The sequence below is a fragment of the Ruegeria sp. L12 genome (assembly GCF_056531745.1).
The window spans coordinates 167,543-220,613 of the sequence record NZ_JBQFMH010000008.1 but is presented as its reverse complement, the minus strand read 5'-3'; the positions used below and the strand labels follow the sequence as shown (position 1 = coordinate 220,613).

At 57.3% G+C, this 53,071-nt stretch carries 52 protein-coding genes and 2 tRNA genes (1 of these 54 only partly in view); 10 read left to right on the top strand and 44 right to left on the bottom strand.

The features are described 5' to 3' along the window. Nucleotides 1-244 precede the first annotated feature (244 nt). The 6 genes from ACR0K9_RS14505 to ACR0K9_RS14480 form a co-directional block, all read right to left on the bottom strand. On the bottom strand, nt 245-5,602 hold the full coding sequence (locus tag ACR0K9_RS14505; protein ID WP_480824190.1) for an FtsK/SpoIIIE domain-containing protein: 5,358 nt from the start codon (nt 5,600-5,602) through the stop codon (nt 245-247). After that, nucleotides 5,599-7,128 (bottom strand): hypothetical protein, encoded by a 1,530-nt coding sequence (locus ACR0K9_RS14500; RefSeq protein WP_480824188.1) that lies wholly within the window; start codon nt 7,126-7,128, stop codon nt 5,599-5,601. Before ACR0K9_RS14500 ends, ACR0K9_RS14505 begins: the two co-directional genes overlap by 4 nt. Continuing rightward, a complete protein-coding gene (locus ACR0K9_RS14495; RefSeq protein WP_480824186.1) occupies nt 7,125-8,960 on the bottom strand; it encodes a hypothetical protein in 1,836 nt (611 codons plus the stop codon). The genes ACR0K9_RS14500 and ACR0K9_RS14495 overlap by 4 nt, the downstream gene beginning before the upstream one ends. Before the next feature lie 71 nt (nt 8,961-9,031). Further along, a complete protein-coding gene (locus ACR0K9_RS14490; protein ID WP_480824184.1) occupies nt 9,032-9,871 on the bottom strand; it encodes a phosphoadenosine phosphosulfate reductase domain-containing protein in 840 nt (279 codons plus the stop codon). Beyond that, nucleotides 9,868-13,263 (bottom strand): hypothetical protein, encoded by a 3,396-nt coding sequence (locus ACR0K9_RS14485; protein WP_480824182.1) that lies wholly within the window; start codon nt 13,261-13,263, stop codon nt 9,868-9,870. The genes ACR0K9_RS14490 and ACR0K9_RS14485 overlap by 4 nt, the downstream gene beginning before the upstream one ends. Continuing rightward, complete coding sequence (locus tag ACR0K9_RS14480; RefSeq protein ID WP_480824180.1) at nt 13,263-14,222, bottom strand: DUF4007 family protein; 960 nt, start codon at nt 14,220-14,222, stop codon at nt 13,263-13,265. The genes ACR0K9_RS14485 and ACR0K9_RS14480 overlap by 1 nt, the downstream gene beginning before the upstream one ends. Nucleotides 14,223-14,378: 156 nt before the next feature. On the opposite strand from ACR0K9_RS14480, the gene ACR0K9_RS14475 reads away from it, so the two are divergent. Next, a complete protein-coding gene (locus ACR0K9_RS14475; RefSeq protein ID WP_480824178.1) occupies nt 14,379-15,569 on the top strand; it encodes a cysteine desulfurase family protein in 1,191 nt (396 codons plus the stop codon). A gap of 39 nt (nt 15,570-15,608) precedes the next feature. Here ACR0K9_RS14475 and ACR0K9_RS14470 read toward each other — a convergent pair whose 3' ends face one another. From ACR0K9_RS14470 to ACR0K9_RS14455, 4 genes are all read right to left on the bottom strand, one after another. Next, nucleotides 15,609-16,316, bottom strand: a complete 708-nt coding sequence (locus tag ACR0K9_RS14470; protein ID WP_480824176.1) for a ParB/RepB/Spo0J family partition protein — start codon at nt 16,314-16,316, stop codon at nt 15,609-15,611. Nucleotides 16,317-16,383: 67 nt separating this feature from the next. Further along, a complete protein-coding gene (locus tag ACR0K9_RS14465) occupies nt 16,384-16,668 on the bottom strand; it encodes a hypothetical protein (protein WP_480824174.1) in 285 nt (94 codons plus the stop codon). A 3-nt stretch (nt 16,669-16,671) separates the two neighbouring features. Next, a complete protein-coding gene (locus tag ACR0K9_RS14460; RefSeq protein ID WP_480824172.1) occupies nt 16,672-16,854 on the bottom strand; it encodes a hypothetical protein in 183 nt (60 codons plus the stop codon). A gap of 25 nt (nt 16,855-16,879) precedes the next feature. Beyond that, complete coding sequence (locus ACR0K9_RS14455; protein ID WP_480824170.1) at nt 16,880-17,395, bottom strand: antirestriction protein ArdA; 516 nt, start codon at nt 17,393-17,395, stop codon at nt 16,880-16,882. Between the two features lie 345 nt (nt 17,396-17,740). Between ACR0K9_RS14455 and ACR0K9_RS14450 the strand changes: the two genes are divergently transcribed. Beyond that, nucleotides 17,741-18,259, top strand: coding sequence for a hypothetical protein (locus ACR0K9_RS14450; RefSeq protein WP_480824168.1), 519 nt, complete (start codon nt 17,741-17,743; stop codon nt 18,257-18,259). Between the two features lie 15 nt (nt 18,260-18,274). On the opposite strand, the gene ACR0K9_RS14445 is transcribed toward ACR0K9_RS14450, so the two are convergent. From ACR0K9_RS14445 to ACR0K9_RS14430, 4 genes are all read right to left on the bottom strand, one after another. Next, the gene (locus ACR0K9_RS14445) at nt 18,275-18,931 is read right to left on the bottom strand and encodes a hypothetical protein (RefSeq protein ID WP_480824166.1); all 657 of its coding nucleotides are present in this window, start codon (nt 18,929-18,931) and stop codon (nt 18,275-18,277) included. A gap of 218 nt (nt 18,932-19,149) precedes the next feature. After that, complete coding sequence (locus tag ACR0K9_RS14440) at nt 19,150-19,521, bottom strand: helix-turn-helix domain-containing protein (protein ID WP_480824164.1); 372 nt, start codon at nt 19,519-19,521, stop codon at nt 19,150-19,152. 132 nt (nt 19,522-19,653) lie between these two features. Further along, a complete protein-coding gene (locus tag ACR0K9_RS14435; RefSeq protein ID WP_480824162.1) occupies nt 19,654-21,078 on the bottom strand; it encodes a DUF2779 domain-containing protein in 1,425 nt (474 codons plus the stop codon). 283 nt (nt 21,079-21,361) lie between these two features. Next, a complete protein-coding gene (locus ACR0K9_RS14430) occupies nt 21,362-21,991 on the bottom strand; it encodes a hypothetical protein (protein WP_480824160.1) in 630 nt (209 codons plus the stop codon). A gap of 1,205 nt (nt 21,992-23,196) precedes the next feature. Between ACR0K9_RS14430 and ACR0K9_RS14425 the strand changes: the two genes are divergently transcribed. The 4 genes from ACR0K9_RS14425 to ACR0K9_RS14410 all read left to right on the top strand — a co-directional run bounded on the left by ACR0K9_RS14425 (nt 23,197) and on the right by ACR0K9_RS14410 (nt 26,932). After that, nucleotides 23,197-23,763: a hypothetical protein gene (locus ACR0K9_RS14425; RefSeq protein WP_480824158.1), complete on the top strand. Its 567-nt coding sequence runs from the start codon at nt 23,197-23,199 to the stop codon at nt 23,761-23,763. A gap of 112 nt (nt 23,764-23,875) precedes the next feature. Beyond that, a complete protein-coding gene (locus tag ACR0K9_RS14420) occupies nt 23,876-25,423 on the top strand; it encodes a Fic family protein (RefSeq protein ID WP_480824156.1) in 1,548 nt (515 codons plus the stop codon). A gap of 97 nt (nt 25,424-25,520) precedes the next feature. Next, the gene (locus ACR0K9_RS14415; protein WP_480824154.1) at nt 25,521-25,781 is read left to right on the top strand and encodes a helix-turn-helix transcriptional regulator; all 261 of its coding nucleotides are present in this window, start codon (nt 25,521-25,523) and stop codon (nt 25,779-25,781) included. A gap of 11 nt (nt 25,782-25,792) precedes the next feature. After that, nucleotides 25,793-26,932 (top strand): tyrosine-type recombinase/integrase, encoded by a 1,140-nt coding sequence (locus ACR0K9_RS14410; RefSeq protein WP_480824152.1) that lies wholly within the window; start codon nt 25,793-25,795, stop codon nt 26,930-26,932. A 63-nt stretch (nt 26,933-26,995) separates the two neighbouring features. Here the strand turns inward: ACR0K9_RS14410 and ACR0K9_RS14405 are convergent, their stop codons facing one another. From ACR0K9_RS14405 to ACR0K9_RS14320, 18 genes are all read right to left on the bottom strand, one after another. Continuing rightward, nucleotides 26,996-27,913, bottom strand: a complete 918-nt coding sequence (locus ACR0K9_RS14405) for a hypothetical protein (protein WP_480824150.1) — start codon at nt 27,911-27,913, stop codon at nt 26,996-26,998. Nucleotides 27,914-27,999: 86 nt separating this feature from the next. Next, a tRNA-Phe gene (locus ACR0K9_RS14400) sits at nt 28,000-28,074 on the bottom strand. Nucleotides 28,075-28,153: 79 nt separating this feature from the next. After that, nucleotides 28,154-28,336, bottom strand: coding sequence for a DNA gyrase inhibitor YacG (locus tag ACR0K9_RS14395; protein ID WP_480534059.1), 183 nt, complete (start codon nt 28,334-28,336; stop codon nt 28,154-28,156). Further along, nucleotides 28,333-29,355, bottom strand: a complete 1,023-nt coding sequence (locus tag ACR0K9_RS14390) for a ribonuclease E/G (protein ID WP_480824148.1) — start codon at nt 29,353-29,355, stop codon at nt 28,333-28,335. The genes ACR0K9_RS14395 and ACR0K9_RS14390 overlap by 4 nt, the downstream gene beginning before the upstream one ends. Continuing rightward, nucleotides 29,352-29,930, bottom strand: a complete 579-nt coding sequence (locus tag ACR0K9_RS14385) for a Maf family protein (RefSeq protein WP_480824146.1) — start codon at nt 29,928-29,930, stop codon at nt 29,352-29,354. Before ACR0K9_RS14385 ends, ACR0K9_RS14390 begins: the two co-directional genes overlap by 4 nt. Before the next feature lie 11 nt (nt 29,931-29,941). Beyond that, nucleotides 29,942-30,160 (bottom strand): translation initiation factor IF-1, encoded by a 219-nt coding sequence (gene infA / locus ACR0K9_RS14380; RefSeq protein WP_005978431.1) that lies wholly within the window; start codon nt 30,158-30,160, stop codon nt 29,942-29,944. A 91-nt stretch (nt 30,161-30,251) separates the two neighbouring features. After that, nucleotides 30,252-31,127 (bottom strand): carbon-nitrogen hydrolase family protein, encoded by an 876-nt coding sequence (locus ACR0K9_RS14375; protein WP_480824201.1) that lies wholly within the window; start codon nt 31,125-31,127, stop codon nt 30,252-30,254. Nucleotides 31,128-31,239: 112 nt separating this feature from the next. After that, entirely contained in the window at nt 31,240-31,920 is a 681-nt protein-coding gene (locus ACR0K9_RS14370) for a hypothetical protein (RefSeq protein ID WP_480824144.1), read from the bottom strand. A 218-nt stretch (nt 31,921-32,138) separates the two neighbouring features. After that, nucleotides 32,139-32,816 carry an SOS response-associated peptidase gene (locus ACR0K9_RS14365; protein WP_480824142.1) on the bottom strand — a complete coding sequence of 226 codons (678 nt, stop codon included), beginning with the start codon at nt 32,814-32,816 and terminating at the stop codon, nt 32,139-32,141. A gap of 60 nt (nt 32,817-32,876) precedes the next feature. Further along, nucleotides 32,877-33,470, bottom strand: coding sequence for a GNAT family N-acetyltransferase (locus tag ACR0K9_RS14360; RefSeq protein WP_480824140.1), 594 nt, complete (start codon nt 33,468-33,470; stop codon nt 32,877-32,879). Beyond that, nucleotides 33,463-33,861: a ketosteroid isomerase-related protein gene (locus ACR0K9_RS14355; protein ID WP_480824138.1), complete on the bottom strand. Its 399-nt coding sequence runs from the start codon at nt 33,859-33,861 to the stop codon at nt 33,463-33,465. Before ACR0K9_RS14355 ends, ACR0K9_RS14360 begins: the two co-directional genes overlap by 8 nt. A 2-nt stretch (nt 33,862-33,863) precedes the next feature. Beyond that, on the bottom strand, nt 33,864-34,316 hold the full coding sequence (locus tag ACR0K9_RS14350) for an arsenate-mycothiol transferase ArsC (protein ID WP_480534073.1): 453 nt from the start codon (nt 34,314-34,316) through the stop codon (nt 33,864-33,866). A 3-nt stretch (nt 34,317-34,319) separates the two neighbouring features. Further along, a complete protein-coding gene (locus tag ACR0K9_RS14345; RefSeq protein WP_480534075.1) occupies nt 34,320-34,799 on the bottom strand; it encodes a UPF0262 family protein in 480 nt (159 codons plus the stop codon). Between the two features lie 98 nt (nt 34,800-34,897). Then, complete coding sequence (gene hisD, locus ACR0K9_RS14340; RefSeq protein WP_480824137.1) at nt 34,898-36,199, bottom strand: histidinol dehydrogenase; 1,302 nt, start codon at nt 36,197-36,199, stop codon at nt 34,898-34,900. 21 nt (nt 36,200-36,220) lie between these two features. Continuing rightward, the gene (locus tag ACR0K9_RS14335) at nt 36,221-36,706 is read right to left on the bottom strand and encodes a GNAT family N-acetyltransferase (protein WP_480824136.1); all 486 of its coding nucleotides are present in this window, start codon (nt 36,704-36,706) and stop codon (nt 36,221-36,223) included. A gap of 68 nt (nt 36,707-36,774) precedes the next feature. Then, complete coding sequence (locus ACR0K9_RS14330) at nt 36,775-37,251, bottom strand: DUF2948 family protein (RefSeq protein WP_480534081.1); 477 nt, start codon at nt 37,249-37,251, stop codon at nt 36,775-36,777. Beyond that, the gene (gene murA, locus ACR0K9_RS14325; RefSeq protein ID WP_480534083.1) at nt 37,248-38,516 is read right to left on the bottom strand and encodes a UDP-N-acetylglucosamine 1-carboxyvinyltransferase; all 1,269 of its coding nucleotides are present in this window, start codon (nt 38,514-38,516) and stop codon (nt 37,248-37,250) included. Before murA ends, ACR0K9_RS14330 begins: the two co-directional genes overlap by 4 nt. Nucleotides 38,517-38,522: 6 nt before the next feature. Continuing rightward, entirely contained in the window at nt 38,523-38,678 is a 156-nt protein-coding gene (locus ACR0K9_RS14320) for a hypothetical protein (protein WP_480534085.1), read from the bottom strand. 82 nt (nt 38,679-38,760) lie between these two features. Here ACR0K9_RS14320 and ACR0K9_RS14315 point away from each other — a divergent pair. Further along, nucleotides 38,761-38,835 (top strand) — tRNA-Thr (locus ACR0K9_RS14315). A 129-nt stretch (nt 38,836-38,964) separates the two neighbouring features. On the opposite strand, the gene ACR0K9_RS14310 is transcribed toward ACR0K9_RS14315, so the two are convergent. The 3 genes from ACR0K9_RS14310 to ACR0K9_RS14300 are packed head-to-tail and all read right to left on the bottom strand — an operon-like array spanning nt 38,965 to nt 41,608. Beyond that, entirely contained in the window at nt 38,965-40,293 is a 1,329-nt protein-coding gene (locus tag ACR0K9_RS14310; protein WP_480824134.1) for a sensor histidine kinase, read from the bottom strand. Then, a complete protein-coding gene (locus ACR0K9_RS14305; protein ID WP_480824132.1) occupies nt 40,293-40,952 on the bottom strand; it encodes a response regulator transcription factor in 660 nt (219 codons plus the stop codon). The genes ACR0K9_RS14310 and ACR0K9_RS14305 overlap by 1 nt, the downstream gene beginning before the upstream one ends. 38 nt (nt 40,953-40,990) lie before the next feature. Then, complete coding sequence (locus tag ACR0K9_RS14300; protein ID WP_480824130.1) at nt 40,991-41,608, bottom strand: PepSY domain-containing protein; 618 nt, start codon at nt 41,606-41,608, stop codon at nt 40,991-40,993. 199 nt (nt 41,609-41,807) lie between these two features. On the opposite strand from ACR0K9_RS14300, the gene ACR0K9_RS14295 reads away from it, so the two are divergent. Beyond that, nucleotides 41,808-42,911 (top strand): hypothetical protein, encoded by a 1,104-nt coding sequence (locus ACR0K9_RS14295; RefSeq protein WP_480824128.1) that lies wholly within the window; start codon nt 41,808-41,810, stop codon nt 42,909-42,911. A 239-nt stretch (nt 42,912-43,150) separates the two neighbouring features. Here the strand turns inward: ACR0K9_RS14295 and ACR0K9_RS14290 are convergent, their stop codons facing one another. Both ACR0K9_RS14290 and ACR0K9_RS14285 read right to left on the bottom strand, forming a co-directional pair. Further along, nucleotides 43,151-43,375, bottom strand: coding sequence for a hypothetical protein (locus ACR0K9_RS14290; protein WP_480824126.1), 225 nt, complete (start codon nt 43,373-43,375; stop codon nt 43,151-43,153). A gap of 495 nt (nt 43,376-43,870) precedes the next feature. Next, nucleotides 43,871-46,153, bottom strand: a complete 2,283-nt coding sequence (locus ACR0K9_RS14285; protein WP_480824124.1) for an adenosylcobalamin-dependent ribonucleoside-diphosphate reductase — start codon at nt 46,151-46,153, stop codon at nt 43,871-43,873. Nucleotides 46,154-46,281: 128 nt separating this feature from the next. Here ACR0K9_RS14285 and ACR0K9_RS14280 point away from each other — a divergent pair, with 128 nt between their 5' ends. Continuing rightward, the gene (locus tag ACR0K9_RS14280; protein WP_480824122.1) at nt 46,282-46,713 is read left to right on the top strand and encodes a DUF1489 family protein; all 432 of its coding nucleotides are present in this window, start codon (nt 46,282-46,284) and stop codon (nt 46,711-46,713) included. On the opposite strand, the gene hisG is transcribed toward ACR0K9_RS14280, so the two are convergent. The 3 genes from hisG to hisS are packed head-to-tail and all read right to left on the bottom strand — an operon-like array spanning nt 46,714 to nt 49,979. Next, complete coding sequence (gene hisG, locus ACR0K9_RS14275) at nt 46,714-47,403, bottom strand: ATP phosphoribosyltransferase (RefSeq protein WP_480824120.1); 690 nt, start codon at nt 47,401-47,403, stop codon at nt 46,714-46,716. Next, the gene (locus ACR0K9_RS14270; RefSeq protein ID WP_480824118.1) at nt 47,400-48,488 is read right to left on the bottom strand and encodes an ATP phosphoribosyltransferase regulatory subunit; all 1,089 of its coding nucleotides are present in this window, start codon (nt 48,486-48,488) and stop codon (nt 47,400-47,402) included. The genes hisG and ACR0K9_RS14270 overlap by 4 nt, the downstream gene beginning before the upstream one ends. 3 nt (nt 48,489-48,491) lie before the next feature. Further along, entirely contained in the window at nt 48,492-49,979 is a 1,488-nt protein-coding gene (gene hisS / locus ACR0K9_RS14265) for a histidine--tRNA ligase (RefSeq protein ID WP_480824116.1), read from the bottom strand. Nucleotides 49,980-50,107: 128 nt separating this feature from the next. Between hisS and ACR0K9_RS14260 the strand changes: the two genes are divergently transcribed. Further along, nucleotides 50,108-50,302 carry a SlyX family protein gene (locus ACR0K9_RS14260; RefSeq protein WP_480535647.1) on the top strand — a complete coding sequence of 65 codons (195 nt, stop codon included), beginning with the start codon at nt 50,108-50,110 and terminating at the stop codon, nt 50,300-50,302. 10 nt (nt 50,303-50,312) lie between these two features. Here the strand turns inward: ACR0K9_RS14260 and ACR0K9_RS14255 are convergent, their stop codons facing one another. The 4 genes from ACR0K9_RS14255 to dnaE all read right to left on the bottom strand — a co-directional run. Then, entirely contained in the window at nt 50,313-51,218 is a 906-nt protein-coding gene (locus tag ACR0K9_RS14255; protein ID WP_480824114.1) for a hypothetical protein, read from the bottom strand. Nucleotides 51,219-51,343: 125 nt separating this feature from the next. Next, a complete protein-coding gene (locus ACR0K9_RS14250; RefSeq protein WP_480824112.1) occupies nt 51,344-51,712 on the bottom strand; it encodes a hypothetical protein in 369 nt (122 codons plus the stop codon). A gap of 5 nt (nt 51,713-51,717) precedes the next feature. Next, complete coding sequence (locus tag ACR0K9_RS14245; RefSeq protein WP_480824110.1) at nt 51,718-51,927, bottom strand: YMGG-like glycine zipper-containing protein; 210 nt, start codon at nt 51,925-51,927, stop codon at nt 51,718-51,720. 85 nt (nt 51,928-52,012) lie between these two features. Next, nucleotides 52,013-53,071, bottom strand: the 3' end of a protein-coding gene (gene dnaE / locus ACR0K9_RS14240) for a DNA polymerase III subunit alpha (RefSeq protein WP_480824109.1). Its footprint extends 2,442 nt past the window's final position; only the last 1,059 of its 3,501 coding nucleotides appear in the window; its start codon lies beyond the right edge, outside the window; the stop codon is at nt 52,013-52,015.

Below are 53,071 nucleotides of genomic sequence, written 5' to 3'. Positions count from 1 at the left end.
ATCAAAACGCGGCGTAAATTGAAACTACAGCGAGCCTGAGCCTCCAAAGCCAATCAACCGCTCGTGTTCCAAATCATTTGATGACAGACAATGATCTGGTTGAGCGAACGAAATTGTTGGTAATTTTGTTCGTAGGCGGACTGTTCAATACTCATTGAAGGCGTTCTTTGGTGGAATTTCATCTACGACTTGACGAAATAAGGAAGTGGTTCCCAGCCGGGATGCGGCGTAGCACCCAAGCTGGCTACAAAGTTCCTCCATCACGCCAAGCCGCGGTGATCAGTGCCGCGAGTTCAGCCATTTCATCCTCATCAGCAAATGGAACCTGAGCGAGCATGATATCGGCTTCACCTGAGAGCTTGGCAGCGAGATGCCCGCGTCCAAGCAAGCGTTCGGCTCCCGGCTCATCGAGAACCAAGTTGGAATTGCGCTTGTCGGCAACTTTGAGAACGAGCCGGTTGGTCAGGTTCGCCCTGAGTTGCATCGGCAGAGCGTCTTTGTCAGGGCGCTGTGTGATGAGAACCAGATTGATCCCTGCTGCGCGTGCTTTCACGCCGAGACGACTGGCATTCAGTTCAACCGCATCGCGGTAATCGTCAATCAACATCCAATCGGCAAGCTCATCATGGAACACCCATATGCGTGGCAAGCGCTCGGACGGTGCTACCTTCTTGTTGTAGTTCGCGAGTTTGGTTACGCCCGCATCAGCAAGAAGGCGATTGCGCCGCTCCATTTCTTCAACAAGCTCTTGGAGCGTTTCGACGGCCTCTTCCCGAGTAGTGATAAGATCACCATCAAGATGCGGCATTCGGCGCAGCCAAGGGAAGTCGATTCCCGCTTTCGGATCGATCATTCGGATGCGTGCGCTGTTAGGCGAGTTCGTAGCACAGATGTCCAGAAGCAAACATTGGACGAGAACACCTTTCCCGCTGCCCGTTTCGCCCGCGATCAGAGTATGGGGGCCATGTGGATGAAGGCCTGCAAATCCATCTCCAACATTCAGATAGAGTAATTCGCCATCTGACTCACGCGCCCCGAGAAGAAGGCTTGTGTTAGTTTCGGGCGCGCTATCCGGAAGCTCGCGCTGACGCCAGAGGTCTCTGAGATGAAGGACGGCTCGCTTCGGACGCCCGACCATGATGATGACTTCCATGGGCGCGGCGAGTACATTGATCACATTGATTGCGTGTGAAGTTAAGAGCTCTTGGCGTCGCCGTTCGACCTTAGGAAGTGTCAGATCATCAGAGCCCCTGAAGCGCACGAGTGCTGCATTGGGTGTCAGCCGTGAACCTATGAGCTCGGCGGTCATGTCGTAGCCCCGGAGCGCGCGCTGGAGCGCCGAGACTGTATTTTTCAGCCACTGCTCGGCTTCGTCATCACTTTCAGCGGACTCCTCGCCAATCCACTGCAAGAGCTGCGCGGAAGGCAGCTTTGAATCCGGTGGCAATGCAACTGATGTTGACGGCGGCGGCGTGTCAGGTTGCTCGTCCGTGGCGGGTGGCGGCGCGGGCTGAACCGGCTCAGTTTGCGCGTCCGCAGGTTCAACAATTGCCTCGTCCGGTTTGACTTCGGGGGCTACGGTTGCAGTCTCCTTCGCTGCTGTCTTTTCTGGAGCGGGCTTTTTCTCGGCGGCGGTTTCGTCTGTAGTCGTGTCAACATCAACAGAAATAAGAGCTGCTGCCCAAACATCGTCCGTGTCTTTGGCCCCTCCCACCTTTTCCTCAGTTCCGGCAGCAAACGACCTTAGCGCCGCCGCGACGCGAGGCTTGTCAAAAACCTGCTGATGACAATGGGGCATGCCACTGAGCGGCACGGGCTCGCCTGCATCGACATATTCGTCATCGTCGTGGACAAATACATGGGAAAATCCAGCAAGAATAATTCTCACATTGTCTTGCCTGACTTCATCAGACCATCGGTGCAAGTCCCAGCCATCAAACAGGGCAGGATCAAATGGCTCCATACCTTCGATGATGAAATCCCCGAGGCGATGCAGCCACGATTCCCGGTCGATCCGTTTGTGGTTAGGATCAAGCGCGCGTCCGAGACGCGAAATGGTTTCTTCGAGCTGTTTCGCGGATTTCTTGGCCTGTCCTTTGTAACCGTTGGAACCCACAAATTTCGCTTCAGCGATTGCGATACGCAAAACATGCTCGCCGTCTTCAATACGAGGGGCAATCGCCATGATATCGGCGATTTGCTCTTCGCGCTGGCCAAACCAGGACGCATAATCGTCAAGGAAATACCACCCGATTGGAAGGGCACGGTCGCCCAGACTAGATTTTAACATTTCCATCGACAGGACAATGCCGAGAAGCTCGTTCGCATAGTGACCATAGCGGGCGGCCCGCATCACAACATGCCCGGACAACGTAGTAGCTTCGTCAATCAGCTTCGTGATGGGCGTATCGCCATGAGCGTTAACGATGCCAGGATCGATACGATTAAGGCGTTCCCTAAGCAGGGTTTGAAGCAAACGCGGCTTGGAAGTCGTAGAAACGGTGATGTTTCGATCTACGCTGCGATCATGGATGTGGCGAATGACCTGGATGCCATTGTTTGCAAGTAGTCGCCGGTCAACAAGCTCATCGAAGTTTACAACCCACTCACCGATCCGATGTGCATCGTTAAATACATCTCCGACCTCGGCATCCGAGAAGTTGACTTCGCGCGCCGGAATGACATCACCGCTCTGAGCATTTTCGCCGTGAAGAAATGTTTGGACCGCGTTCAGATAGACTTGACCGATCCAAGGCTGGACGGGTGCCGTCAGATAGACTGACGTGGAATTGTCAACCGCACTTACCGGCCTTCGGCGCGACCACGTGTGAGGGATGTGTTCGAGCAGCTCCGGGCGCCGCTCTACGGGTGCCTTTTTCCAGACGACCTTAGCATTGCGTGCAATGACATCTTGAAGGGCAACGAGGTCGGACGCGCGCGTATTGTCGCCCTCGGGAAGATCATTCGAGTCCAGAAAGCCTACCCGTAGGCGCGAAAGGAAGTTCCTCGCAGCTTCGCTGGCCATGACTGACCCGGAGTCGTCCCCGACGGCAACGTTCTGTTGCTCGTAAATCTTCCGCATCCGCATCGGATGTGAGTGCGTGAGCAAGAGGTCGCACTGGAGATCGTTTTCTTGCTGGACCTTGTTCGAAAGCTCACTTGCCAAAGCGCCCGGCAAAGCCTTCGATTCCGCGTTGTAGAGAACAACTGAGAAGTTATTCTGCTCGTGAGGCAAGAGTTTCAAAAACTGTTCGCCGACGGCGCTGAACGCACGGGCTGCAATACCGGGTTCGATATCAAGGGCGTCGTCGCCGTCTGCGCTTGCTCTGCGCTGCGGAGGCTCGGCGAGCGAGTAATCAAACTTGCTTTCGGTGAGGGAAAGCAAGGTGGGCTTGCCGTCGTCAAACCCGATGCAAACTTCGGGATAGTAATCCGCAAGCAATTCCGCCTGTTTTTGCTGGAATAACAAATCAGCGCGGAAGATGTCTTCCTCGCCCGCATGAAGAACCGCATTTACTGTCTTCGCCACCTGAGCGGCTTTAATGTGAAGCTCTGCCATCCGCAGAGGATGCCAGGGCAAAACGATAGCAGCCGGTGCCCCGCTGCCGACGTTCGCGGTACCGATGCGCATGCACTCTTTCCAGAGACTCTCGCGCGCACGGTCGTTGTTGGCATTTTCATGCAAGGCATGAAGAAGCTCCCCGAAGGCCTGTGCTTGGATCAGCAATGCTTCTGATGAAATCCCCTTGCCGTCGGTTCCGGCCCAATCGCGAATGGCCAGCTCATAACCTTCTGTGAATTGCAGGAAAGCCGTGCGGATCGCATCGATGCGCGGCGCGGCAAGGACGCTCGATAAATCGTCCAAGGCATCTAGAAAAGCTGCCGCACGGTCGCCGCTTTCGCTATTCGGCGCGACCATGACGCCGTCGTTCCCATTGCAAACATCGCGAATGGTGTTCACATCGGTTAGATCAATACGCTGGATTTGCCCCTTGGCGCTTATCGACTGTCTGGTGATGTCCGCTGTTGGAAGAAGGGCGTGATCGCCGGTCTCATTGGCGATGCGGACAAGATCATCGGCCATACTTGTTGCAAGAGCACCGACCGGCATCTCCCAAACGAACAACAGCTTGGCCTTCACACCGGCCGGATCAAGTTCCACCTCAAATTTCAGACTGCGGGCCTCTCGGGCGCCCGAGGTGTTTTTCTCAAGATCGCTATCGAGATGCGGAAAGTAGAACTCATTCAACTTGCCGAAGTCGAATGTAACATCCGCCCCAAATAGCTCCTGAATGCCGCGATAACGCACCGCGAAATAGCGCGCGATCTTCGCGTTCTTTGAGCGCCAAAAACTCTTCTCGCGACTGCGCGGAATTCGTACAACGACTTTGTTCTCGGTAATCTCGTCATCGCTCGTTCGCTCACGCAAGCGGTGCAGCGTGGCGATAAAGCCGACAAAGAAGTCGTCAAATTGCTGCGGGTTACTGTAAATATACTTTTCCCAAGTGCTGTAGAGCTTTTTATCGCGCGCAATATGCTCTTGGTGCTCTTCAAAAAAATCCTTGAGATCACTTGTCGGATCTTTGGGAAAGGCTGAACCTAAAAGGTTGCGTTGATCTTCATTGAGCGGATCATCGAATTCGTCTTCAAAGAACTCTATCGTACGTTCACCCAATGGAAGGCTATCGACCTTTTTCAGCCCCTCAAAAACCTCATAGATTGAGCGCCAATCCAGATTGACAAGGTCAGTTTGGCTGCTCGTCCAGCCGTCTGCGGATATGTCACTGTCCAAAAAAGCTGAAATGACAGCTTTTTCCGAATCCGTTAACCGCTCGCTTACAGCATCGAAATTTTTTGCCAGAGTTTCGTCAAGCGGATCGCCACGCTCGCTCTCACGAGAGAGAAGTGGCCGGGTTTTTTGATGCAAACGCCTGAATATCTTTGCCCATTCGGAAGGGTTGTCGCGTTTGTTCTCTGCAATGCGATCAAATTGACCTGCATAGCTCGGCAGGCGCAACGCGGGGAGCGCGCTGTCTACGGCCTTCTGTAGCGGCAGCCCCTTTGAAAGGGTGGCATTGGCGATTTGCAGCACGAAGTCGGCAAAATGCTCTATCGTACGTGCAGCATAGGTTTCATTCGCCGCTTTTAGGGCGGCGCGAAGGTGGGCGCGCTTTAGCTTGTCTAGATGCGCTTGTGTTAAGCCCGCTTGTTCGATCCAGGTTTCATAGAGCGTACGCAGCGCATCCGTTTCAATTTTCGTTATCTTTTCAACGCTCTTATCGTTGCGTTGCAGTTCTTCTTGGGAGGCAACGAATAGAACGGCACGTTTACCTTCCGGGAGGCGGCAATGACGCCAGTGCGTGATGGATTCATCGCTACGTAGGTCTGCGGGAAGCTCGTTATCGGGATCAAATGCCGTCGCGATTTTGCTCAGCATCACGGCACGTATGTCGGCATCGCTGTCAGCGGCGCACGCTATCGCGCGAACGATAGTCGGCTCTAGCCCTAGCATGCAGATACGCAGCGTACCTTCCGGCTCATTGTCAAGCTGTGTCTTAATGTGTTTCAGCGCAACTGCGGCGATGAGCTCATTCCGTGTCATGCGCGCCTCCGAAATGGGTTTTCTACATATGCGCAATCGTCCGACAGGCGGCGCAACAGGCCGAGAGTGCGAAGGCGCTGTTCGAGACGTTGAGCGTTTTGGGTAAATGCGTGTTGGTCTGTCGGCAGACTGCCGAAAGCCTTTTCCGCCTCCGGCGCCGCAATAACAAGGCGGAAGCGCTCATAGAGCTTGGCGAGAAAACGGTGATACTCTTCGCGGCCATCTTCGACGGTACACATGACCAATGCTTTGAGAAGAGAATCGCTTGGCGCGTACCATGTCCCAACCCCGCGCCGCGAAACGGTCAAGCCGATCTGGCGTGTCCACTCGTTGTGAACCTTCGCAACGTGTTGCTGGTGTCGCTTTTCAGCATAAGAACGAAGTACAGAAAAAATTGCATTTGGATCGCCACCCACAGGGGCATCTTCGGGTTTCCAGGCAAAGCGGTCTGCAAGATAGGTGCGCACGGCATCCGCGGGAACACGTGCAGCGAGGGCGTCGTGCCAGCCTTGATCATTCTTGGCATTTTCGACATGTGCACGCACCGCGCGTAGCGTTCCCATGCGGTTCGCGCGAAGGCTCTCGGAGGAAAGTTCAAACAGCGTCGTTTTGCTTGGAGCCGCAATTTCGAGCACAAATTTCGGCTCAGCATTGTCACCGATTTCTTCGCCTGCACGGCGCAGCATATAAAGCAGCATATGCAGCGAAGAAAGTCTGACGAGCGGATCAAATAGCGCGGCGCCGGGAAGATCGAGCTGCAAGAGTTGTTGCCAGGTTTGTGCAAGCTCTTTGTATTCGTCCCTGTCCGCGTACGGCAGATAGCCAATTGCACTCGATATTGCCCCAGAATCGCTGCGATAATCTTCGGGCAAAAGGGCCTTTGCAACGCGGTTCCAAGGGTCGGTTTCTACAAGCAAACGCTTGTTAATCAGTTCAGCGATTTCTGGTCCGTGACCGCTGCGGCAGAGCATCAGATAAAGCAATTCACCGCCGCGGGCGAAGAAGCGGCGATCCGGGCTACCTTGAGGATTTCCCGGTAAGTCGGCGTAAAGACAATTCGGTCCGTAGGGAAAGATGAAGCGCGATGTCCATCGCCTTTGCCTGTGGGGCTCTACGGCTGTGTTCTGGAAGTACTCGACAACATGAGTAAGCCTTGAGAACTCCCCGAAGCGGTCCCGCAGAAACGAGAAATCGTAATCCCCATTGACCTGTTTCAGCCAGGCTGACCATTTCTCGCTGTCGTTGCGCTTGGTCGCGTCAATATGCTGGATGTGGGGGTTGTTAAAAACAAGATCGCGGAGCGGGATAAGGCGCGGCACATGGTAGGTTATGACTTCATGGGCGCCGTCCGCGCGCGGTTCGTCGAGTGCACGCCCATCAAGATGCCGTCCCCGAAATACGGATAGGAATTCAAGGAAGACCAACCAAGGCGTTTGATCGTTGTAAAACCGATGCCCCCAGATGGCCTCATCGACCCAGACATTGACATCTTTTTTGAATTTTTCAGGTGCAGGGATCATGCTCATTTTTCCCCCACTCTGATGCGAATATTGTCGGGCTGGGGTCTTCCGTGCTCATCGACTTTGACTGCTTGAACCCTAATTTCGTTGGGCCTTGGTTCATCACCGATAATCGGCATGAGGTGCTTGATGACACGCAGTTTGAAATCAAGAAGATCTTCATAGCATTGCCGGGAGAAACTCGCGGGCAAGCTGCCTTTAGCCACGCGCATGAGGTACTCGAAGTGCGTAATTTGAAGCTCTAGCTCATCGATCACGCTATCCCCGTCGGCTGCTGGATCGACAATCATCATACGCGGGGTAAGGCCGTCCTGCGCGAGCCCGAAATCGAGATAAGGATCGCGTCTGTGGCGGGAGACGCCGATGTCGAAGTTCAAAATCGAGGCAATGCGGCCTCTGCCGTCACCACCTGATGAGGCGAGGTAGAGCCTATCACCTTCGTCGATCATCATGCCGCAGAACGTTCGATTCAGGCCCCGGACAAGGATTTCAGCGATGCGTGAGGCGTCATCACCGGCAGCAAGCCTTTTGCCAAATTCGAGAAACGTTCCAGAGGATTGATAGACGCTTAGCGACCAAGGCGAAAGATCGCTATCGAGCGGCAAAGAAAAGAAAAGCCGCTGCCGTTGCAGCGCGAGGGCGCGCATGAATTCTCCCAAGTTCTCACGCTCCCCTTCGAGGTAGTCGCGGAGATAATTCCTGTAAGCGCTACCGCCATAGTAGGGGTCATTTGCAATCAGGGCTTGGTAGTTCTGCTCATCGTCATAGGGGCCGTAGATCAGAAGGTTGTCGATCTTGTTGTCGGTCTCCCGGCCGATACCAAAGGCTTCCAGTGTGGAAAATGCCTGATACTGTTGGCGCTGGCGCGGCCGCAGATTGGCTCCGAACGCGTTGGCGTAAGGATTTGTCTCGCGATAGGCCTCGCTTTCGGCTCGGTTCATTGCCTTCCGGCATGTGAGGAGGCTTCGCGATTCATGATCCCCCAGGATGATGTTTACGCACAGCAGCAACAAATCGCGGATAGGCAGATGCATGCGATTAGCACGCGCGAGTTTGAGAAGCTCGGACAAACGGTGGCGAAAGGGCGAGACACCTTCATCCGTACCACGCAACCTGTCGCGGTTAATTCTGATTGGGCATTTCGTCGATCCGTCCTCGGAGAGCAGCGTACACCCCTCGCACTGCCGCCACTGCGGGTGTTCAGTTACTTCCGTTAGGATTTCCTCAAAGTGCTCTGAGCCGTCAAGATGGCTCAGGTTATAGAGAAGGAGAGACAGGTCCTTGCTTGTGGTCTTTTCGTCGACAAGCATTTCTTCGATGGACTTAAAGTCCTGGTAGTATTCACCGCCACGGGATTCTGCGAAATCGCGCCAGCTTGCGAGCAATTGCCCGTCATTGGCGGCTACAAGATAGATGTTACGCGTGTCTTTATCGCGGACAGCATCTGCCAATTCGGGCAGAATGCGCTCCTTTTCCGCGACCGTGAGTTCGCTTAGGTCCTTTACAATTTGCAGGTGTTTCCCTGAAGACGGAAGCTGTAACTCAGCGGCTTTGGTTCCGTCTCGCCACTTATCAGGATCACCGCCAAAATGTTCCCAAACCCGGCGACAGTGGTAGGTTTTTCCGTCCCCGGCCGTGCCGGTCAGGATGACGTTTTTAGGCTCTTCGGCTTCAAAGTTCTCAATGACTTCACGCAACCGCGCGGGCGGTATATTGATAGGTCTTTCTATGCCGTAGTGCTCAATTTCAGTCTGTATGAGCTCGTCATACATGTTGTCGCTTGCCGGTATCGGACCGTAATGTCTTAAAAAGGCGACAAGGCTGTTCGAATGGGACATATACTTCTCCGCTAGCCCTTTTCTTGCTGTATTATAAGCTCCTAAAAATCATACACTATTTCTTAGCGCCTTCACTTGTGACAGGCCAGGCACATTTTTGATGAACCGTACAATTCGTCCAAGTCCAACTCCTCACCGTTTTGGCGCAGAGGATTGAGTTGTCGCCTCTCCCTGAGGCGCTCCAGTCTCTTCTCATAGTCTTGCTTAATCTGGGCCACGCGATCCGGCGCCGTCAGCTCATCCAAAGACTCTCCTTGGGACCAGGTGAAGGGCGAGCCGTGCGCGACAGCGTCCTTTTCGTAGGACTTCGCTTCCTCGAAAGCCTCGGGGTGATGCTCCTTGAGCCGGACCCACTCAATCTTCTGCTGATAAAAACAGAACGTACAACCGCTGCGGGAGCGCCAGTCATAGTAGCGCGGCAAGCCCAGCCCGGAATCTTCGAGAATGTCAGTGACACCGGCCTTGTCGACCCCGTCGTCCTTAAACGGAAGCTTGATGACCAAATTGTCATTCTTGGAGCTGTAGCCTTCGCGGTATTCTTCATCGGCGCGGATGGCCACATAGCTGTAAACCCGCATACCCTCATCAAGTAGCGGCCTAATCCAATGCTCGAACGGGCGCAGTTTGAGTTGGCGGGTGCACCACCGAGTCTGTGGCGAAGGTAAAAAGTTCTTGTACCGCTTGAGCCAGAAATCAAAATCCCTGTCCGGATTGAGCCTTAGAATAGGCTTGCCGAGGAACCCCTCCAATCGACCCAGGAATTCATAAACCTCAGGCAGCTCTTTTCCGGTATCCGTGAAAAAATACTCGATATCCAATTCCGGGTGGTGCTGGCGCATATAGACCGCAAGGGCGGCGCTGTCCTTGCCGCCCGAAAGCCCCAGGACGTGCTTCTCGAAAGGTGCGGTCATGAAGCAGCCCTTTCATCGGCCTTGGTCTCCGCTTCCGCATTCGTGGCGGGTAGCATGTACCGTGCACTGAGTTCGGCGAGGGCCGCGAGAATGACATTGCGCCTGTCGGGTCCGGCACCTGAAAGGGCGGCCTCAACGCGCTCGATAAGCGCATCGACATCCTGACGGTCGGCATCGGTGATCGAGAATTCCTCATGCACTGGCGCCGGGCGGCCATCAACACCCACGACCACAGCCATCGCTTGTCGTTTGTCGCGGCGGCCCTTCACGCGCGCGAAGGACTCATTGCGAATGAATTGCTGCGCCAGGGCGGTCACTTCAATGGCCGCCTTGTCCAGATCGGGATCAGTCCAGGAGCGCGGCGGCTTATCGGCCGCAAAGCTGGCGATACCTTCAATATCGGCCACGCTTCCCTCGAATTGAGAGAGGCGGGCAATAAAGGCCTCAAGGCGGAAATCCCCGCCAAGCGCTCTTATGTTTTCAGCCCTTGCGCGCAATTCTGATAGGGCTTGCGGCGAACCGTTAGGCACCTGCAATTCTTCCAGCATCAAGTCAGTAAGCCTGCGCAGCATTGAAGGATAGGCGTTGGTAAGTTCTTCAAGGCCCTCGCGCACATCCTTTACGATTGCTGTGAGGACTGCTTCATCACCGAGTCCTGCATCTGCCCCAAACGTGGCGGGAATATCGTCAAACAAGAACTTGTTTGGATCGCTCGCATGCTTGAACAGGTTGCGCACATGGACCGCGTTGGCCGAGAGCCGCGTCGTGCGTTTGGTCCATGCATGGAGACGCTCATAAATGGCGATAAGCCCCCGTGCGACGTCGATGGGCGTAAGGTGCGACAGGCTGTTTCTTTCATCAAGCGTACGGACGACATCGGCCATGCCGGACAGAAGCCGCCGCGCCACGGCGGACAGGTCCATCCAACGAAGCTGAACTTCGGACGGGTCCGTGGCCAGCATTTCGACATCGACGTCTTTGAAGCGGGGCTGGAATACGCCTTGGCGGTAGATAGCAACTTTGTCGCGCCGCGACATTATGAAGGCGACAGCAAGGACAGGCATAAGGCCGTCTTTTACGCCAAATGGCGGTGCAGCCCAAAGTTTGTAGAGTTCGGCCACATCGACCGTTCTGTCCTCCGAAGCCGCAAGATGATCGGCGGCCGCCTCCCACAAAGGCATCAACCCGCATGGGTCACTGCCCTTTTCTGGTGGGGCGAAACGCCAGCCTGTTCTATCTTTGATGTAAAGCCCTGTCGCTTCGAGAAGCGAAGCGTAGAGTCCGCCCTCAGCGGGAAAACCCTCTATACCCAGGCGTTCTTCACCTTCATTTACGACTATGTGGCGCAAGAGTGCATTTTGCGCCGCAACCGCATTGCTTGACGGCTTAATCCTATTGAGCAGCTCATTGTGGATGCGCGGTGTTTTCGGATAGCGAGCGTCTGCTAGCTCGGAGGCCATGCTGTTGAGTTCAGCGTGCAACCAATGCCGTTCTTTTCGGCCTTTTCGATGCCAGGTGGCATGATCGAAGGCACGGCGCAACTCCTCTTCGAGTTGCCCTTGCAGTACCGCATGCCGCGCCTGAACTTCGCGCTGCGCAACGGGGTCGCCCGCAAGGTCCGGATGTTCTTCCCTCACGGTTTCAAGGGCTATGAGCTCGCGCGCGAGATCGGTGATCGCCCAGGCACGCTGCGATAACCCGGCGACGATGTCCCAGTCCTGCGATTGGCGCGCCGCTTCACGGCAGGTCTTTTGCGCACGTTCTTCGCTTTCACCGTCTGTCGGTATGGCGAGCAGGAACTGGCCTATCGTCCCTTTTCGCGGCTTGAATGCGGTGGCCTTGTCGATGAGTCCGTTCAGCGGTGCCACATGAACGTCGAACCAACGCAAGGCGCCCGTCTCGTGATAATGCCGTTTGGCAAGGATAGGTTGCAGGCCAGCGAGCCTTTGAAGCACGCCGAAATCGACTTCCCGAACATGCTCAAGGGCGTTACCCAAAGCGCGGTCGATGTCAAAGTCGCTACCGGCATATACCGCGTAGGCATCTGTGAACTTGCGGTAAATGATCAACGACCACTTTCGTAGCTGTTCCAGGGCCTTTTTTGTGTCCGCTTCGGAGAGCCCTCCTACACAGCAACGCAACAAAGCGATGTTAGGAACAAGCCCTGATCGTTCTTTGAACAGGTCGATAAGCGCGACGGCCTTGAGCAGCCGCACGTGGCTTTCATCACCGCCAAGGGCTTCGCAGCGTTCAACGGCTTCGGCGGCCATCGCCCATCTGTGCCCGTCAGGTGATGCCAGGATCGAAGGTTCCAGATTGACACGCAAATAATCCCAAAGCCGATCCGGCTCGAAAATATCTTCATCAGCCGCGTGGCGAATGAAGTCCTGGAATCCGAATGGTTCGGCTGAGTTCAGAAACCCGAAAATGCTGCGTTGGTTTTGGCCGAAACGCCTGCGAGAAATCGGCCCAAGCAGACACGCCACAACGGGATGCAGAGGCCAGCACCCTTCAAGGATTGTCGGCAGATAGGCCGATGATGCCGGTCTTTGCCGCTTTATTTCATCGGCGACAAGGCTTGCCCGCGCGCCCGGCTTGGCGGGGCCGCGGCCGTTTTCGATGGCGCGGGAAACGAGCTCGATCTGCTCTTCGCCCGCTACGTTGACGGCGAGGTCGACAAATCGCCCTTGGATCTTCGACCATTCATCGCGCATTTCCCGGGACAGGCGCCCGGCATAGTCCTCGAAGGACTGGTGCAATATGCCGATCAGGACAAGGCGCCCTCCGCTTCGTGAAGCGGCTTCGGCAAGAAGCTGAAAGAGGTAAACATCAGAGCCGTCCTGCGCGGCGGCCTCCAGGAATTTCCCCATCTCATCGATGAACAGGACCAAGCCGCCCTCACTGCGCGGGTGCTTTGAGGCGATTTCGGTCAAAGCGGCAACGACCTTCTTATCGTTCCATGTCTTGCCCTTACCGCACTGTGCATACCCCCCGGCTTCGATAGCTTCTCCGATGACTCGCGCCGGATCGTCTCGCCGCCCGACAACGGGGAGAATACGCCACCCTTTTGTCTTGGGTGGGAGTGCTTCGAGAACGGCCTGCGCGGTTTTCTTCCCGATGGCAGCGCTCGCTTGTTCACGCAGGGCTTTGTCGTGGCCTAGCAGCGCGCTAAGCGCCACAACGAGACTTGATTTCCCGCTGCCGTACGGACCAGTCCAAGTGAAAGCACCATGGCTTGTTTCCGCGACATGATGCGCGGTGGAAGCCAGGACTGCCGCGGAAGATTCCGGGCAAATAAAGCCCTCAAGCGCCTTTGAATCGTTGAAATCGGCATCGATCCTAACGGCGCGTTGAAAGCGGCGGGCAACATGGATGCGTTCAGCAAGGCTCATTACGCCGCCTCCCTTTCCGTCATGCGGCCATAGTCCGCATCAACAAAAGCCAAGGCCGCCTCAAGGTCGAGATCGCCTTCCCGTATGACCTGTTTGAGACCTGCCGTTTCAGACCAACGGAATGCTCCGTTTGTGAACTCTTCGAGATCAAGAAGCCTGCCTGCTACATCGTTCTCATCGAGAAGGAAAACGCGCCCCGGCGAACCCGGCTCATGGGCAATAGCCTCAAAAGACAATGTGCGCGCGGGCGAGTGCGCCCTCCAAAAATCAATGAGTGCGTAAAGAAACACGCCGCGGCCAAGCGTTGATTTCGGGCCACGCACAAATCGGAAACCGTCTTTTTTCCCGGTCGCCTTGATAAGTCCAAGCTCTGCGAGCGGCGATTCAAGAGTGTCTTCGTGCGATGCCTGAGCGGTCGCATGCCGCGCCACATAGGTGCGCACGAAACACTCAACATCGCGTTTGATCGTTGTTGCGGCAACCCGCGTCCATGCGCGATCTTTTGCAACCTTTTCAATGCCTTTGGCCAAGTTCTCGCGCTCGAAGCTTGCACCGGGATAGTTGCAAAAACTCCAATACCAAGTCGTCTTCTTGGGGTGCCCGGCAATTTGCCAATGAATGAGCCACAAGCTCGCGGGATGTTCCATGTATGGATCGAGTCCGGCTGCACCAAAGAGCCTTCTGCCAAGGGCTGTGGTAGCCATGGAATTTGGCGCCTCACTGTCGACAAGGATACCTGCCGCCGTCGCCCAATGGCGCATGGACGCCACCATATTTTTACCGAGGCCAAAGCGAGCGATAGCCTCATCGGCCAAGAAAACAGACTTGCTGCCCGGCTCACCGTCGCATTCACCAATTGCGTCGAAGGCCTTTTTCAGCCATCCGTATCGCAGCGGAAAGGTCTCATGACCGGACAATTGTGGTGTGTAATCATCTAAAAAAATTGGGCCGCGTGGCATTGTTTTTCTCGAACTGGAGGATTGATCCAGGTCGACACTAACGCACAATATCTGGTATGGTCAATCTTGGAGCTGGAGATATCCCCCAGATATTCAGCGACCTTGAGGAAGAGCGGGAGGAAACGGGAAGATTTCCCGTAAGACATTATAATTATTATGAAAAACAAAAACTCATACTATCTGGACCACCAGGCCACTACACCGCTCGCTTCAGAAGTTTTCGAGCAGATGACCCCATATATCGCGGAGTCGTTCGGAAATCCGCATTCTGCCGATCATGCGCGCGGCTGGAAAGCGGCGCAATCTGTGGAAATGGCCATGAGTCGCATTGCCGCGCTGATCAGCGCAGACCCCGATGAAATCATTTTCACCTCCGGCGCCACCGAGGCCAACAATCTCGCGCTCCTGGGGCTTGCCCGCCGTGCTTCGCGCGGCAAGCGGCGCCGGATATTACTGAGCGCGATTGAACATAAATGCGTCCTTGCCGCCGGGCGCGCCATCGAAAGAGAGCTTGGTTTTCAAATTGAAGCACTCAAGGTCGACGCGGTCGGCCGCGCTGATTTGGACCATCTTGAAGAGTTGATCGGCGATGATGTTCTGGCCGTCTCGGTCATGGCGGTGAACAATGAAGTTGGCACGATTCAGGACATCGAGGCCATCGGTAGGATCGCGCATTCCTGCGGCGCCGTGTTCCACTGCGATGGCGCACAGGCCCCCTGCGCGATGGATATGTCAGGTTTGGCCGGACATGCCGATATGGTCAGCCTGTCCGCCCATAAAATGTACGGCCCGATGGGCATCGGTGCGCTCTATATCCGGCGCGATCTGCAAGACGCCATCGAGCCACTGATCTATGGTGGGGGGCAGCAAAACAATCTGCGATCCGGCACCCTTCCCACCCCGCTATGTGTAGGCATGGGCGCAGCGGCCACGCTCCTGGGCGGTGATAATGCATCATTTGAGCGTGCGCACCTTGCACGTCTGCGCGACCGTTTTGTCCAAAAACTGATGGCTCTCCCCTATCCAGCAACACTGAACGGACCACCTTCGGGAGAAATGCGCCACCCTGGTAATGCCAACATCCGGTTTGAGGGATTTTCAGCGCAAGACATTCTCGGTGCGCTCCAACCTCACATTGCGGCGTCGAGCGGTGCCGCCTGCACGAGCGGCATTCCTGAACCGTCCCACGTGCTGCGCGCAATCGGGCTTACAAATGATGAGGCGGACGCCTCGATCAGATTCAGTTTGGGGCGCGGCACAAGCGAAGAAGATGTCGATGAGGCTGCTGCTCTGATTGGACGTGCGCTGAGCGAATTTGAGAACGAGCACTTGATGCACATCGCTTGACGCGCACATCACGCGGCGAAATCTCAGCACTATGGAAACTTACGGCCTTGCCTGGATGTCAGCAAGGAAGGACAGATCGTCCGCGCGGGGGAAAACGCGCAGACGATCTGTGGCTGCGTTAAGCCGCTTCCTTTTCGGCGCCATCGGGATCGATAGCCGGAAACTGCATGGGTTCGGGAAGCCAGTTATTTGCCTGTTCCAGCCGTTCGTTTGGCTGTGGCGTACAAGGGTCAGCGTTTCGACACAGGCAAGGCTAAGGCGATTGTCGGCCAAGGCGGTTTTGGCTTCGGCGCAAAGCCCGTTCAGGCTCAAGCACCTTTTAATCGTTTTTCGCCCCAATCCGGTTTGCGCCATGACATCACCAAGGCTGACACCGTTTTGAATGAGTTTGGCAAAGGCTTCGGCTTCTTCCAAAGGCGCTAAATTCTGGCGCTGCACATTCTCTACAGTGGCGATACGAGCCGTATCGTCTTTGCTAAGTTTTGCCCTGATTTCTACCGGAACGGCGAAGTCGTTGGCGATCTCACCGCGCTCGGCCAGCATTTTCAGGGCACGGTAGCGGCGCTCCCCGCTAATGATACGGTAGCGCCCCCCTTTTCCCTTCATCGGAATGACGACGAGGTTTTGAAGAACCCCGTCCTGTTTGAGGCTGATCGCCAATCCGTTTAGTGCGTCGTCGTCGAATGACTTGCGCGGGTTTTCTTTCGACGGCATCAAGGATTCCAGTTTAACTATTTGTAATGACATAGTTTTTTCCTTTCTTAATATTTTGGTTTAAATCTGTGCCAATCCGGCACACGGCAGCGTCCTGCGTCTATGCAAGGCGCTTGCGTGTACGGGACTGCTCATCAAATCCTTGAAGCGGAAGGCGCGAAATCTCGTAGAATTCTGGGTCCAGCCCTTCGCGCCATGCGCTGAAATAAGCGTCAATCGCTTCGTCAGCGGAATGGCTGTCAATCGCCCCATATTGCTCTGTGAGGCCGTTGTCCCATTCCTCGGCGACGTAGGCGAATAATTCCTTTCGCGCGCCCTGCGCGCTCATATGGGCCGAAATATTGCACCCGTAGCGGTGCGTAATGCTCAAAATCCAGATATCCATGCTCTACGCCCTCGCTCTGAATTGGTATTGTTTGCCTTTTTTGACGACATGAACGGATTTCAAAATCTTGCCGTCCGAGAGCCGCCGGATCAGTCCGCTTTCGGTGATTTCAATATCCGTGCCGCAATAGAATTTCCTGATACTGGCAAGCAGGGCGTTTTGGGTTGGTGCTGATGCGAGCAACATGGGCTTTCTCCTTTTCCGTGATTAGTCAGTGGCTCCAAAAGACGTGGACTTCCTGAAATCCTGTTTCGATGGTGAACACATCGCCATTCAGCGCCATGTCGCGGGCTATGGCTTCATAGTCGATGTAATAGGCCAGGTTTTCAGGGATGGTCGTTGTCTGCTCGGTGAGTTCTTGCGCGTAGTCTGCAAGTGACTCATAGGTTCCCGCGTAGTTCTCGGCGGCGGTTCGGGCATCGTCGAAATCACCGCAGAAATGGGAAAGCAGCGCTGCGCCGAGATCGTTTTCGGCAATGAAAGCGGCTTTCTCGTGTACCTGTTCAAAACCTTCATATTCGGACAGGCCATTGCTGCCGAATCCTTCGTAATCGTGGATTGCGTATTCCTCCGCCCCTTGTTCGGGGGAGTCTGCAAGCATGGCCTGAACCTGTGCTTTTATGTCCTCCAAGTCCTGCGTGGCATCTATCCACACGCCATGCAGTTTTCCCGCGTTGTAGGCGGCTAGATCGGCAACATAGATACGCGGTGTAATGTTCTCACTCATTTGATTTTCCTACCTTTCTCACTCAAGCCCTTTCAAAAATTAAGGGTGGGTTGCGCTTGCAACCCTGCCTGAGCGGCGAGCGAGGATGGGTCCGGGGCGAAGTGTCTTTTTGAGCATGAGCCGGGATGCGCTCCGGCGCGGGCCACACCTGGCCTGCGACCGGGCGCAGCCCTGCCATGCCCTTCTCAAAAAGCGGTTCGATGGGGAGGGAAAACTAGGTTTCCCTGGCCCCCGACTGAAAAAGAAAACAAAGGATCAGCGCCTGGTGAAACGGCGATGGTGTGACCGCAATAAATTGGCGGACCCTGAACGTCGCTAAATTGCGGCAGCGCAACACCCGCCAACATGGAAATGGGCAATCAAGTCCGACATACTGAAATCATGGATAGACTGCGCGACAAATCAGTGCCTGAACTGCTCTCCTTGCATGCCGCCATTTTGGAGGAGTTGCGGACGCGTGGCGTACTACGCTCTGCGAACAACCCAACCGGCGATCTCGCCGAATACTTGTTTTGCGCAGCCTATGGCTGGGCACAGGAAAGCAATTCAGCAAAAGCCTTCGATGCCAGCGACAAAAGTGGCGCGCGCTACCAGATAAAGGGCCGCCGCTTGCACCGCCGCAATAAATCACGGCAGCTATCCGCGATCCGTGATCTTGAAGGGTTCGACACCCTTGCCGCTGTGTTGTTTGATGATGATTACAGGGTATGGCGCGCCGCGCTAATTCCCGCCGAAGTAGTTCGCGCGCACTCGGCCTACACCGGCCACACAAACAGCCACAGATTTCTGCTGCGCGACAACGTTTGGGACATCCCAGGCGTTGTGGACGTTACTGAAAATCTGCGTAGAGCCGAACAGCCATAGTTAGCGGTGCTTTCTTCAAAGCACACCGCGCGCATCAATGTGCTCAGACGCCGTCTCCGGGGAAATTAGGCGTTCGAGAGAGATGAGAGCATAGAGTAGCTCCTCCCTGATAGCTGACCGGGGGCGGCGGTCTCCCGCCTGATTTACCGCGTCGCGCAAACTCAAGACCAGGGCTGACAGCTCCCGCAAACGGCTGTCACTATCACGGGGCCACAAAAAGTACCGGGAAACAGAATGCTCTGCTGCGCGTTGACCTGGATTGCAGGGACAAGCATCACGGCAGGCGGTTTGACCTGTTAGCATGGCATCAAATTCGGAATCCATCACCACGCCGTCGACGACGAGCTCGCCATCCTCCAGCAAATCGGCGTCGGTACGCCCGTCGTCCAAAACGTACCGCCAATAGCCGGTATCGCCATCGAGCTCCCATGTGGCCATTTCTTCGTGGTGTGGATCGCCGCAGGGTGCGTGGGCGCTCACACCTATCGCGCCAAGCGATCTGAGCCCGCTTTCGAATTCGCCGCGTAGCGTATCAAGGCGGTTTTTTGTGAGCCAGTTGGGAGATTTGTCCCAAAACCGATCACTCGGCGCATTCTCTACACCGGCAATCAGATCGATAATCTTCTGACGGCTTTCGGCTGCAAATTTAAGTTCTTCGTCCTTAATAATCATGGCGTTGGTCCTGTGATCGGCCCCTTCGCAAACGCAGGCGCAATACAAACTGCGTTTGGGCCGTTGATATCTCGATATGCCCAGGCACTTGCATACACTTCGCGCCAGGGATCGTCACCCTTGGGGCCGAAACCGCTGTGCGGGTTCGGTGCGCGCGGCGCGCATAGAGCCCGGTTGCCATTCCCGTCCGGGATGGCAAGGCGCCCAAAAAATAATCTTCAAGTATCGGGAGAAAAATGCGCCCTGATTGCCGCGGCCACTCGTTTGTGCTCAGCCTTCGTGCGACCGCTCAGGAGATGCACGATCTCGGATTCCTCTGGTGAAAGCGCAAGAACGTCCTTTGCGCTGCGGGTGCCTGAACCGGGAAGCCCGCTAAAGAAGGCGGCGACCTCAACGTCAAGAAGGCGGCTGAGATCATAAAGATTGGCACCGGAAATCCGGGCCTTCCCCTGCTCCCACTTTGAAAGCGCCGATGCGGACACGCCTATGGCCAGGGCAAGCTTCTGGGCGGACACGCCGGTGCGCTGTCTGATGAGGGCAAGGTTTTCGCCGATCAGCCTGTCGATTTCATTGGGCGTATTGACCGCCATGGCGATAATTTTCTTCTTAAGAATATGATGTTAACCGCAAAAATAGCAGCGTTCATTTTGCCACAGCCTGCACATACAGCCAAGAAATTTCACGGGCCAAGCGGCAACGCGGCGTGGATATCTTTTGGCGCATCAGATCAGCCGCTCCATCTCCTCGAAAATGCGGACCATGGCGTAGGTGTCGAGCTTGCAATATTCGAGCAAGGCCGCGCGTAAGCGCTCACGCTCCGGGCCGGGTGGCTGGTCGATGAATTTCATCCACCCGTCCATCGCTTCTGTGCCCCCGGCAATGTCCATGCCCTCATATGTCAGATCAGGCGCCAGAACCGGCAGCACCTTTTTGATCGAAGTCGAGCCGCCAAAGCGGATGTCCACATATCCGGTCTTGAAGATGTCTTCGAGATCGAGCGTGCGGGCAGAAATGTCGCTGAGGAATGCGGCTTTGTCCGGATAGAGATCACCCATTTCGCGGTTTCGGGTGTTCTCAAAGCTCTTGTGCCAGGAGATCAGGCTGCCGCGCGGCCCTACCCGGCGCTCAAGTTCCTCGATGAAGGCCAAGGGTAACTGCGGTGTTTCGGCCAGATATTCATGGTGCGCAAGCGTCACATCGTCCGGCGCTTGTTTCACATGCAATGAGAACTGAAACGGCAACTGAGACTGCGGCTTCACGCCGTCGATGAGCGGGATCGCTGAGGCATAGGTTTCGTAGTCAAGGAAATAGAGCGGGTACTGCGCCTGCGCAAAGAACGCCGCAAGCACATCTGCGTTGATGATCGGCGCGCCGTTTTGAGCGGCCGATAGAACCAATGCCTGATTGGCCGAAACCTCGTCCTGCCCGATCTGGTCGAGGGCAAACCGGCCCTCATTTGAAAACTGGACGATCTTGTTTTTGTGCAGGCGTGGCAGATCATAGATCGACGGCTTGGGTATGCCGGGGTTGAAGTAATCAAAGCTATCGCAGTGCTTGCTTTTGCCGAGCTGAAGGCAAGAGCAAGCGCTTTCATCAATCTGTTCTTCGGCCAGCAAGGCGAAGGCCGCGCTAATCTGCTCGCGCGTTTCATCGATCAAGCCGCGCACTCTGCTCGTCTCATCGGCAAAGGTGAGAAGCTGTTGCGGGTCGATAGCACCCGCGCGGATATAGGCGCCGTTGAGATGAACAATGAAAATGCGATCCACCGCCGCGCCGTTCGCTTCGGCGGCGATTGTCTGGAATGCGGCGTCCTTGAGCTGGTTGTGAGGATTGCTGTCCTTGACCGATGTCGATGATTTCACCTCGTAGAGATTGATCGTTCCATCATCGTTTGTCCGGACGACGTCCGCTCTGGCCAGCATCCCCTCCGCGGTCTTGAAAACACTTTGAAAGTCATAGCGGGCAGCATCCGGCCCGCTGCGCAAAAGCTGTTTAACGTAGCCTTCGACCTCATACCCTTCCTGGGTCAGTTTCCGGGCGTAATCGCTGAATTCGCCCTTGGGGTAGATGTCCGGTTTATGCAGGCTAAGCCACAGTGACTGGGGGCAATTCAGATACTGAATGAATCCGGTCTTTGTAAGTTCCATTCGCGCGCTCCGCTATGATGACCGAATGCCAACATCAATAAAATAAAGGCTTTTTCGCAGGCTCGACCCTACTACACCGGCGGATCGTTTGTCCAATGAGAGCCATCGCGGCAGCGAATCATCCTGCACCGCGCGCCCATCGAAAGCACTTTGCCGGTGACGCCCCTCATCTTGTCATAACGCTACAAACGATGCGGTTTTCTCTCCTTCGCAGGCAAAAAGAAGGCGGCGGCATCCCGTTCGGTGTGCCATGGACCGCGATTATGCCAAGTGATGAAGGCTATCAGGACGGCGGTTTTTCCATAGTGTCGGGAAAGCCGTTAAGCTCGAACCCATGGGACCGCGCAATGGCCGCGATCTTGGTTTCGAATTTGTCGATATGGCCCTTCTGCTTCTCTAAGTATGTATAAAATTCATTAGTGCAGGACTCTTGAGTCCGCCCCTGCTTTGTGCGGGTCTCCGCGCGCTTGGCACGTCTTTGCCGGTCTATGCGCGTATCGTGGCGCAGCGCTTTAACGTTAAGCCAAACCTTGATGCCATTGACGTAGCCCATAGCGTTGGCGGTCTGCGACCACATCAAAAGCCCCTCTTCGCGAGCATCGCAAAGATAGCGGTAGATTTGCCGTGCGGAGCGGCACAGATGCCGTCCGAGAATTTCTCTTGTGGTTTCTACCGAACGGTCGTGCCCGGCCCAGCCGACAAGTAATGCAAGCAGCATCTTGGTGCCGGGCATCAGCCGTGGGTTCTTGACCAAGCTTTGTTTGAGCGGCAGCACGAAGGCTCCATTATCAACCGGAGGGTGAATGGATTTGCGATACGGCGCGCCTGCCTTGCCACATTCGGCACGCCATGGCGCGAGCGCGGCAATGGGCGCCGTATAGGCGAGGCTTTGAAAGCTCTGTATGTTTTTCATGCTTGGTTTCCTTTCTTGTGTGAGAAGAAAACCCGCGCCGAAATCAGGCCGCAAAAATCCGCTGCAAGCAAATAACTTGCAATAAAAATAAGGATGTGAGACAGTCAGTTTGTGAGACAGACTAAATTCAATTGAGGCCCGCCCCTGGCGGGTTTTCTATTGGTGAGCGAAAAATAATCTCCCTTGATAAGGCGTTAAATAAATGAAACCCCCGAATAGAGCGCGGGCGAAATTCGGTGTTAAAAGAATATGGAATACTGAATCAGTGGCGAGCGCCACTTGACTATCCCTCCACAACCAGAAGTAAATTGCAATTCGAGACAAGTCGGCCCTTCTCCGGCGCGTGCGGGCGCGCAAGACAAACAGACACAAGAAACGTTCGAACCGGACGGTATTCATGGCGTGAGCAAAAGGCGCAAGGCAGACAATTGAGGCAGACAATAAGAACCTGCGGGCAGCGCGGCGTTAACAATCGCTACGCGCCCTACTCCCTGACGAATTGAGAAGGATTGTCCTGTGTGTTGGCGTAGAAGCTGCTGTGCAGATCAGCGCTTGCTTTAAATGGGTTGCCTGTACGGCCTAATGGGCCTCCCTTCTGAAAAGTTTTGTTGCGAGAAACTGGCGGGAACGAGCCCGCCCCTAAAGAAAACTATGCGGCGATTCTGGGCGCCGGAAGAAATTTACTCTACCATGGCGGGATATTATCCACAAGAAGTTGGGGAAAATTTCTGTATAAATTACCGCCACTTAGGCTGTGATGGGAGGGAGGATTCATAGGGAAAGCACCGGAAAAGGTACGCCCTTTACCCCGGAAAACAAAGAGCGCCTAGCTGCTATGCCAACGCGCCAAAAACAAGGCTGCGGCGCGATCAACCCAGACAGCACGCCGCCGCTTTCCGGTAACGTTCCGGGGAGTAGGGGGCGGAAAATTTCCGGCCGTTTCCGTACCGAAAAAAGACGGGGGTAGTGCCCGGAAACGGTGCGGGGAAATTCCGGCGGGAAAGGGCGCACATCAGCGCTTATTGGGAAATCGGGCGCTTCCTGCCCCGGAAAGTGGAGGAAAGGGTGCGGGGTTTTTCCGGCAGAACAGGGCGGAAATCTCTTCTGGGGATATTTTGCAGATACGGGCAGTGACGCTTTAGGAGAGGCGGGCGATTTGGTATTATAGGGTTGATTTTTATTCATCTTTTTACAGGGCAGTCACTATGAAATTGAATATGACGCAGGCGGCCGACCGGCTCGGCATTACCGCGAAGACCTGGCGGAACTGGCGCAAGCGCGATGATTTTCCGGCATCCATGGAAGAGAACGAGAATGGCGATCCCGTGATCGATCTGTCAGAACTGATCCGCTGCTGGCCTGAGCGGCTGCAAAGCGATGAGCAGGGCGCACCCAAAAAAGGGGAGAAGGGCCGCACACAAACGCCTGCGGATGCCGAACTCGCCGCGCAGCTTGAGATCAAGCAGGCGCGTCTTGAGATGCTTCAAGAGGCCAGTGAGGACCACAAGGAACAGATTGCTTTCCTCAAGGAACAGGTAAAGGCCCTGACAGAACAAGAGTCGATAAGACTGAAACAGATTGAAGACCGCCGGAAGAAGGACGAGACGCAGCGCGCCTCTGAAAACGCGCAGCGCCAGAAAGAGCGGGAAGCCGCGGCAAAGTTCCGCAAGAGAAGCGAAGAACTAGAGCGCAAATTAAAGGCCTACCAGTCCATGGGTCTTTGGGAACGGCTTTTGGGCTGGCCCAGGCGCGATGATCGCGCGGCCGGTTGAGTTTCTTCAAGAGCGCCTATATTTATGGAAATTCACAGATCGCCTAACAAGCAATCGATTTTCACAAGATACTTGCTGACAGATTAAGAATCTTGCTTTACAATTGATTTTCATGAGTGAAGAGGCCACAGATCAGTTTTCAGGACGCCAGAGCGTTTTTCACGACATAGCGATGCCGGAACCCGGTATTCCTGTCGGCTACGCGGCGCTCATCGATGCCTATGGCCTTGAAGTGCCCTGGCCGCGCCTTCTGTGCGCGATCCGCGAGAAAAGCCCCAAGCTTGAAAAAGAGCGCTGGCGCTACTTTGGGCCGCGCTATCAGCCCAAGTCCAGCCTGGAAGGGCACTTGGTGTTCGCGCTGAGCCATGAGGGTATTGATCTCGCGGTACTAAGGCGGCTGTTTGCAGCCACAGGCCCGCAGCCCATCGAGGCGGTTGTGCGCGGCAGCCCGACCGGAAAGTTCGCGCGGCAGATTTGGTTTCTTTATGAATGGCTGACCGGGCAAACACTTGATCTCCCCGATGGCGCCGGTGAAGTCGGCTTTGCGCCGCTGATCAATCCGAAACTGCAATATGCCGGAAAAGGTGTGCGCTCAAAGCGTCACCGGATCATAAACGACCTCCCCGGAACCCCCGCCTTTTGTCCGCTCGTCAGCCGCACAGCGGCACTTGACGCTTATCTGGCCGAGGATTTGCGCGCAAAGGCCCAGGCCGCCGCCGCCGCGGTGCCCGAAGACGTGCTGTCCCGAACGGCGGCTTTCCTGCTGCTGGAAGACTCAAAGGCGAGTTTTGCGATTGAAGGCGAAAGGGCGCCGCATGACCGTATCAGGCGGTGGGGCGAAGCGATCCGTGAAGCGGGCCTGCGTCCCCTGGAAGCTGATGACTTGCTGCGTTTGCAGCGTATGGTGATCGAAGACACGCGCTTTGTGCATATGGGGCTGCGCAAGGAAGGGGGCTTTGTCGGCAAGCACGAACGCGATACCGGCGCGCCGCTGCCCGAGCATGTCAGCGCGTGCGCCGAGGATTTACCGGAGCTGATTGACGGCCTGATCGCCTTTGATAGGTCCGCCGCGCACGGCCTTGATCCGGTCATGGCCGCGGCGATGCTCGCCTTTGGTTTTGTCTATATCCATCCCTTCGAAGACGGGAACGGGCGGATACATCGTTACCTGATCCATCACGTGCTTGCTGAGAACGGCTTTAACCCGCCCGGCGTGGTGTTTCCGGTGTCGGCAGCCTTCCTTGAAGAAATCACGGCTTACAGGGGCGTGCTCGAAGATTATTCACGCAGGCTGCTGCCGCACATCAAATGGGAGCCGACCGAAAAGCAAAACGTGCGGGTTTTAAACGATACGGCAGATTTCTACCGCTATTTCGATGCGACCGCGCATGCCGAGTTTCTGTTCGCCTGCGTGAAGCGCACGATTGAAGTGGATTTACCACGCGAGGCGGCGTTCCTGGCTCGCTATGATCGCTTTGCCGGGGCCGTGAACGCAAAAATCGACATGCCGGAGCGCATGATCGATCTGTTGTTCCGCTTCTTGCACCAGAACGAGGGCAGGCTTTCAAAGCGCGCGCGGGAAGGTGAGTTCGCAGCGCTGAGCGATGACGAAGCGCAGGCATTTGAAAGCCTCTACGCGGAGATATTTGTGCAGGAGTAGCCCTGAACTGCGTCCGGTGCGTGTCATCGGCGCCCGCACCAACAAAGGATATCTTAGTGGCTGATCGGAAATTCCATAATGCTACGGAGTCCCTACGGTGGCCGAAGACAAGGGCCATATTACGCGCAAGCTATGCCTTGGCGCCGGATTGCCCCCGCGCGGCTTATCGCGCCGGGAGGCGGCCGCGTATATCGGCGTATCGCCCTGGCTGTTCGATGAGATGGTCAGGGACGGGCGTATGCCGGGTCCGAAGCGGATCAATACCCGCACCGTATGGGACCGGCTGGGCGTAGACGCGGCCTTTGAAGCGCTGCCGGGTGATGATGAGCAGCCCGGCAATCCATGGGATTTGGATTAGCGGAGGAAGACATGGCAAAAATCCTGATGAAAGACGGAAGCGGCACCTTCACGCTGAAATATCTCATTGAGGACACTGATCGGCACGGCAATGTGCGTATCTATCTGCGCAGGCCCGGCCACAAGAAAATCCGGCTGCGTGAAGAACCCGGCACCCGCGCCTTCCTTGATGAATACTGGCAGGCCATGGACGGCCACAGCGCGCCAGTGCGAGCAACACGACCGGCATCAAAGCCTGTCGATAAGAAGTCCCTGAGCTGGCTGTGCGGACAGTATTACACCGGCGCGGATTACAAGGCGCTGTCTGCGCGTACGCAGTATGTGCGCCGCGGGATACTTGAGCGTTTTTGCGAAAAGGATGGCGGCAAGCCCTACGGGTTACTTGAAACGCGCCACATTCGCGCCCGCCGTGATACGATGACAGATCGGCCGGAGGCAGCAAATGGCATGATCAAAGCGCTGCGTCAGCTTTTTCGGTTTGCCGTGGAGTACGGGTTCGCGGACCGCAACCCGGCCAAGGATGTGCCTTATCTGCGCTCAAGCTCGCAGGGGCATCATAGCTGGAGCTTCGAAGAGATCAGCGCTTTCGAAGAACGGCACGAAGAGGGGAGCAAAGCGCGGCTTGCCTTGGCGCTCTTGCTCTATACCGGGCAACGCCGCTCGGACATTGTGCGGCTCGGCCCGCAGCACCTAAAGGAAGGCTGGTTGCATTTCACGCAGGAGAAGAACCGTAACCGCAAGCCGGTGAAGATGGCGATCCCGGTGCTGCCGGAATTGGAGGCGGTGATCGACGCCACACCGAAAGAAAACCTCGCCTTCCTGGTAACGGAATTTGGGAAGCCCTTCACATCGAACGGCTTTGGTAACTGGTTCCGCAAGCGCTGCGATGAAGCCGGGCTCAAGCACTGCTCGGCCCATGGGCTGCGAAAGGCCGGTGCGGCCCTGGCCGCAGAGAACGGGGCAACCGAGCACCAGCTCATGGCGATATTCGGTTGGTCCACTGTCAAGGAAGCGGAGCGCTACACCAAGGCGGCAAGGCAGAAAGTGCTCGCGGCTGCGGGTATGAAACACCTCCGCCGTGCTCAAAACGAGAACGAGATAGTATCGCTTATTCCAGCCAAAAGAGGTGGATCGAATACGCCAGCTAAGTAGACAAGAAATCAAAATGCTCGGAGGAATTGGGTTCGCGCCCGATAGAGCGTTCTTGGAGCTGCGCTATGGGTAAACATCCTCGCGGTCTTCTTGGTAGTCACCAACGACCCATATGAAACTCTGGATATCAATGCGGTCTAGCGGGTTCAAATCCGCTAGTTCCTTTGCTGTCTGTTCAGCCAGTTCAAGTAGCGATGAATACACGCCCAGCTCAAGGCGAGGCTCGTAGACCGCAGCAAAGGGGTGGCCGACCCGAGTGGCAAAATCTTTGGTCGCTTCTGGTTTTAGAAACATGTGCTGTTGTGGGCGCCACAAGTACGGAAGGTAAGTAACGACAGTCCATTTTGCGCTGTCGTATGGCTTAAGAACCGCGGCCAAACTCGTCAGGGAAGACTGATCGCCCTCGACTGTGAAGCGCGCCAGCGCCCGCACTATGGCATCGGAATCATCACCTCGAAGCGCGTCCTGCAATTTGGTTTTTTCGAACGGTGAAAGCATATTGGTTGCTCTGTATACCGAGAGCACGGCCTCTCCAAAGCCGGAGCCCTCTAGGGCCTTTTCTAAAGGCGCTCCTTCGTCCAGCTTTTGCTTGGCAGCAAGCTTGTAGTCGCGCTCTTGGCCGCGGTAGCCATCGGAATCAAAGCCATTCGGGAAAAACTTGAGAAAGCGCGTACGCGCGCCTTGGTAGCCAAAATACTTGGGGTCAGATTTGCCTGCATCGTTGTGTAGTTGACGCCAGACTTCTTCGGAATCCGGACCTGTGACACAAATCTTGCCGTCAGCTAGGCCGTAATAGTCCCCGCCTTGTTCAACAAGCCGGAGATCACGCTTTCCCAGCTTACCGGTTCTAATGGTTTTTGCCTTCGCCAATGCCGTGCTCCAATACGCGTCAATAATCGCCCCAAAGGACTTCGGCAGACAGGCTAACACACCGCCAAAGTTCAGCAAGCAGCGGCGGCAAGGCGAACGCTTGCCGAACAAAAAAGTCCCACTTTTCAAAGTCGAGCTGGGCGGTGGGACAAAACCGACCCTTAAGTAACTGATAAGTTTAGACCTTGGGGAGTGAATGGTGCCCGGGGGCGGAATCGAACCACCGACACGAGGATTTTCAATCCACTGCTCTACCCCTGAGCTACCCGGGCACGGGAACGACTTTTGACGTTGGGTGGAGGCCTTCTATGACTTGCTACCAGCAGTGTCCAGAGGCTTTTTCACATTTTTTCAGTGCGGTCGCCCTGACGTGAAATCGCTCGGGTCAGGTTCGATATCGGGGTCCTCTTCCCGCTGCGACGGAACTGCGTATGAACCGTTCAGCCATTTGGCCAGATCGATGTCTGCGCAGCGTTTGGAGCAAAAGGGACGGAACTCTGGGACCGTATCACCGGCGCAGATCGGGCAGCTCATTTCAGGATCTCCGACAGCGGCACGCGCGCCCGTTTTCGCTGCAGCTCAAAATGGCCCAAGGGGGTCCAGCCCGCGAGTGTGGTTTCATCGGGGTCGGTCTTGAAAGCCCCTCGCAGGGCCGCTTCGAAACCGCGCCTGTCTTTCTTGGGCATCGGGGCAAGATCCAGCACAATCTGTCCCGCCAAACCGCGAACACGCAATGCGCGTGGCAGGATTTTTGCACAGGCGAAATTCGCCTTGATTCCCGCTGCAAGCGAGGTGTCCGCACCGGTGTTCACATCCACCGCAACCAGCGCGCGGGTGGGTTCGATGTAAAGATATCCGCCGCCCGGCAATGGTTCGGCGATGCCGCGCGCGACATCCAGGGCATCCAGTACGCCATGGGCTTCGAACCCTCCGGTACTGGTTACAACTTCGGCCGGGTCGGTCCAGTCGCGCCATGCCAGGATATGGGGGCCGTCGCCTTCACTGAGGGTTTCGGGTTGATCACCGGAATCGTTCAACACCTGCTCGGCCTGAAGGCGCATGGCGGCAACATCATCTGCGATTTCGCCACTGTCAGCGCCAGCACAACAAGACCGCAGGATCAGCCCATATGGGCTGTCCTCCATCTGATCATGCGCGATTTCCAGCAGCCGGTCTCTCTCATCCTCGTCACGGATGCTGCGGGAGATGTTGAGGCCGGGTGCATCCGGCGTGATGATGGCATAGCGGCTTTTGAACAGGTTGCGATTGGTCACCGGGATGGCCTTGCCGGGTTCGGCGTAGCCTGACACCTGCACCAGCAGCAGGGCGCCGGGGGCCAAGCCCTTGACCTGCCTCAGAAAGGCGGGGCCGTCTGGAGTGGTCAGGAACATGCCGCCCTGCCCTTTCACCGGGCGATCGGCGCGGGCGCGATAGATCGTGCCGGGTGCGGGGGCATCTGCAGCAATCAGGAAATCATCCAGCTTGCCGTCGACCATAAGCGCCGCGGCCTCGCGGCCTTGGATGTGGTCCAGAACGATGGTGCGACCCTTCATGGTTCCTCGCGATAAAGTGGATAGCCGATACCCTGCAGCAGGGTGGCGGTCTCGGACAGGGGCAACCCGACAATGCCGGTGAATGAGCCCGAAATCCAGGGAATGAACGCACCCGCGGGGCCTTGAATAGCATAGGCGCCGGCCTTGCCCTGCCAATCACCCGTAGCCAGATAGGCGTTGATCTCGGTGTCCGAGAGGCGCTTGACCTTGACCTGCGAGACGACGTCACGCTGCAGTGTTTTCTCACCACGCCGGACGGCCACCGAGGTGATCACCCGGTGGCGTCTGCCGGACAAAGCATACAGAAACTCGGCGGCCTGGGCTGCATCTTCGGGCTTGCCCAGAATGCGCCGCCCCAGCGCGACCGTGGTGTCGGCACACAGGGTAACATCGTCACTATCCGCCTGAACAGCCTGCACTTTTTCGCGCGTGATGCGATTGCAATACGGAACCGGCAACTCGCCTTTCAGAGGCGTTTCGTCGATTTCAGGAGGGTGTATCGCATCGGGCTGCACGCCAAGCTGCGCCAACAGGTCCAGCCGCCTTGGGCTGCCCGATCCGAGAATAAACGCCATTGCGGCAGGCGTTACTTGAAGCGGTAGTTGATCCGACCCTTGGTCAGATCATAGGGGGTCATCTCGACCTGAACCTTGTCGCCGGCCAGAACACGGATGCGGTTCTTGCGCATCTTGCCTGCCGTATGTGCGATGATCTCATGGCCGTTTTCCAGCTCGACCCGAAACGTCGCATTAGGCAGGAGTTCCTTCACGACACCGGGAAATTCGAGCGTATCTTCCTTGGCCATGTTGTCTCCACATTTAAGTTGCACCCGCAGAATCTGCGGGGATGTGCGCTTAAATGAGCTTATTTTTCCCTTATTTCAAGGGCGGAATCGCCTAAAGGGGTGATATTGTGACCGAATTGACTCTTGCATCCTGCTCGGCCCAGTGGGTGCGGTTGAGCACATGGCCGTCCGCGCGGACAGCGGCAATTGCGCCCGGATCAATGTCCGCATAGGTCCAACCGGGTCGGTTTAGATCCCCCTCGGCCAGAACACCGGTCTGTGGAAAGCCCTTGTCGGGCGGACCGAAAATGCCGCCCATGCCGGTGTTCACATCCACCGCCTCGGACCAGTCATTGTTACCAACAAGCGATGCCATGACTGTAACACACTGATTTTCCAATGCTCTTGACATCGCACCAACGCGCACCCGCCAGTAACCTGACAGGGCTTCGGTGCAGGAGGGTACAAGGATCAGATCGGCCTCCTGCAGGGCGCGGCCCAGCAGCGGGAACTCGCTGTCATAGCAGATGAGAACTCCGATCTTGCCCAGCGCAGTGTCGAACAGCTTTAGCGGACCGCCCGGTGCGATGTCCCAGAGGTCACGTTCGAACCGGGTCATGATCTGCTTGTCCTGATGGTCAACAGCCCCATCCGGCGCGTAAAACGCAGCCCGGTTCACCGGGCGGCCCGGTCCGTCGAGAACCGGGGCCGAAGCACCCAGAATGTATGTGTTGTACTCTTTTGCGAGGCGCTGGTGTGCGTGCTGTACATCTTCCATCCGGTCCGAAACCGCCCGGATCGAGCGTTCCAGATCACCGGCCACATCGGCGCCATCAAGGGTCGACAACTCCATCGCGCCATATTCGGGAAAGACCAACAGCTCGGCCCCCTGCCCTGCCGCATCCGCGACCCAGCGTTCCAGCTTGTCTTCGTACTGCGCCCAGCTGTCGAGCCAGTCGAGATCATATGCGGCAGTTGCGACTTTCATCATGCGTATTCCCGGTTAGGCACCGCATCACCATAAGGGAGGAGCCCGAGGCGTGTCATGCGGATTCGCGTGTCAGATCGCGCTGGTGAACTCACGTAAACAAGCGCGAAACCTAAATCGCCTGATCACCGCTCGCCGAGGGATCGGCGTCGGATTTGACCCGCCTCAGCACCTCAACAAATCCGGCTAGGAAAACCGCTTCGGCCATCAGCTTGAACACCTCTTCGAGCCCCCGGAACGCCAGCTTGTAATCGAGGACATTTTCTTCGGAAATCCCGACCCACAGAAACAGGGCGTCATCATTTGAAATGGCGTCGAACACAACCGTCGCGGCGAGGCACACGAAGCCGGGGATCAGAAAGCGCAACAGGACCCTGTGTCGAAGGACCTCTTTCCGATAACGATAAAGGACCGCGGCACCAATAAGCCCGTAGAGGCCGATGAGCATGTCATCAATCCGGTCGGTCAGGCTGGTTTGCTTGATCCCGAAAATCTGGTGGATGGCCTTATCGGTGTTCTCATGAATCAAGAGGCCTTCGTCAAACGCCAGAAACGTAAAGCCCAGCGATATCAGAAGCCAGATAACCTGTTTGTTTCTGCACAGAAAAATCTGGAAGTTGACCAGCGCAATCAGCGCCAGCAGCAGAATTGAGATGTGGGTTCCGACCGAGCCTTCCCGGTAATGCTTGGTGGGATTGTCGTGCCCGATATATCCAATGACCACCATTAGAAGGTTCAGAATGGTCACTGTCACGATGATGTGGCGACTCGTCAGTTTCCGTAAGCCAAGCATGTTGAATTCCTTAACTTCCTGACACTTGGTCAGCCAATAGATGGTGAATTATTCTTAACTCGGGCTGGGTCAATGACCGGCCGGAATGTAATAGAAGTGTCATAGACACCTCTCAGATCACTGGCAAACAGGAATCCGCGGCAAGTTCCATGAGCGCGATACGTACTTTTCGTCGCCACCCGGTGCCGAGGGCGCAAAGCCCTGACCACGGTTCGCTGTCAGAAATCAAACCCGGTCTGAACCGGGGGCGTGAAGGGTTCGATCAGGGTCTCTCCGTCCGAGCCGCGTTTGATCGGTTTAACCGTATGGTATTGGAAGCGGCCCTCATACCCCGTGCCCAGAGACTGCTGGGCGTCCTGCGCCGTGGTGACGCCTGACAGCCAGCTTTCGATTTCATCCGGGGTCAGGATCACCGGCATTCGATTGTGGATATGCGCGATCTGCGGGCTGGGTTTGCGGGTCAGGATGGTGCAGGAATGGTTGCCGTCATCGGTACGATAAAACCCGGCAAAAAACATCACCGGGGCATTGTGTTTGACCGAGATATAGACCGGGCAATCATGGCCCTGATCTTTCGGCCATTCATAATAGCCAATCGCCGGAACAAGACACCGACCGCGATCCCAGTAGTCTTGCCAGAACCCGGTGTTCTCGATCTTGGAGTTTATCAGAGGCTTTTGGCTGCGCGGGTCCCTGATCTGCCAGCGTGCAGTGCTGAGCTCGGCCTTGTCGCCGTCCCAGCGGATCATGCCCACGCGGTTTGTCGGTGAGATGTTATAGCCGCCCGAGGGCAAGGACTCGGGAAGATGAGGCGAGACTTTACCGTAGAGAAAATGTTCAAGGATCGCCAACATCTGGCGCTGCGTCAGGTGACCGGCTGCAAACTTTCCACACATATGCAGGATGGTATGGGGCAGTGTGGATCACGGCAAGAGGGCGGCTTGCGCCCAACGGCCTCACAAATCCCGGATCCAGAATTGCAGCGGCTTTTGGGTCTCGCTTTCCTCACCCACATCCTTCCACGAGAACTGCGCGACGACACCGGGCAAAGGCGCATAGCCCCGGGCACGCCAGAACGCATCCAGCGGGCGATAGCTAGCGGGCTGCTTTGGGTGGTCAGCAGGGCGCTGAACACTGCAGAAGGCGCTTTTGGTGAAGCCCAGCGTGCGGGCATGGGCTTCGCGCTGGTCAAAGAATGTATGGCCCGCGCCTTGCCCCCGGTAGTCAGACAACAGGACGGATTCGGCGCAATAGAAGATGTCGGACAGGTTCAGCCCTGTCCCGGCGAAGGCAGCGGCGAAATCGTCTGCGTGATCGGTCAGCGGTGCGCCCGTCGAGGCCCCGACCAGCCGGGCGCCATCGAAGGCACCGACGACAATGGCCTTGTCGCTGCCGCGGTAGGATTGCAGATAGTCCCGCTCGTACGCCAGATCGCCATCATAGAGATAGGGCCAGACCCGGAACACCTCGATCCGCAGACGGGCGACATCGTCCAGAGCAGCCTCGAGCGCCGCTCCGGTCAGGGGGCGGACATCAGTGATCTCAGCCATTCGAGACCTGTTTGGTCCAGTCGGCGAGGTTGTAAAAGGTGGTTACGCGGGTGATCTTGCCGTCTTTGAGATCAAAGAACGAGCCCGCCGGCAGGCGATAGGTCTGACCTTGGGCCTCGGGCAGGCCTTCGTCGGTTTCCAGATAGGTGCCGTTGACGATGAACTCGGCGGCGGCGCGCGTGCCGGTTTCGGCCTCGAAGATCACGATATCGGTTAGGTTCTCGCGATAGCAGCGGTTCATATGGGCGCAAAAGGCGGCAAATTTCTCTTTGCCGACGCGTATCTGGCCTTCGTTCACGTGATGGGCCACGTCATCGGACAGGCAGGCCAGCATGCCATCCACATCACCGGCATTGAAGGCGTCGAAATAGGTTTTCACGGTCAGGTTCATGGTCACTCCGTCGGTTCGCCCCAGCGGTCTTTCAGATGCGAGATGATCTGTTCGCGGGTTTGTCGGTAATGACGTAGCTTGTCCTCGCGTGTCTCGCCTAATCCGGTAGGGTCCATAATTGGCCAATAATCGACATCGAGGTGAAAAAACCGGGTCAGTTCCAGCGCCTTTCGCTGGCTGGCGGGCGACAGGGCCACGATCAGGTCGAACGAGCTGAGGTCGTCGCCCCATTGCTCCATCTCATCGAAGGACCGGCTGCGGTGGCGGGACAGTTCGACGCCGATCTCCTGACAGACGGCGATGCAGAAGCCGTCGATCTCAAGATCGTTATGCACACCGGCGGATTGCACATAGGTGCCGGTGCCGTAGAATTTCTTCATGATGCCCTCGGCCATGGGCGAGCGGACCGAATTGTGGTCACAGCAGAACAGGATCGACTGCGGCAGCGGCGTCACCCGTTAGCCTCCGAAATGCAGCACGCAGATCAGCGTGAACAGGCGGCGGGCGGTGTCAGTGTCGATCTCGGCCTTGCCATCCAGCCGTTCCTGCAGCACGCGGCTGCCTTCGTTGTGGATGCCGCGCCGGGCCATGTCGATGGTTTCGATCTGGCTGGGCGGCAGGTTCTTGACCGCATTGAAATAGCTTTCGCAGATCTGGAAATAGTCCTTGACCACCTGACGGAACGGCCCCAGCGACAGGTGAAATTCAGCCGCCTTCTCGTCCGCCTCGGTGGCGATGTCGAAGACCAGCCGCTTGTCGCGGATCGACAGCTGCACGTGATAGGGGCCATCGGGGATCGCCCGGTCGTCGCGCGCGGGCAGCGTGAACGAGTTTTCCTCGAGCAGATCATAGATGGCGACTTTGCGCTCCTGCTCGATCTCAGGGGTCGGCGGGGGCAGGTTTCGGTCGTCCAGTTCGATATGCGAAATACGGGTCATCTTAACGGTCACAATCCTTGCGTCTGCACAGACCTATAACAACAGAATTCAATGGGCAACGCGCAGAAGCGCCATAGGTTGCGGGTGATTGCGTCACTTCAGCCGTTCAACCGGTTCAGACGCGCCGTGACAGACAGGCCATGTGCCTCAAGGCTTTCCGAGCGGGCCAGTTGTTCAGCCGCAGGCCCGATGGCGCGCAGGGCCTCGGGGGTCATCTGGCTGAGCGTGGTGCGTTTGAGGAAATCCATTACGCTGAGGCCCGAAGAAAACCGCGCCGAGCGTGCGGTTGGCAGCACATGGTTGGGGCCGCCGATATAATCGCCGATGGCCTCGGGCGTGTATTGGCCCAGGAAGATGGCGCCCGCGTGGATGGTCTGCTGGCTCAGCGCCACCGGATCGGCGACGCACAGTTCCAGATGTTCGGGTGCGATGCGGTTCGACAGCGCGGCGGCCTCGTCCAGATCGCGCACGGTGATCACGGCGCCATAGTCGCGCCAGCTTGCGCCCGCGATGGCGCGGCGCTGCAGGGTTTCGAGGCGTTTGTCGACCGCCCGCGCCACGGCCTGACCAAAGCCCGCGTCATCTGTGATCAGGATCGATTGGGCGCTTTCGTCATGTTCCGCCTGGCTGAGCAGGTCCAGCGCAATCCAGTCGGGATCGTTGTCCTTGTCGGCGATCACCAGAATCTCGGACGGGCCGGCGATCATGTCGATGCCTACCTTACCAAACACACGACGTTTGGCGGCGGCGACAAAGGCGTTGCCCGGGCCGGTGATCTTGTCAACCGGCGCGATGGTTTCCGTACCGTAGGCCAGCGCAGCGACAGCCTGTGCGCCGCCGATGCGATAAACTTCATCCACACCCGCCAGCTGCGCCGCCAGCAGAACCAGCGGATTGACCTGACCGTCCGGTGTGGGCACGACGATGGCCAGCCGTTCAACCCCAGCCACCTTGGCCGGGATCGCGTTCATCAACACCGAGGACGGATAGGATGCCAGGCCGCCGGGCACATAAAGCCCCGCCGCCGATACTGCCGACCAGCGCCAGCCGAGCGTTGCGCCCGCCGCATCGGTCCATTCCTGCCCTTCGGGCATCTGCCGTTCGTGATAGGCGCGGATGCGGTCAGCGGCCAGTTCCAGCGCCGCGCGGTCTTCGTTCGAGACCTGAGCGACGGCCTTAGCGATCTCATCAGCGCTGAAGGCCATGGTCTCGGGCGTCAGCTCCAATCGATCGAATTTCGCGGTCAGTTCGATCACCGCCGCATCGCCTCGGGCCCGCACATCCTCGATGATCTGCGCCACAACCGCATCCACATCCGGGCTGTCCTCACGCTTGGCGGACAGCAGCGCCTGAAACGCGGGCTCGAAATCAGCGGAGGTCGTGTCGAGGAAAACGGGCATGTGAGGGACTCCGGAAGCGTTTCAACGGGTCTTATCGTCCGTGCGGGATGGCCTCAACCCTTCGCCAGAGGGGTGCAGCGATTTGCGCATCGCAAAACAGGAAAGGTCGTCGCGTTGGCTGCAGTTTCCCGTTGGTGCCCATCCATTTCGCAGATAGAAATCCTGAGCCGTCCTTGTCGCCTCAAGAAATGCTTCGGTATGCCCTGCCTTGGCGATTTGTTGTTCAAGCCGCTGTAACAAGGCGTACCCGACTCCGCGTCCTGTAAAATCCGGATCGAGGTAGAGCAATGTAATTTCGGCGTCACGGATGCCTCCGACGGCGGCTATTTGGCCGGACTGGTCTGCAACCCAAAACTCAACCCCCGACTGCACCCAATCGCGAATGCTGGCGGCATCCTTGTTCGCCGTCCAATTGGCAATCGTCTGGGCGTCACCGTTATGATCCGCACCACATAACTGCTCGATCGAACGGATCAGCACACGGCTCATCCCGAACACATCAAACACGGTTGCGCGCCGTAGCTCGGCACCTTGCGGTGGCTGCGAAAACGCCTGCGCTATACCGCGTTTGTTGTTCACTCGGGGTGATGCGGCGCGTGGCCTGAGGGGGCCTTGTAGGGGCGCGTCACGTCCTTGAGTGTGACATCGACGGCCTCGACCGACAGGCGGATCGCGCCGTCGCCCGCCAAAGTCAGCAGGATTTGTCCCGCGCCATCTTCGCCGGGCTCGAATTCGACCGACAACAGCGACAGGATCATGTCCTTGTCGCCGCGGTCAATGCCCTGACTGGCCACCGACAGAACCGAGCCGAACATCAGCACCGCCTGCACCCGTTCATAGGCGCGCCCGCGCCGGGCGGCGGCATCCTTGTCCTCCCAACGGAAGCGGTTCAGCAACAGCGCAAAGCGGCGCTGACCGGGTTGCCATGTCATCTCGGTGACCGGGAAAATCGCGTCCTGGGTCAGCGTCGCGATGACCTGAAGGTCATCTGCATCCTCGGCCCCAAGGTTCAGCGGTGCCTCGCGTCCGTCTTTGAAACTCGCGTCTGTCATTGACCCTTAATCCGTTCGATCTTTGCGCCCACGCCTTCCAGCTTGCGCACCACATGCTCATATCCGCGGTCTAGATGATAGACCCGGCTGACCACCGTCTCACCTTCGGCCGCCAAACCGGCAAGGATCAACGAAACCGAAGCCCGCAGATCCGTCGCCATGACCGGAGCGCCTTTCAGACGCTCAACCCCGGTGACGGTCGCCGTGCCGCCATGCACCTCGATATTCGCGCCCATGCGCACCAGTTCGGGGGCGTGCATAAAGCGATTTTCGAAAATACGCTCTTCAAGAACGGACACACCTTCGGCAGTACACATCAGCGCCATCATCTGCGCCTGCAAATCGGTCGGGAAGCCCGGGAAGGGTTCGGTCACCACATCGACCGAGGCCACGCGCCCGTTCTTGCGGGTCACTTTCAGGCCCTTGTCGGTCTCAGAGACGCTGATCCCTGCCGCGTCCAGTTTGGCGGCAAAGCTTTCGACCAGCGACATGCGCCCGCCCAGCAATTCGACCTCACCCCCGCAAATAGCCGGGGCCAGCATATAGGTGCCCAGTTCGATCCGGTCGGTCACCACCTGATGGGTCGCGCCATGCAGCCGGTCGACGCCCTGAATCTCAATGGTCGAGGTTCCCTCGCCCGAAATCTGAGCCCCCATCTTGCGCAGGCATTCGACCAGATCGACGATCTCGGGCTCGCGTGCGGCGTTTTTCAGCACCGTGGTGCCCTTGGCCAGCGTAGCGGCCATAACGATATTCTCAGTCGCACCCACGGATGCAAAGCGCATCTCGTGCACCGCACCCTTCAGACCGCCCGGCGCCCTGGCGTGCAGATAGCCGTCTTTCAGCTCGATCTCGGCTCCGAGTGCTTCCAGCCCTTCGACATGCAGATCCATCGGGCGCGCGCCGATGGCGCAACCGCCGGGCAGCGACACAACCGCCTGCCCCAACCGCGCCAGCATCGGGCCCAGCACCAGGTTCGAGGCGCGCATCTTGCGCACGATCTCATAATCCGCCGTGTGGCTGGTCAAGTCGTGGCTGGACATGGCCAGCACCTGCCCGTCCTGCAGCGACGACACCTCGGCCCCCAGCGATTGCAGCAGCGCGGTCATGGTCTTGATGTCGCTGAGGCGCGGCGCATTGGTCAGCGTCAGCGGTTCTTCGCTGAGAAGCGTCGCAGGCATCAGCGTCAGGCACGCATTCTTGGCCCCTGCAATGGGGATCTGCCCGTTCAGCGGGCCATTGCCCGTCACCAGAATCGAATCCATTTGCTCTTATCCCTCGTCCTTGCCGGTCTTGTCCCCGGATGCCGCCCGCGCCTTGGCCTGCGCCTTGCGCCGCGCCATGTTCGCCTTGAGCGCCGCCTTCAGCCGCTCTTCGCGCGCATCCCCGGATTTGCCGTGTTTTTTGGGTGAATTTTTGTCTGCCATTGCCTTTCTCTACAGGAGTGGAAAAAAACCGTCCAGACACCCTTGCGCCGCGTTTCGTTTGAGTCTAATCACCCGCCACGGCGCTGCTGTAGCTCAGAGGTAGAGCACTCCCTTGGTAAGGGAGAGGTCGAGAGTTCAATTCTCTCCAGCAGCACCATGTTTTTCCAACATATATCAATAGGTTACGTTGTCGCGAAAAATTGCGCTGCTCGATTCAGTGCCTGACGTCCGTCACATCTAACGTTGATCTGCGCATGTTGTTTCAAAGCATTAGCGCGCTGCTTCGCTATCTTGATATCAGAATCCGACACGCCAACCCGCCCAGGCGTTGTGATGTTTCCAATTTCAGTTTGCAGCCGTAGGCGTTCAACAAATCGACACATATGGTCAATCCCAGCCCCGCTCCACGGACAGAGGTATCAAGGCGCTTTCCAGATAAAAGCACCTCTCGTCGCGCGTCCTCAGGTATTCCGGGGCCGTCGTCTTCGATGCAAAGCTCGATCCCGCTGTCCACGCGTTTTGCCGTAATATGAATTGTGGTTCGGCACCACTTGAGGGCGTTGTCGAGCAGATTCCCCATAACCTCTTCGATATCCTGAGTGTCCATGCGCACCCACAGACCCGCCTCGCACTCACATAACAGAGATTTGCCTTCGCGCTCGGCCATAACTGAAAACAGCCTCGACAACCTTTCAACCGAGTTCGAAATATCAGTTCTCGAATGCGTCAGCTCTCCTGTGCTTGACGCCCGCATACGTGCGAGCGAGCGACCGAGTTGAGCATCGATCCGGCCAAGTGCCTCTTCTGCGGGCGCGGTGTCGGCTCCGGTTTCAGATAAGTTCGTCAACTCGTTCCGGAGTATCGCGGTTGGTGTTTTAAGGGCATGCGCCAGGTCCGCCGCTTGCCGACGAGAGGCGGATACGATCTCGCGATTTCGATGCAGCAGATGATTGAGATCTTCCACAAGAGGCGATACCTCTTCAGGATAATCTTCCGGTCTCAGATCGTCGCCTTTGTTCCAGCGGTGCGCCACATCCGTGCGTAATTTCCTTAGCGGACCGACAATCGCAGACATCAACAACAGCGAACCGGCAACGCCGATCAAGCCGACCAGACCAAATACGGGAAGCAGGTTATTTTGTGCGGCCCGGCGTTCTCTGATTAACTCAAGCCTGCTTTCGGCCACGGTGACACCCCATTCGCCGCCGTCTTCGAACGTAATTATCTGATAAACGCCGCGAACAGCCTCATCATCCGGGCCGGTGGTATTCCACACAGCTGCCTCTTCGCTTGTAAGCACGGGCTCTGTAATCGTTTCGTCAAAGAGGGAAGCAGAAGTAAAGGTCGCTCCGTCAATGTCCGTTACCTGCCAATACCTGCCCGAATAAGGTGTGGAATAGGCCGGGTCGAACATCAGGTCCCGCAAAGCATCGGGGGCATCCGTGGTGGCGCTCAGGCCGACGACAAGCTGGGTGTGCCGGTCACGTAACGTCTCATCGAATTGTTGCAGGACGCGCGTGTTGATATACGAAAACACCACCAGTGTCCCCACACCAACCGACAGCGCGGCGGACGCCAGCCCGCCAAGCAAGGCACGTTGGCGCAGCGACAGCATCAGGCGGTATCGATCATATAGCCGCGCCCTCTGATCGTTGTGATGAGATCCGGGCCCAGTTTCTTGCGTAACCGGGTTATGAAGACAGCAATGGTGTTCGAGTCCCTGTCACCGTCATATTCATAGATATGTTCTGACAACTCAGTGCGCGACACCATGCGCCCGATATTATGCGCGAGGTAGGTCAGGACGGCAATTTCCTGTGCCGTCAGGTCTACCGGAATTCCGCCCACGCTGACACGACCGTTCCGCGTATCCAGAGAGACCTCTCCCATTTCGATCACAGGGTTCAACTGACCGCTCTGTCTGCGCAGGATCGCCCGGACGCGCGCAGCCAGTTCCGGCATGTGAAACGGCTTTGTCATGTAATCATCTGCGCCGGCATCAAGCCCATCAACGCGCTCGCTCCATCCGTCCCGGGCTGTCAGGATCAGGACTGGTGTTTTGAGCCCCGAACTGCGCCACTCACGCAAGACAGAAATGCCATCACGTTCGGGCAAGCCAATGTCGAGGATGATCATGTCGTAGGGCTCGGTTGCACCCAGATGAAAGGCGTCCGTTCCATTGGCGGCCACATCAACAACGCGACCTTCTGCAGTCAGCAGTTTTTTGATTTGCTCACTGAGCTGCGGTTCATCTTCGGCAAGAAGTACTCTCATAATCGGAAACTACAGGCACAACGCTGTCGATTTAAGCCCTAATTTTTACCGTTACCTTTTCCGTTCCCACCGGAATTCCCGCCACTGTTGCCGCCGCCTCCGCCGCTGTTGCCGCCACCGCTGTTGCCGCCACCGCTATTGCCGCCACCGCTATTGCCGCCACCGCTGTTGCCACCACCGCTATTACCGCCGCCGCTATTGCCGCCACCACCACTGTTACCGCCGCCGCTATTGCCGCCTTTGTTTCCGCTGTTTCCGCGGTTCGCCGAGCCCTTGCCGCTATTGCTCTTACGATCACTTTTGGCTTTGGCCGAACTGGATTGCGCGGCTTCCGATATCTGACGCCCGATACTGGACCGGTTGGAGACAACTGCGCCCGTTTTCGCGTTCACGATGACACTGACGATCTTTCCGCCGGGCTTTTTGACCAAAATGCGATAATAGATCCCGTCGGCCTGAAAAGCGCGCGCATCGATCGGGGTGCCGCCATAGGCATTCTGCACACCTTTTATTACACGCGTAAGCCGGATGGCGTTTCCGGAAAGGGTCGCCTTGCGAAGCTCGCCTTGCTTGAGTTCGCGCGCGTTTGCAGCTGCCTCTCCACCGGAGAACGCAGTCAGCAAACCTGCAACCAACACGAACACCTTCAAACGCATTCAAACCTCATACATCTCGCGCAACATTACTGTGCGGGACGTGAACCGATGATGAACAGGCAGTTAGCGCTGCGTTCAAGAGACCTCAAGTTAAATGGACCAAACAGACCGCGATTCGCGCACGCTTCAGGTGCGCAAAGCAAAGTGCGTCTGTCGAATGTACTGGAAACCGCATAGCTGCGCGCTGAAGGAGCTAGTTATGAAAAGAACCTCTTATGGGCTACTGAAGGCCTCAACACTTGCGATTGCCCTGCTGGGATCCGCTGCAGTTATCGCGACAGTCGCGGCACCTGACTTTGCTTATGCGAAGGAAGGAAAAGGAAACGGCGGCGGAAATGGAAACGGCGGCGGAAATGGAAACGGCGGCGGAAACGGTGGCGGAAACGGCAAAGGTGGAGACGGCGGCGGAAAAGGTGCCTCGGGCAATGGCGGCGGCAAAGGTGTCGACAAAGGCCGTGGCGGTTCGAAGGCTGGAAAATCGACCTCTCGCAGTGGCAAGTCCAAATCCGAGCGGGCCGGGTCGAAAAAGGGCGGTGGCTTCTCACTGAAGGACCTGTTCCGCGGTAAAAACAAATCCGGAACGACTGCATCTACCAAGAAAAGCACCACCACAAAGGTTAGCAAACAAAAGACCAAAACTTACAAAGCGCCATCGAAGACAGCGGTTGTTGAGGATTCTGTTCATCCATCCAACCGTAAAAAGGGCGACCGGATAGCTGATCTGCTTGGCGCCCATCCATCTGAACTGGGCGCTCTGAATGCGGCCAACGCAAGCGCAACCGCGCTGGCCAATGCCGCCCCCAATTCCCGCGTCGGCCGGATTGCCACCTATCGCGATACGGTGCTCGAAGGGGATGCCCTGCGCGAGGAACTTGCAGAACAGCTGGCGGAACTCGAAGGTCTGGAGCCTCCGGAACGGTCCGTTGCTGAGATCGAGGATGATCTGGCAGCAGCACTCGATGATGTTCAAAGCAATCAGGAACGCGTCGAAGAGCTTGAACAGGAACTGGCAGATGCCGGTGGAACCGATCCCGAGATCGAGGAACAGCTTGATGAAGCCCGCACGGACCTCGAAAACTCGGTCCAGGATGCGCAGGATTTGACCGATGAACAGCAGGCGGCCCTGGACTACCAGGAAACTGTGGATGAAACGCAGGAGCTTGCCGAGCGTGTTGAACAACAGGAACTGACCGAGCGGGAGGCACTGGAAGCTGCCGCGAACAAGCCCGTCACGGATGCTGTCGAGGCTGAGGTCAAATCGCTCCTGGGCCTGTCACCAGAGGACACCGATACGTCAGGCTAATTCCATACAGTACTGAGTGCTCACGGACGTACTGTAAACCGGGCCAGCCAATTGCTTTATTAAGAGCAGATTGGCTGGCCCATCTTATTTCGACATCCGGCTGATCCGACTCGGTGCTTTGACCCCGTTCCGGCATCGGACAAAACAGAAATCCCGCCCCAGGATGGAGCGGGATTCAGTTTTCAATTCCAATATCAGGACAAATACCGGGAATTGTGTGGGGGTCTGCTGAACTACCTTCAGACGTTATTGTGTGCCTCAGAGAGTCGCTCGTTTTTGATGATCTCAGACAGTGTATTTTCGATAGGAGGGAAGCGACCGGTGCTCGATTTGGCCGTGGATAACAAACGTTCGTCGGCGATTCCGCCAGAGGTTTGCATCACAGCTGTAGTGCTGGAGTCTTCAGTCATAAAGGCAGACTTCATCATGCTTTTCCCCTTGTTTGCAATCAAACGGATGATCATTCGTTCGATCCAACAAAAGCACTATGCCCCAACCCGGTTGAACACATTGAGAATACATTGTTCACGTTCAGTTAATGTTGTTCGCGAAATAGAGACAAACGGTATGCGCGACCATTTGAGGGATAGGATGCGTTTCCCCGCGGCGCTTTGGACAGATCATCGGCAGAGACCTTCCGCACGCTAAGATCCGAAATGCTTACAAGGCGTTACCGCACTTTCTGCTAGGTCTTCGCGTATAGAATCGCCAAAGCCGATCAGTCGCAATAGTCATCGCTTTCCGACGCCTGCCGCCACAAAATCTTGTGAGGCTTCGGGACATACATTCAAACTCGTATTGGCGCAAAAAGACCCCAACGATGAAGGATCCGGCGCCTCTTCTTCCCGACAAAACTGTAGAATTACGAATTGTGGGTGGTAATGGCCCTACGTGTCGGCGCCATTACCACCGAAATCGAGTTCATATTGCCTTGCTGTTCAAAGGCAATACACGTCGTATCAACCACACTTGGAATGCCCACAACTCCGGCAAGTCATGCAACCTTCGATCATCACCATGTCGAACTGACCGCAGGATGGGCAGGCCTTCCCTCGTGGGGCGTCCATGTTGACCACCTGCGCCTGCGGATCGGATTTCAGGCCCATGCCCTCACCTTCCAAAAAGCCGATATTGACCATGTGTTGTTCGATCACTCCGCCAATCGCGGCCAGGATCGAAGGGATGTACTTGCCCTTGACCCAGGCACCACCGCGCGGGTCGAATACCGCTTTCAGTTCCTCGACCACAAAGGACACATCGCCACCGCGCCGGAACACCGCCGAAATCATACGGGTCAGCGCCAGTGTCCAGGCGTAATGCTCCATGTTCTTCGAGTTGATAAACACTTCGAACGGACGACGGCGGCCGCCGATAACGATGTCGTTGATGGTCAGATAGATCGCGTGCTCGCTGTCGGGCCATTTCAACTTATAGGTTGACCCCTCCAGCGATTGCGGGCGGTCCAGCGGTTCGGACATATAGACCACCTCGCCGCCATCAACCTCATGCGGCGCATCGGCACTTTCGCCCGGGGCCTTGTCGTCGCTTTCCGAGACGGTCAGAACCGAACCGGTCACATCGTTGGGCCGGTAGGTGGTACAGCCTTTGCAGCCCTGATCCCAGGCCTGCATGTAGACATCCTTGAAGGCGTCAAAGCTGATATCCTCGGGGCAGTTGATGGTCTTGGAAATCGAACTGTCGATCCATTTCTGCGCCGCCGCCTGCATTTTGACATGGTCCGAGGGTGACAAGGTCTGCGCGTTGACGAAGAAATCCGGCAGTTCGGTGTCGCCGAACTTGTCGCGCCACATTTGCACCGCGTAATCCACCACCTCTTCTTCGGTGCGCGAGCCGTCCTTTTGCAGCACCTTGCGGGTATAGGCATAGGCAAAGACCGGTTCGATCCCCGACGACACGTTCCCGGCATAGAGCGAGATCGTCCCCGTCGGTGCAATCGAAGTCAGCAGAGCGTTGCGGATGCCATGTTCACGGATCGCGTCGCGCACATCCTCGTCCATCTGCAGCATGGTGCCACTGGCCAGATATTTATCGGCATCGAACAGAGGAAAAGCCCCCTTCTCGCGTGCCAAATCCACCGACGCCAGATACGCGGCGCGGGCGATGGCATGCAACCAGCGCTCGGTCTGACGCGCCGCCTCGTCCGAGCCATAGCGCAGGCCCATCATCAGCAGCGCATCGGCCAGACCGGTCACGCCCAACCCGATACGGCGCTTGTCCTGCGCTTCGGCCTCTTGTTCGGCCAGCGGGAATTTCGAGGCATCCACCACGTTGTCCATCATGCGAACGGCGGTGGCGACCAGCTCTTTCAGGGCTTCTTCATCCAGATGCGCCGCATTCTCGAACGGTTCGGCAACCAGCCGTGCAAGATTGATCGAGCCCAACAGGCAGGCGCCATATGGCGGCAGCGGTTGCTCGCCGCAGGGGTTGGTCGCGGCGATGGTCTCGACATAGTTCAGGTTGTTGGCCTGATTGATCCGGTCGATGAAAATCACGCCGGGTTCGGCATAGTCATAGGTGGCCTGCATGATCTTGTTCCACAGATCGCGGGCCTGAACGGTGTGATAGACCTTACCGTCGAACACCAACTCCCACGGGCCGTCGGCCTTGACGGCCTCCATGAACGGATCGGTCACCAGCACCGACATGTTGAACATGCGCAGGCGGGCGGGGTCGGATTTTGCGGTGATGAACTGTTCGATATCCGGATGGTCGCAACGCATGGTCGCCATCATCGCCCCGCGGCGCGAACCTGCGGACATGATCGTCCGGCACATCGCGTCCCAGACATCCATAAAGCTGAGTGGGCCCGAGGCATCCGCCGCGACCCCTTTCACATCCGCGCCACGAGGACGGATCGTCGAGAAATCGTACCCGATCCCCCCGCCCTGCTGCATGGTCAGCGCGGCCTCTTTCAGCATGTCAAAGATACCGCCCATGCTGTCGGGCACGGTGCCCATGACAAAGCAGTTGAACAGGGTCACCTGACGTGCGGTGCCCGCGCCTGCAGTGATGCGCCCGGCGGGCAGGTATTTGAAATCCTCCAGCGCTTCGTAGAACTTCTGTTCCCAATGGGCCGGGTCTTTCTCTACCCGCGCCAGATCGCGGGCGATGCGCCGCCAGCTATCCTCGACCGTCTGGTCAATGGGCGTGCCATCCGCCTGCTTGAAGCGGTATTTCATGTCCCAGATCTGCTCGGCGATGGGGGCGGCAAAGCGGCTCATTGGTGATTCCCTGATTTGAAAGAGGTATCCAGATTAGACATTTCACATCTCCACCACAACACCTTGATGATGGCAGATAGAGGGCTACAATATAAAGATCAGCCTCGGGACGACTCTGTGGGAAAGCTGTGGATAAGTACGTAAATCTCATAAAACTGTCCGTCGGATCGGAAAGCGTTGAAACGCTGATGGCCTGGCAGGACAGCCGCAAGCCGCTGTATCAGGACGGCTGCCCACGCCACGTCACCCGTATGTGGCCCAAACGCGAGGCCGAGATTCTGAACGGCGGATCGATCTATTGGGTGATCAAGGGCGTGGTCCAATGCCGTCAGCGCATCCTGCGGCTGGATGAAGTGCGCGGCGAAGACGGTATTCGCCGCTGCGCCATCGTATTGGACCCCGAGGTTCACCGCACCCAAACCGCCCTGAAACGCCCGTTCCAGGGCTGGCGCTATCTCAAGCCCGAGGACACGCCTGCCGATCTGCCACAAGGCCGTGAACAGGACGACACACTGCCCGACGATCTGAACCGGGCGCTGGCCGAGATCGGCGTGCTGTAGCTATCGCAGCCGGTCCAGAAGCTCTTTCAGCGCCGCTTTTTCACCCGCGCTGCATTTCGCCACGCGGCTGCGCCACAGCGTCGCCTGCGATTGCAGGATCAAGCCATCCGACAGAATCTTGAGGTGGTTCGCCCGCAGGGTTTCACCGGTCGAAGTGATATCGGCGATCGCCTCGGCGGTTTCGTTCACCACCGTGCCCTCGGTCGCGCCCTGGCTGTCGACCAGCGTGTAATCGGCCACGCCTGCCTCGGTCAGGAATTCCCGCACCAGACGGTGGTATTTGGTGGCGATACGCAGGCGGTGGCCATAGGCCTTGCGAAACCCAGCCGCCGCCGCATCCAGATCGTCCAGTGTATCGACATCGACCCAGCAGGCGGGCGTTGCAATGATCAGGTCGGCCCTGCCGAACCCCAGTGGCGAGACCTCTTCCACCTGCTGTTCCCAGCGCGGCAGTTTTTCCTGCACCAGATCGGTTCCGGTGACGCCCAGATGGATACGCCCCGCCGCCAGTTCGCGCGGGATCTCTCCGGCCGACAGCAAGATCAGCGAGACACCGTCGATCCCGTCGACCTTGCCCGCATATTCCCGGTCGGACCCGCTGCGCGACAGGGTGATGCCGCGCTTTTCGAACCACGCGAAGGTCTTGTCCATCAACCGGCCCTTTGAGGGCACGCCTAGCTTCACACTCATTGCGCGGCCTCCTCAATCTCCAGCATCAGGTCGGGGCGGATCACGCCGCCGATGGCGGGGATTTCAGCCCCGTCGCCCAGCCGCCGTGTCAGCGCATCATAGCGCCCGCCGGTGGCAATGGGGGGCAGATCGGGGCGGCCTTCGGCGTAGAAACCAAAGACAAACCCGTCATAATATTCCATCGAGGTGCGGCCATAAGCGGCCTCGAAATCCAGTCGTTGGACATCGACACCCCGTGCCTGAAGGGCTGCGATCCGTGCTTCCAGTCGATCCAGAGCCGGAGTGATTTGCGGCAGGTCCACCGCCACGTCGCGCAGCTGTTCCAGCGCGAAGGGCATGGTTTCACGCACGTTCAGCAGCGTCTCCAGCCCGGCCAGTTCATTATCCGAAATCGGCGGCGCAGCGCGGTCCTCGCGCAACGCCTCGATGCGCTCGAGTATCTCGGGGGCGCGACGTTTGCCGATCATCGGCGCGTCATTCGCCAGCGGGTCGGTCGAATCCAACAGCGCATCACGACCCTCGGGGCCTTGCTTGCGTCCGGCGTACCTGTCCAGCAGTACACGGAACCGGCGCGGCCGCCAGAGATGCCGCATCAGCGCAGCCTTACGACGATCAGTGGTCTTCAGGCCCGCAACGGCAGCGGTCAGAATGCCGATATCGCCAGTAGCCGCTCGCAGCGGCAGCCCGCGCAGCTGCAGCGCAAACAGCGAGAACACCTCGGCATCCGCCCCGGCGGGGTCTTCGCGGTCAAACACCTCATAGCCGACCTGAATATATTCATTGGCCCGGTCCGGGTCGAGTTCCTGACGACGGAACACCTCGCCCGAATAGGTATAGCGCGCAGGCTCGGCCCCATCCGACATGTGCATCTGCACCACCGGCAGGGTGAAATCCGGGCGCAACATCTGTTCGCCACGCAGCGCGTCCGAGGTCACATAGGCGCGGGCTCGGATATCCTCACCATACAAATCCAGCAGCGTTTCCGCCGGTTGCAGGAGCGGAGGGTCCACGACCTGCGCGCCCGCGGCCTCGAACCGGACACGCATCATCGCGGCGCGGGCCTGTATCTGAGAACGGTTGGCCATGGCTCAGTCCTGACTGTCCAGAATTTCGCGCACCTTGGAGACCAGATCGCCACGCGGCACTTCGAACTGGCTGGGGCGTTCTTTCCATTCCTCCAGCGTCGCGCTTTCAGCGATCTTCGCGCCCAGTATCAAATCCTTGATCTGCACGATGCCTCCCGCCTTTTCGTCACCGCCTTCGATCACTGCGATGGGCGAGTTCCGCTTGTCCGCATATTTCAACTGATTGCCGAAATTCTTGGGGTTGCCCAGATAGACCTCGGCCCGGATACCGGCATTGCGCAGCTCGGCCACCATGGCCTGATAGTCGGCCATGCGGTCACGGTCCATCACGGTGACGACCACCGGACCGGTTGCCTGCGCACTGAGGCGACCCTTTTCGCGCAGGGCGGCAAGCAAACGGTCGACACCGATGGAAACACCAGTTGCGGGCACTTCCTGTCCAGTGAAGCGCTTGACCAGATCGTCGTAACGTCCACCGCCCGATACCGAGCCGAACTGACGCTTACGGCCCTTCGCGTCAAAAATCTCGAAGGTCAGCTCGGCCTCATAGACCGGACCGGTATAGTAACCGAGACCGCGCACGACCGAGGGGTCGATCTCGATCCGGTCCGCGCCATAACCGCCCGCATCCAGCAGGGCACCGATCTGTTCCAGCTCGGCAATGCCATCCGCGCCAATCTTGCTATCGCCTACGGCAGCGCGCAGGTTGGCCAGCGTTCCGGCAGTATCGATAGCTTTCGAGGTCAGGAAGGCAATCACAGGCTCGGCCTGATCGTCGCTGAGGCCCACGCCGTCGATAAATGCGCCCGAGGCATCCAGACGGCCCTTGGTCAGTAACTCGCGCACACCGGCCTCGCCCACTTTGTCAAATTTGTCGATGGTGCGCAGGACGTTGTCGCGGGCGGCGGCGTCTTCACCCAGACCCATCGCCTCGAGCACGCCATTCAGAACCTTGCGGTTATTCACACGCACCAGATAGTCGCCGCGCGGGATTCCTACGGTCTCCAGCGTGTCCGACAGCATCGCACAAATCTCGGCATCCGCAGCCATTGACGCTGTGCCCACCGTATCTGCATCGCACTGATAAAACTGACGATACCGCCCCGGCCCCGGCTTTTCGTTGCGCCAGACCGGACCCATCGCATAGCGGCGATAAGGCGTCGGCAGATCGTTGCGGTGCTGCGCATAGACGCGGGCCAAAGGCGCGGTCAGGTCATAGCGCAGGGCCATCCAGTCGCCATTGCCGCCCTCGTCAAACTCCTGCCACGCAAAGACGCCTTCATTTGGGCGGTCCACGTCTGGCAGGAACTTGCCCAGCGCCTCGACGGTTTCGACCGCGCTGCTTTCCAAGGCGTCGAACCCGTAGCGATGATAGACACCCGCAATCGTCCGCAGCATCTCGGTGCGCTGCGAGACTTCCTGGCCAAAATAGTCGCGGAACCCTTTCGGCGTGACGGCCTTGGGGCGGGGCTGTTTCTTGGGCTTGGCCATGTCGGGCGTCCTTGGGCGTATACGTGTTCCGCGCGCGGTCTATCCCATGGCCTGCATCGGGGCAAGGCGGGGTTTCTCTGGCCATGGCGTCACAGGGTCGCTATGACCGGTCTCGAAGGAGACCCCATATGCAGCATCTGGAAGAACAGATCGCCCACCTGACCCGCACCGTGGACGAGTTGAACACGGTCGTGACCAAACAACAGGCCGAGATCGACCGCCTGACCCGGCGGGTCGAGATGCTGCTGCAGCGCGAGGCCGAACGGGCGCAGGAAGGATCAGGCGGGGTCGTATTCGGCGACGAACGTCCGCCGCATTATTGAGAGGTCTAAGTCAAGCCAAGCTTAGAATCTTGCGATGCTCCAACCCGGTCATTGACCAGTCGCGCCGACCACGCACCCTTGCGGCAAAGCCATCCAGCGCATCACCAAGTTGATCATCGAACCAAAGTGCCTGCGCGGTGCGCGGCAACATGGCCTTGTTGTGCTGATAAACGGTGACGAAAGTTCCGCCCTTGCCATCTGGCTCAAGCGTCACATCGAACTCTCCATCCGTGAGACGCCGGTTCTTAGGGTTTGAATTGCCAGAAAAGGAATAGCGGTATCGATTTGGCGCATCGCATTCCAGCACAGTTTGCCGCTGTTTTTGGAAAATGGATGGCCCCAAAAGGTAGGAAACATCGAGATTTGCAGGCTCTCCTGGAACGGGTTGCGCGTCATACAAAATCTGTTCCCAGCTCGAGCTTGAGCCACACTCGGCCAACGCAAAAGCAGGCCAGACCTCTTCGATCGGTCGCCGGACCCGCACACGGCGTCTGGATTTCCAATCCAGACCAAAGCGAAACCCATCCAACACAGTCCCGTATGTGATGGAGATAAAGGTCAGGAGCAAAACAAGTGAAATCACTCCAGTCGCAGCATCAGGCAAATTGAACAAATTTCGTAAATACTCTGCAGGCTTGAGTGCTTCATTGAGCAAAAGCCAGAACGATACCAATTCAACCATCATTCGCAGGCGGCGGAAGATCAGAACAAACAACGCAAGTCCGGCGAAAACAATTCCGCTGACAAGCGCAGTCGCCAGAGCGAAAACCAATAAAGTGATGAGGGGGCCAGAAACCGCAATCATCTCGACAATCTGGTCTTCAAATTGCTTCCAACGCTGCAATACGGCGTTCATTATCAGGAAAATGGTCCCAAACAGCAATCGGCGGCGTTGCCTGTAAATCAATCGAAACATGCTTTGCATACTCAAGTGGTAATTATTACAGATACTTGTCACTCAAGATGTTGGCTGGAATATGACGCGCAAGCACGGCCGAGAATAACTCGGCCATGGGACGGCAAATTCGATCTCGATTAGTCTTACAATCCCAGCGTGGATTTCACCGCGTTGTCGACCACGCCGCCCAGCAGGGCATCCTTATCCGCGGCACATCCTTCCGACAGCGCGGCTATGAAAGCTTCACGCAGTTGGGCCTTTTCCTCATCCGTGGTCGCGTGGTCTTCGATATTGATCTGACGATTGTAGAGCGACAGGGCCGTCATCTTTCCGACAACGGCGACAACAAATTCTTCGTCACCATCCGCCTCTTCAGCAATCGAGGCGCAGGTATAGTGCATCACAGGTAATGCGTCCTGTACCAGTTGCTCTGCTGCCTCATCCGCCACGGCAAATGTCGGAGCAACAACCAGAACGGCGCAAATGGCTGATTTGAAAGCGCTATGTATCATGACAGTCACTTCCAGTTATGTCCGATAATCGCACCGGCGACACCGCCGATTGCTGCCCCTTTGCCGTCTCCGATCAATGCGCCGACACCCGCACCGACCAAAGCGCCCGTGATTGTCTTTTTCTTCTTGTCATCTGCCTGAGCAGCCGTGGCCAGCATCAGCGCGCACGTGGCCGCCAAGCCAAATGATCTGAAAACAATACCTGATTTCGTCATTTCGGAACCCTCCTGTGAAATGACCCCAAGGTTGTTTGATCAGACTAGCGGCGCACAACGCTTGTGGCAACAAATCGGGTGGGGATCAGATTTCCTCGACCGACATCACGCCTTCCAGCGATTTCAGGGCCCCCTTGATCTGCGGGTTGATCGGAAATTCTCGGCCCAGATCCATCTCGACATCACCGGGCAGGCCGGGGTCCAGCAGCAGCAGTTGGATCGGCCCGCGCGAAGCGCCTTTGGCGGCGGTCGCAGCGTCTTCGAGCACTTTGGCAACAGTGGGCAGCGCCTGCGCCTCGTCCACAAAAATGCGCAAACCGGTTGCGCCTGCGTCGGCCACCACGGAATCGACCGGACCTACCGACCGGCCCAGCAGCTTCAGCTGATCGGCCTCCATCGTCGCCTCGGCGGTCAGGACAACCTGTGCGCCGGTCTCAAGAAATTCACGCGATTTTTCCAGCGTTTCCGAAAACAGCGTAACCTCATACGCTCCGGTCGGGTCGGACAATTGCGCAAAGGCGAACCGGTTGCCGCGCGCCGACTTCCGCTCCTGCCGCCCGGCGACGACACCGGCCATCTTGGCGATCAATGGACCTGAACGCGCCTTTTCCATCACCTCGTCCAGCGTCAGCACCTGTTTGCGTTTCAACGCGGGCATGTAGTCGTCCAGCGGGTGGCCGGACAGGTAGAAGCCGATGGCCTTGAACTCTTCGCTCAGCCGTTCGGCGGGCAGCCAGTCGGGCGATGGGGACAAACGGGGTTCGGGCAGATCGTCGCCCGCCTCACCAAACAGCGACACCTGGTTCGAGTTCTTCTGTTCATGGATCGCCGCAGAATACTGGACAAGCCGGTCCAGACTTTCGAACACGCGGCGGCGGTTACCATCCAGCTGATCAAAAGCCCCGGCGCGCGCCAGCATCTCAAGCGGGCGTTTGCCGACCTTCTTCAGATCGACCCGGCGGGCGAAGTCGAACAGATTGACAAAGGGCTTGTCCTCGCGCCCGGCAACCACAAGGTTCATCGCCTCGACGCCCACATTCTTGAGCGCGCCCAGCGCATAGACCAGCTCTCCGTTCACCACGTCAAAAGTTGCCAGCGACCGGTTCACGCAGGGCGGCACATAGGGCAGCTCCAGCCCCTTGCG

Excerpts from the sequence above, each read along its gene's own strand:
- ACR0K9_RS14365 (WP_480824142.1), bottom strand. The coding sequence starts at position 32,816 with ATGTGTGGAAAGTTTGCAGCCGGTCACCTGACGCAGCGCCAGATGTTG.
- ACR0K9_RS14420 (WP_480824156.1), top strand. The coding sequence starts at position 23,876 with ATGAGTGAAGAGGCCACAGATCAGTTTTCAGGACGCCAGAGCGTTTTT.
- ACR0K9_RS14470 (WP_480824176.1), bottom strand. The coding sequence starts at position 16,316 with ATGTCATTACAAATAGTTAAACTGGAATCCTTGATGCCGTCGAAAGAA.
- ACR0K9_RS14455 (WP_480824170.1), bottom strand. The coding sequence starts at position 17,395 with ATGAGTGAGAACATTACACCGCGTATCTATGTTGCCGATCTAGCCGCC.
- ACR0K9_RS14305 (WP_480824132.1), bottom strand. The coding sequence starts at position 40,952 with ATGAGAGTACTTCTTGCCGAAGATGAACCGCAGCTCAGTGAGCAAATC.
- ACR0K9_RS14490 (WP_480824184.1), bottom strand. The coding sequence starts at position 9,871 with ATGACCGCACCTTTCGAGAAGCACGTCCTGGGGCTTTCGGGCGGCAAG.
- ACR0K9_RS14375 (WP_480824201.1), bottom strand. The coding sequence starts at position 31,127 with ATGAAAGTCGCAACTGCCGCATATGATCTCGACTGGCTCGACAGCTGG.
- ACR0K9_RS14320 (WP_480534085.1), bottom strand. The coding sequence starts at position 38,678 with ATGGCAGACAAAAATTCACCCAAAAAACACGGCAAATCCGGGGATGCG.
- ACR0K9_RS14290 (WP_480824126.1), bottom strand. The coding sequence starts at position 43,375 with ATGATCATCCGTTTGATTGCAAACAAGGGGAAAAGCATGATGAAGTCT.
- ACR0K9_RS14460 (WP_480824172.1), bottom strand. The coding sequence starts at position 16,854 with ATGTTGCTCGCATCAGCACCAACCCAAAACGCCCTGCTTGCCAGTATC.
- ACR0K9_RS14500 (WP_480824188.1), bottom strand. The coding sequence starts at position 7,128 with ATGAGCATGATCCCTGCACCTGAAAAATTCAAAAAAGATGTCAATGTC.
- ACR0K9_RS14370 (WP_480824144.1), bottom strand. The coding sequence starts at position 31,920 with ATGCTTGGCTTACGGAAACTGACGAGTCGCCACATCATCGTGACAGTG.
- ACR0K9_RS14395 (WP_480534059.1), bottom strand. The coding sequence starts at position 28,336 with ATGAGCTGCCCGATCTGCGCCGGTGATACGGTCCCAGAGTTCCGTCCC.
- ACR0K9_RS14450 (WP_480824168.1), top strand. The coding sequence starts at position 17,741 with ATGGAAATGGGCAATCAAGTCCGACATACTGAAATCATGGATAGACTG.
- ACR0K9_RS14360 (WP_480824140.1), bottom strand. The coding sequence starts at position 33,470 with ATGGCTGAGATCACTGATGTCCGCCCCCTGACCGGAGCGGCGCTCGAG.
- ACR0K9_RS14440 (WP_480824164.1), bottom strand. The coding sequence starts at position 19,521 with ATGGCGGTCAATACGCCCAATGAAATCGACAGGCTGATCGGCGAAAAC.
- ACR0K9_RS14245 (WP_480824110.1), bottom strand. The coding sequence starts at position 51,927 with ATGACGAAATCAGGTATTGTTTTCAGATCATTTGGCTTGGCGGCCACG.
- ACR0K9_RS14475 (WP_480824178.1), top strand. The coding sequence starts at position 14,379 with ATGAAAAACAAAAACTCATACTATCTGGACCACCAGGCCACTACACCG.
- ACR0K9_RS14505 (WP_480824190.1), bottom strand. The coding sequence starts at position 5,602 with ATGACACGGAATGAGCTCATCGCCGCAGTTGCGCTGAAACACATTAAG.
- hisD (WP_480824137.1), bottom strand. The coding sequence starts at position 36,199 with ATGCCCGTTTTCCTCGACACGACCTCCGCTGATTTCGAGCCCGCGTTT.
- ACR0K9_RS14285 (WP_480824124.1), bottom strand. The coding sequence starts at position 46,153 with ATGAGCCGCTTTGCCGCCCCCATCGCCGAGCAGATCTGGGACATGAAA.
- ACR0K9_RS14310 (WP_480824134.1), bottom strand. The coding sequence starts at position 40,293 with ATGCTGTCGCTGCGCCAACGTGCCTTGCTTGGCGGGCTGGCGTCCGCC.
- ACR0K9_RS14255 (WP_480824114.1), bottom strand. The coding sequence starts at position 51,218 with ATGTTTCGATTGATTTACAGGCAACGCCGCCGATTGCTGTTTGGGACC.
- ACR0K9_RS14355 (WP_480824138.1), bottom strand. The coding sequence starts at position 33,861 with ATGAACCTGACCGTGAAAACCTATTTCGACGCCTTCAATGCCGGTGAT.
- ACR0K9_RS14250 (WP_480824112.1), bottom strand. The coding sequence starts at position 51,712 with ATGATACATAGCGCTTTCAAATCAGCCATTTGCGCCGTTCTGGTTGTT.
- ACR0K9_RS14485 (WP_480824182.1), bottom strand. The coding sequence starts at position 13,263 with ATGAGCCTTGCTGAACGCATCCATGTTGCCCGCCGCTTTCAACGCGCC.
- ACR0K9_RS14465 (WP_480824174.1), bottom strand. The coding sequence starts at position 16,668 with ATGGATATCTGGATTTTGAGCATTACGCACCGCTACGGGTGCAATATT.
- ACR0K9_RS14445 (WP_480824166.1), bottom strand. The coding sequence starts at position 18,931 with ATGATTATTAAGGACGAAGAACTTAAATTTGCAGCCGAAAGCCGTCAG.
- hisS (WP_480824116.1), bottom strand. The coding sequence starts at position 49,979 with ATGGCCAAGCCCAAGAAACAGCCCCGCCCCAAGGCCGTCACGCCGAAA.
- ACR0K9_RS14495 (WP_480824186.1), bottom strand. The coding sequence starts at position 8,960 with ATGTCCCATTCGAACAGCCTTGTCGCCTTTTTAAGACATTACGGTCCG.
- murA (WP_480534083.1), bottom strand. The coding sequence starts at position 38,516 with ATGGATTCGATTCTGGTGACGGGCAATGGCCCGCTGAACGGGCAGATC.
- ACR0K9_RS14330 (WP_480534081.1), bottom strand. The coding sequence starts at position 37,251 with ATGACAGACGCGAGTTTCAAAGACGGACGCGAGGCACCGCTGAACCTT.
- ACR0K9_RS14385 (WP_480824146.1), bottom strand. The coding sequence starts at position 29,930 with ATGGCGTTTATTCTCGGATCGGGCAGCCCAAGGCGGCTGGACCTGTTG.
- ACR0K9_RS14260 (WP_480535647.1), top strand. The coding sequence starts at position 50,108 with ATGCAGCATCTGGAAGAACAGATCGCCCACCTGACCCGCACCGTGGAC.
- ACR0K9_RS14410 (WP_480824152.1), top strand. The coding sequence starts at position 25,793 with ATGGCAAAAATCCTGATGAAAGACGGAAGCGGCACCTTCACGCTGAAA.
- infA (WP_005978431.1), bottom strand. The coding sequence starts at position 30,160 with ATGGCCAAGGAAGATACGCTCGAATTTCCCGGTGTCGTGAAGGAACTC.
- ACR0K9_RS14390 (WP_480824148.1), bottom strand. The coding sequence starts at position 29,355 with ATGAAGGGTCGCACCATCGTTCTGGACCACATCCAAGGCCGCGAGGCC.
- ACR0K9_RS14345 (WP_480534075.1), bottom strand. The coding sequence starts at position 34,799 with ATGACCCGTATTTCGCATATCGAACTGGACGACCGAAACCTGCCCCCG.
- ACR0K9_RS14300 (WP_480824130.1), bottom strand. The coding sequence starts at position 41,608 with ATGCGTTTGAAGGTGTTCGTGTTGGTTGCAGGTTTGCTGACTGCGTTC.
- ACR0K9_RS14270 (WP_480824118.1), bottom strand. The coding sequence starts at position 48,488 with ATGGCCAACCGTTCTCAGATACAGGCCCGCGCCGCGATGATGCGTGTC.
- ACR0K9_RS14295 (WP_480824128.1), top strand. The coding sequence starts at position 41,808 with ATGAAAAGAACCTCTTATGGGCTACTGAAGGCCTCAACACTTGCGATT.
- ACR0K9_RS14480 (WP_480824180.1), bottom strand. The coding sequence starts at position 14,222 with ATGCCACGCGGCCCAATTTTTTTAGATGATTACACACCACAATTGTCC.
- ACR0K9_RS14435 (WP_480824162.1), bottom strand. The coding sequence starts at position 21,078 with ATGGAACTTACAAAGACCGGATTCATTCAGTATCTGAATTGCCCCCAG.
- hisG (WP_480824120.1), bottom strand. The coding sequence starts at position 47,403 with ATGAGTGTGAAGCTAGGCGTGCCCTCAAAGGGCCGGTTGATGGACAAG.
- ACR0K9_RS14425 (WP_480824158.1), top strand. The coding sequence starts at position 23,197 with ATGAAATTGAATATGACGCAGGCGGCCGACCGGCTCGGCATTACCGCG.
- ACR0K9_RS14430 (WP_480824160.1), bottom strand. The coding sequence starts at position 21,991 with ATGAAAAACATACAGAGCTTTCAAAGCCTCGCCTATACGGCGCCCATT.